Source organism: Amycolatopsis sp. CA-211722 (assembly GCF_056828465.1).
This window is the reverse complement of record NZ_CP184752.1, coordinates 6,392,102-6,446,369: the sequence shown is the minus strand read 5'-3', so window position 1 is coordinate 6,446,369 and position 54,268 is coordinate 6,392,102. Positions and strand designations below refer to the sequence as shown.

Here is a 54,268-nt window from a genome sequence, read left to right as displayed (position 1 = left end):
TCCGCGACCACTGCGTGGTCATCCAGGTCGACGCGCTGTCGTCCGCTTCCGTGCTCGACGGCCTCGTCGGCCGGACCAACCTGGACTCCATCGGCGGTCTCCCCGCCGCCTGGATCCCCGAGTCCACCTACTGGGTGACCGAGCTGAACACCGCCAAACCCGCGCTGGTCGGCTCGCCCGCCCAGTCGGTCGCGACGGCGCGTTCGGCCGACTACCCGCTCGTCGGGCTCGCCGGGAAGGGCATCGACGAGGTCCAGATGCGTGCCGCTCAGACCTTCCGTCAGTACCTGCAGCAGCCTGCCCAGCAGGCCGACTTCGCCGCCGCGGGGATCAAGGCCACCTGACGCCCTGAACCACGGGAAAGGCCCCTTCGCCGCTCGGGAAGGGGCCTTTCCCGTACCTCCGCCTCGTGAGTGTTGGACGGCCAGTCTTGGTCTTCTGCTGAACTCGACCTTCACACCCTCCCAAGTACATGAAGGCCCCCTTCACTGCGCTAGACGCAGTGAAGGGGGCCTTCACGTACTTGGGACGTCAGTACCAGCGGGCCAAGTCCTCGACTCGCGTGATGTCCCTCCAGACACGCGTGTCGTCCACCTGATCACGCGAGACTCCCGATTCGGTCCCGGCCTCGTGAGTGTTGGGACCGTTAGAACCCAACACTCACGAGGAGAAGGTGTCCGGGTCAGGGCCGGTGCGCGTCCCGTCGTCGAACTCCGCGAGCGCCGCGAGATCGTCTTCGGCCAGTTCGAAGTCGAAGACGTCGAAGTTCTCCCGGATCCGGGACGGGGTCACGGATTTCGGGATGGCGACCGTGCCGAGCTGCAGATGCCAGCGCAGCACCAGCTGTGCCGGGCTCTTGCCGTATTTGGCGGCAAGGGCGCTCAGTGTCGGGTCCGAGAGCAGCGAACCCTGCGCGAGCGGGCTCCACGCCTCGGTGACGATGCCGTGCTCGGCGTGGAACTCCCGCAACGCCGTCTGCTGGAGCCGTGGGTGCAGCTCGACCTGATTGACCGCGGGCACGATCCCGGTCTCGTCGAGGAGCCGTCGCAGATGCGGGACGTGGAAGTTCGACACCCCGATGGCCCGCGCCCGCCCGTCCGCGTAGAGCTTTTCCAGCGCCCGCCAGGTTTCGACGTACTTCCCGCGGGCGGGCATCGGCCAATGGATCAGGTACAGGTCGACGTGGTCCAGCCCGAGCTCCGCGAGGCTCGTGTCGAACGCCCGCAGCGCCTCGTCGTAACCGTGGCCCGGATTCGGCAGTTTCGTGGTGATGAACAGTTCGTCGCGGGGCACGTCCGACGAGCGGATCGCCTCGCCGACACCGGCTTCGTTCCCGTACGACGCGGCGGTGTCGATGCTGCGGTACCCGGCCTCGATGGCGGTCCGGACGACCTTGGCCGTGTCGCCCGCGGGGACCTGCCAGACACCGAAACCGAGCTGGGGGATGGCTACCTCGTTGTTCAGGACGACGGAAGGCACGGCCATGGAAGAGGAATCCTCACTGGAGTCTGTGGCAGGGCTTCTTGCCCGGCATCATTCCACCCCGCGCGCCGCGTACGCGCGCAGATATTCCGCCGTGTCCGCGTCTGCCGGGAAGAAGGACTCGATCACCAGCTCGGCGACCGTGACGTCCAACGGCGTCCCGAAGGTGGAGACCGTGCTGAAGAACGTGAGTTCGGCGCCCTCGTGCCGCAGCTTCAGCGGAACGAAGATGTCACCCGGCCCGGGGACCTCCACCTCGGGGACGGGATCCGCGCACGGATAGGTGAGCAGTTCCTCCAGCAGCTCGGTCAGCATCGGGTCGGCGGTCTGGGCCACCTGACGCCGCAGCCTGCCGAGCAGATGGGCACGCCACTCCCCCAGGTTCAGCACATGCGGCGCCATCCCATCCGGATGCAGCGTCACCCGCAGGACGTTGACCGGCGGCGTCAGCAGGGCCGGCGAGACCAGGCCGGTCATGAGCGAGATGCTCGCGTTGGCGTCGACCAGGTTCCACCAGCGGTCGACGACGGCGGCCGGGTACGGCTCGTGACCGGTCATCAGCTGGCGCACCGCCTCCCGGACGGCCGCCAGCTCCGGGGCGGCGAGACCGGTTTCGGCGTACGCGGGCGCGTACCCCGCGGCCAGCAGCAGCTGATTGCGTTCCCGCAAGGGCACCTCCAGGTGTTCGCCGAGCCGCAGCACCATGTCGCGGCTGGGCTTGGACCGGCCGGTCTCCACGAAGCTCAGGTGCCGGGTGGAGATGTCCGCCGAGATGGCGAGATCCAGCTGGCTGATCCGGCGGCGGTCACGCCATTCGCGGAGGAGCTCGCCGACGGGGCGGCCCGCGCTCACTGTGGTCGTCACGATCACGAACCTACGGCCCCGGCTGCCGCGCCGCCATTACCTCCCGCGTAATCGACGGGACCCGCCCTCGGCCGACAGAGTTGCGGCATCGGTTACCCCACAACGAAACGAGGAGACACCATGTCGGACATCCAGCGCGTCGCCGAGCAGTACATCGCCGTGTGGAACGAGACCGACGCGGACAAGCGCCGCGCCCTGATCGCCGAAGTCTTCACCGAGGACGCCGCCTACACCGACCCGCTCGGCGCCGTGACCGGCCACGACGGTGTCGACGGCTTCATCGCCGGCGCGCAGGCCCAGTTCGCGGGCTTGAAGTTCAGCCTCCCCGCGGCGCCCGACGCGCACCACGACATCGCGCGGTTCCAGTGGTACCTCGGCCCGGAGGGCGCCAAGGAGCCGCTGGCGATCGGTTTCGACGTCATCACCGTCGAGGACGGCCGGATCAAGCAGGTGCTGGGCTTTCTCGACAAGATGCCCGGCTGAACCTCAGGCGAAGGCCTCCGGTGGCGGACAGGAGCAGACGAGGTTGCGGTCCCCCGCGGCCCCGTCGATCCGCCGCACCGGAGGCCAGATCTTCGACGCGGTGAACCCGGCCGGGAAGACCGCGATCTCCCTGCTGTACGGGCGATCCCACTCGCCCGCGAGACAGCGCGCGGTATGCGGCGCGTTGCGCAGCGGGCTTCCCTCCACCGGCCACTCCCCCGCGGCGACCTTCTCGATCTCGCCGCGGATCGCGATCATCGCGTCGCAGAACCGGTCGAGTTCGCCGAGATCCTCGCTCTCGGTGGGCTCGACCATGAGCGTTCCCGCGACCGGGAAGGACATCGTCGGCGCGTGGAGCCCGTAGTCGGCCAGCCGCTTGGCGACGTCGTCGACGGTGACGCCGGTCCGTTTGGTGAGCGCGCGGAGATCGAGGATGCATTCGTGGGCGACCAGGCCGTCGTGCCCGGAGTACAGCACCGGGTAGTACTCGGCGAGCCGCTTGGCGACGTAGTTGGCGTTCGCGACCGCGGTCAGCGTCGCCCGCTTCAGGCCTTCCGCGCCCATCATCCGGACGTAGGCCCAGGAGATCGGGAGGATCGACGCGCTCCCCCATGGCGCGGCGCTGATCGGCCCCACCCCGGTGGCCGGGCCCGCGTCCGGCTGCAGCGGGTGGTTCGGCAGGTACGGCGCCAGATGCGCGCGGACGCCGATCGGCCCGATCCCCGGCCCGCCGCCACCGTGCGGGATGCAGAACGTCTTGTGCAGATTGAGATGCGAGACGTCCGCGCCGAACCTGCCGTACTGCGCCACCCCGATCAGCGCGTTCAGGTTCGCGCCGTCGACGTACACCTGGCCGCCCGCGTCGTGCACCAGCGCGCAGACCTCGCGGACGGTGTCCTCGTACACGCCGTGCGTGGAGGGATAGGTGATCATGATCGCGGCGAGGTCGTCCGCGTGCTCGTCCACAGTGGACTTGAGATGGCCGAGGTCGATGTTGCCCTCGTCGTCGCATTTCACGACGACCACCCGCATTCCGGCCATCACGGCGCTGGCGGCATTCGTCCCGTGCGCGCTGGACGGGATCAGACAGACGTCACGGGCGGCGTTCCCGCGTTCGAGGTGGTACGCGCGGATCGCCAGCAGGCCGGCGAACTCGCCCTGGCTTCCGGCGTTCGGCTGCAGGGAGACCGCGTCGTAGCCGGTGATCCCGGCGAGCCACCGCTCCAGATCCTTCACGACGCTGAGCAGTCCGGCCGCGTCTTCGGCGGGTGCGAACGGATGCAGCCCGGCGAACTCGGGCCAGGTGATCGGCTCCATCTCGGCCGTGGCGTTGAGCTTCATCGTGCAGGAGCCCAGCGGGATCATGCTCCGGTCGAGCGCGACGTCCTTGTCGGACAACGCCCTCAGGTACCGGAGCAGCGCCGTTTCCGAGCGGTGCGCGTGGAAGACCGGATGGGTCAGGTAGTCGCTCGTGCGGCGCAGATCCGGCGGGAAGCCGTCCGCGGTGTCCGCGTCGAGCGAGTCCACATCGGACACCGCGACCCCGAACGCCTTCCACACCAAGGAAAGATGCTCACGGGTGGTCGTCTCGTCGCAGGCGACGGCGACGTGATCGGAGTCCACGAGCCTCAGGTTGACCCCGAGTTCCCGCGCCGTGCCGACGATCGCCGCCGCGCGGCCCGGGACGGAAACCGTGACCGTGTCGAAGAATTCGCAGTGCACGACGTCGACACCGCTTTCGGCGAGGCCCGCCGCGAGCACCGTGGCCATCCGGTGCGCGCGGTTCGCGATGGCCCGCAGCCCTTCGGGACCGTGGTACACCGCGTACATGGACGCGATGACCGCCAGGAGCACCTGGGCGGTGCAGATGTTGCTCGTCGCCTTTTCGCGGCGGATGTGCTGTTCCCGGGTCTGCAGCGCGAGCCGGTACGCGGGGGCGCCGTCGGCGTCCTTCGACACCCCGACCAGCCGTCCGGGCAGCTGCCGTTCGAGCCCCTGCCGGACGGCGAGGTACGCCGCGTGCGGTCCGCCGAAGCCCATCGGGACCCCGAACCGCTGCGTCGACCCGATCGCGACGTCGGCACCGAGTTCACCGGGCGACCGCAGCAGGGTCAGCGCGAGCGGATCCGCGGCCATCACCACGGCGGCGCCGAGCGCCTTGACCTCGGCGATGGTGTGGTCCCATTCGCGGACGACCCCCGACGCGCCCGGATACGACAGCAGCACGCCGAAGAAGTCGCCGCCGAGCCCGAGCCCGGTGATGCCCTGGGACAGGTCGGCGGTCACCAGCTCGATGCCGAGCGGTTCCGCACGGGTGCGCAGCACCTCGATCGTCTGCGGAAGGGTGTCCTCGTCGACCACGAACCGGCTCGATTTCGCCTTGCCCGCCCGGCGGACCAGCGTCATCGCCTCGGCCGCTGCTGTCGCCTCGTCCAGCATCGACGCGTTGGCGATCGGCAGCCCGGTCAGGTCGGCGACCATGGTCTGGAAGTTGAGCAGCGCTTCGAGGCGGCCTTGCGAGATCTCCGGCTGATACGGCGTGTACGCGGTGTACCAGGCCGGGCTCTCCAGCACGTTGCGGCGGATCACCGGCGGGGTCACGGTGTCGTGGTAGCCGAGGCCGATCATCTGGACCATCGGCCGGTTGCGCGCGGCCAGCGCACGGAGTTCGGCGAGCGCGCCGGTCTCGGTGGCGGGCGGCGGCAGGTCCGGCGGGGTCGCGGACTCCCGCAGCGACGCGGGGACGGCCCGCTCGGCGAGCTCTTCGAGGGAGGCGACGCCGACGACGTCGAGGATGCGCGCGAGCTCTTCGGTGCCGGGACCGATGTGCCGGTCGGCGAAGGGGGTTCCGGATTCGAGAGCGGCCAGTGAAACGGGCTCCATCGGGGACCTCCCAAGACGCGGGGGTGGGCCGGGACGATTGTCCTGGCCCTCCCCACTCTGTCCGTACCCCCGTGGGGGCGCCTGAGAGTTTCGCCCGAGTGTTGAGCCGGGCTTGCACCGTCGGCGGGGCCGCCAGGCTGTGACCTGGCGAACCACTTTCCAGAGGCGTCTCTTCCGCGCGGTCCAGGGTGCCTGAGAGGTTCCGGGGAGGACTTGCTCCTTCGGCGCCGAGCTCAACGGTTATCGGCTCGGTCTCTCCCGCGCGGATTCGTCGACCGCGGAAGTGAGCCTACCCTGCCGCTCCCGCGGCCTCATGATCAGCCGGTGCGACGCGCGTTACGGCGCTGCGTGAGCTCGTCCGGCGTGACCGTTTCGATCACGCCGCCGTCGGCCCGCTCGGCCGGGAACTCGTGGATGGTGCCGCTGATCTCCTGCATCGCGCCACTGACCGCGATGCCGAAGACACCCTGCCCGCCCTGGAGTAAATCGACGATCTCTTCGGGCGAGGTGCACTCGTAGACGGTGGTGCCGTCGGAGAACAGGGTGACCTTGGCGAGGTCACGGACGCCGCGCAGGCGCAGGTGGTCGACGGCGACGCGGATGTTCTGCAGGGAAACGCCGGTGTCCAGCAGCCGCTTGACCACCTTCAGGACGAGGATGTCCTTGAACGAGTAGAGCCGCTGCGAACCCGAGCCGTGCGCCGTGCGGATGCTCGGCGCGACCAGCTTCGTGCGGGCCCAGTAGTCGAGCTGCCGGTAGGTGATCCCGGCGATCTGGCAGGCGGCCGGGCCGCGGTAACCGACGAGTTCGTCCGGGAGGGAAGAGTCGGGGAACAGCTCGCCCTGCTCGCCGTCAGCGACCGGAACGAGCGGCTCTTGAGGGCTACCAGCCTCGACCACGCCATGCCTCCCCTCGCCCGACCTGGCGGCCGGCGAACAAAGCCGCGCGGACCCACGTGAGCCCGCACCGGAGTTCCTCGTCAAGACGAATGCCCCAGACATCCGAATCACACCTTGGCGATTCACCTCCATTGACGGTAAGCGCGTCCGGCAAACCGGTCAACGCGACGCGCGGTCGGCCTCAAGCTCTTCTTGAGGCTTGTCGAGGACAGTCCCCCGTTCGGCCGCAGGGTTGCCGGATTTACTCAGACGTGTTAATTTTTACTCATGCAAGTAAATCCCTCCACCCAGAGTGCCCTGCAAGAGGTTCAGGCGGAGCTGGGGCTGTCGGTCACCGAGGCGGCCCGGCGGGCCCAGATCGTCGGGGCCGCGATCGCGACGATCGCCGACTTCGGCTACCACAAGACGTCGTTCGCGAAGATCAAGGAGCGGGCCGGGCTGTCCAGCACCCGGATCATCTCCTACCACTTCACCAACAAGGCCGGCCTGATGCAGGCCGTGGTCACCACCGCGACCGGGATGAAGGACAAGTTCCTGGAGGAGCGGATCCAGGGCACGACCGACCGGGCCGGGCTGCTGCGCGGCTACATCGAATCCGAGATCGCGTTCCTGGGCTCGCACCCGGAGCTGGTGCGGGTCATGGTCGAGATGGGTTCGAGCGGCTCGGACGCCGAGGGCTGGTTCATGTCGGCGCCGCTGGTCGAGGAGTTCCGGACCGGGCGGCTCGAACGCCAGCTGCGCCAGGGCCAGCAGGAAGGCGCTTTCGGCGGCTTCGCGGCGGACGTGATGGCGCTGTCGATCGCGCAGGCCATCGACGGCGTCGCGGCGAAGTTCGCGGCGGATCCGAAGCTGGACCTGGAGCGGTACGGGCGAGAACTGGCCGACCTGTTCGTCAAGGCGACCGCCGCCTGATCCGCGTCCAGAGGACCGAACGCGTACGAAGAAGGGGCGGCACCATCGGGTGCCGCCCCTTCGATCAAGTTTTCGGAATCAGGTGTCCGCGCCGCGGAAGTCCTCCGGCGAGACCGAGTCGAGGAACTCGCGGAACTTCTCGACCTCGTCCTCCTGCTCGTCGGGGATGATGAGGCCCGCCTCCTCCAGCACCGCGTCGACGGCGTGGATGGGCACCCCCACCCGCAGCGCCAGCGCCACCGAATCGCTCGGCCGCGCCGAAACCCGGATGTCCCCGTCGAAGACCAGCTCCGCGAAGAACGTGCCTTCCTTCAGGTCGGTGATGACGACCTGCTCCAGCTCGCGGCCCAGTGCGCCGATGACCTCCTTGAGCAGGTCATGGGTCAGCGGACGGGCCGGGCGGACTCCCTGCTGCTCCAAGGCGATGGCGGTGGCCTCCACCGAGCCGATCCAGATCGGCAGGTAACGCTCGCCTTCGGTTTCCCGCAGCAACAAGATCGGCTGATTCGCGGGTAGCTCCACCCGCACGCCGACGACGCGCATCTCGCTCATCGGGCTTCGCCTCCCTCTCGTGCGCACGGGCCGCAACGCTTGTCTCGACGACCAAGCGACGGTAGTCCCGACGCTACCCGTCTTCCGAGCGCTGTGCTCGCTGTCTCCGACATTCTCGGTTCGCCCGTGGCAAACCCGACTCTCACGGTACGGCATAGGGTGCCGAACATTCAGGCATTGACAAGTGGCCTCACAGCGGCTCCCCGGTCCGCTGGAACCGGTCAACCGCCCGTGACAGCCCGTATTCCGGCCTTCACCAAGAGCGTGTGCAACGCCACGGTCAAGGCGGCCAGCTCCCGGACGACCTCGTCGCCCCTCGCCTGGGCGTCCTCGTCACGATGCCGATACACCGGGGTCACGATCTGCTCCAGCAGACCGACCTCGCGGTCGGCCGCGGCCCGGAAGGCACGCAGATGTCTCGGCTCTATACCGAATTCGGTCATCGCCTTCACGGTCTTGGCCACGAGGACCGCGTCCGGGTCGAAGAACCCCGCCGCTCCCGGCCGGACGAGACCGTATTGCCGCAGCTCAGCCAGGGTGGCGGCGTCGATTCCGGCCTGGCGGAGCAGATCCTCTTCGGTCAGCCTGATCTCGCGGTCGGTCTCGAAGTCCCCCGGGGACGGCAGTCCGCCGTTCTCCCCGGGGGCGTCGAGTGAAACGAGTTTCCGCGGCAGCCGAGGCATCGCCGCTTCCGGCGCGGCGCCCCGATCCGCCGCGTCCAGCTGTTCCTTGATGACCTTCAGCGGCAGGTAGTGATCCCGCTGGGCGGACAGGACGAACCGCAACCGCTCCACGTCCGCCGGAGCGAACTGCCGGTACCCCGACGGGGTCCGGCCCGGCTGGACCAGACCCTCCGCCTCGAGGAACCGGATCTTGGAGATGGTGACATCGGGGAAGTCGCCGCGCAGCTGTGCCAGCACGGCCCCGATGCTCAACCCATCGCGCTGCGACGCATCCCGATCAGGCCGCCCGGCCGCCGTCACCGTGCCCCCTGGCCCCCGGATCCCGGGCCGGTCAGGAAGACCAGGCGGAACTTGCCGATCTGCACCTCGTCGCCACCGGCGAGGACGGCCTGGTCGACCGGCTCGCGGTTGACGTAGGTGCCGTTGAGGCTGCCGACGTCGATGACGACGAACTCGCCGCCCTCACGGCGGAACTCGGCGTGCCGCCGGGAGACCGTGACGTCGTCGAGGAAGATGTCGCTGTCCGGGTGCCGTCCCGCGCTGGTGGTGTCGCGGTCCAGCAGGAAGCGCGAACCCGCGTTCGGGCCCCGCTTGACGACCAGCAGCGCGGAACCCGCGGGCAGCGCGTCCACACCCTGGACGGGGGCCTCGGCAGCCGGAGGAGCCTCAGTGCCTTCGACGTCGGCCAGGAAGTCGGCCCGGAAGACAGAAGTCCGCTCCGGAGACTGCTCCGGGGGAACGCCGGGCCCGTCGTTCGTGCTCACCTGAGCTCTCCTAACGCATGTGTGTTGCCACTACTCAAGAACGTGTGGAGGTCAAACGTACCGTGCCTGATCGAATCTCCGGCCCGCGGCTCCCCCTACTCTTCCCGAAGGGCCGCGGCCTGCGGCTATTCCTTGATCAGCGCCTGGTAGGCCTCGGCCTCCAGCAGGGATTCCACAGAGCTCGCGTCGTCGAGACGGAGCTCGATCAGCCAGCCTTCGCCGTAGGGGTCGCTGTTGATCAGCTCGGGCGACTCGGTCACCGCGTCGTTGACCGCGACCACCTCGCCGTCGAGCGGGGCGAACAGCTCCGAGACGCTCTTGGTCGATTCGACCTCGCCGAACGCGTCGCCCGAACCGACCTGCTTGCCGACCTCGGGCAGTTCGACGAACACCACGTCACCGAGCTGGTCCTGGGCGTACTCCGTGATGCCCACGCGCACGAGCCCACCGTCGCGCACGGAGACCCACTCGTGTTCCTCGGTGTACCGCAGTTCTTCTGGAGTGGACAACGCCGCTCCCCTTTCTGATGCCCTCACTCGAAACCGACGCGCGCAGTTTCGCATCCCGCCGGGTCACGCGCCCGGCGCCTCCCGCAAGGCGCGCACGGTCTGGACGATGTACAGCACGCCCGAATAGACGTACAGGACCGCACCCCATGCCGTGAAGGCGTAGCCGATCGGCCGGGCGATCGCGGCGATGTCGGAACCGCCCTGGGTGAGCAGCAGGAACGGGAAGGCGTACATCAGCACGAAGGTGGCGCCCTTGCCGATGTAGGTGACCTCCGGCGGGGCGAACCCCCGGCGCCGCAGCAGCAGGACGCAGACGCCGAGGACGGCCTCCCGGACGACCAGCGGGACCACCAGCCACCACGGGATGATGTCGCGGATCAGGAAGGCGATGAGGGTCGCGAGGATGTAGAGCCGGTCGGCGGCGGGGTCGAGCAGCTGCCCGAGCCGCGACATCTGGTTGAGCCAGCGGGCGAGTTTGCCGTCGAGCCAGTCGGTGAGCGCGCTGAACACGAGCAGCGCGAGCGCCCAGCCGTCCTCCTTCGGGCCGAGGAGCAGCCACAGGAAGACCGGCACCCCGGCGAGCCGGAGGATGGAAAGCATGTTGGGGACGTTCAGGGCCTGCCGCAGCAGGGAAGGCTCTTCGCTGGTCACGCTCGGTTCGGGGGGCGTACTCACCCGCTCAGCCTAGCCAGTGGCGCCCACGCCCTCCCGCGTCAGCTGGCCCGGGTGTGCGTCCAGCCGCGGCGTTGCAGGTCCGCGCTGGTCAGCGCCACGGGCCTGCCCCGGTGGTCGGTGCCCATCCAGCGATGGTGGCCGGCGGAGGTCTCGAGGACGTACGGTCGGCCGCCACACCAGACGACGGTGCACGGTGCCGTCGGTGGCAGTTCCGTGCTCGCCGGTGCGGTGGCCTGGGGTGACGCGGGGTCGGTCTGTTCGTCGGTCTTCATCGCTCTCACGGTTTCGGTGACGGGGACTGGGACACGCCGGAGCGCTACCTTTGTTTTCGGCAGAACGGGGCCGCGCGTTAACGGCTCGGCACCGGATTCGTCCGATCGGTTCGCGACGACAGCAGGGTGTTGCCGCGCCGTGAACGGCATGTTAATCGTCCACAATGGACAGTCATGCAGCGGTCCTCGCGTAGCGCGGCGACAGGGGCGCGATAGCCTCCCGCGAATCGAACGTGGCTCAATGCCACGGGATCGGGCCCGGCCGGGTCAGAATGGGCCGGCCACGACCGGCCGACGAAAGGACCGCCTTGCCCGTCTCGACCACCAGGGGACCGTGGCGGCGCCTGTTCGCGGCCTGCGCCGTCTGTGCCGCCGCCGGAACGCTCGCCGCCTGTTCGGGCGAAGCTCCGCCACCGCCAGTCACTTCGATGTCGGTCTCACCGCCCTCACTGTCGTCGAGCGCCTCCCCCGTGTCGGTGCCGCCGATCCCGTCGCAGACCGCGCCGAGCCAGTCCGCCGCGCCGGCACCCACCTCCCAGCCGAAACCCGCTGAACCGGTACAGGGTTCCTGCGGCACGGTGACCGCGGCGAGCGGACTGACCCTCCAGGTGCTCAACGGCCCCGGGGTCTCGTGCGCGGACGCGACCGGGATCGTCGGCTCGTTCCACAAGAGGATCGCCGGACGCCAGTCCGCGGGCTCGGACGAACCGGTCAGCGAGACCGTGGACGGCTGGCTGTGCGTCTCCGGCGCACCCGCCGCCCAGGGCGGCACCAGTTGCAGCAAGGGCGATCAGAACGTGTTCGCCGCCGTCGTCCCCGTGGAATGAACCCCATGAACCGTCAAGAAGGGCCCATGAAGAGCCTCGCCGTCCTGCCCGCCGCGTTCGCCGTCGTCCTGCTGAGCGGATGCGGCGCCGACCCCGCTCCCGCCGCCGCGCCGGCACCCTCCCCCGTACCCACGGCCGACCAGGTCCTCGCCGGCAAGCCCTGCGGCGAGGTCGCCGGGTTCCAGGGCGCGAAGAACACGGTCGTCGTCCGGGGAAAGGCGGACTGCGCCGAGGCGAAACAGGTGCTCACGGACTACTTCGCGAAGCTGACCCCGGCCGAAGCGGCGTCACCGCAGGGGCCGGGCCCCGTGGTGGTCGGCGCCTGGACGTGCGGGAGCGGACCGAACGATCCGGTGACGAGCTGCTCGACCGAAGACGAACGGCAGATCGACGCCACCCGGAGCTGAGCACGACCGGCGGCGTCACTTCCCGCGACGCCGCCGGGTCTGGTCCTTCCGGTACAGGACACCGAGTCCGATCAGCATGCCCAGCAGCACCAGGCCGCACAGCGCGACCATCCACAGGCTCAAGACCCGATTGGTCCTCGACGGGTAGGCGAACCCGTCACCGGCGAAGATCCTGTCGCCCTCCGCGATCCTTTCGCCGTCGACCTTCCCCTGTCCGGTGCGCCCGTCGTCGAACCGCCACCCGGCCTCGCAATAGGGAAACCGGCCGCTCATCGGCGGCCCATCCTCGACGCATCCCGATACAGCGGTGACCGTGACGTCCTCGCCGGTGTTCAGTTCACGCACGCGGTCACCGAGGGCTCCCCCGGTCACCCACAACAGGAAAACGAGAGGGATCCCGCCTAGCAGCATCCGCAAGAGAATCCTGGAAGTCCCCGGTTCAGCTGACAAGAAAGCCCCTTCTTCTCGGCCGCTTCAGGCTATTCGCCGATGCGACGGAGCAGCACGGGATTTGTACCCACCCCCTTGCCATCCGAAGTAAGAGTCGTCTAGACTCAAACTATGCTCACCAGGGAAGACGCCATGAAGGCGGTCGAGGACGCGGCCGACCCGGCCGCATTGTTCGCCCGCCATCACTACCGCGAACTGGCGGCCGTGCTCCACCCCGACCGCAACCCCGGCGACGCGCGGGTCCACCGGGCGGCGGCCATCCTCAACCGCCTCCACGACGAGTGGAAGCGGGCCCGACGGCAGACGGTCACCACGGCGACCGCGGCCTACACCCTCGTCGCACCGCACGCGGTGGGCAGTGTCGCCACGACCTACCGGACCACCGGCCCGCATCTGGTCAAAATCGTCCGGGATCCGGCGCTCAACCCGCTGATCCACGCCGAATGGGAGGCGTTGCGCGTCCTGGACGGCTTCACCGAGCGGCACCGGTGGCTGCGCCCCTACTACCCGCGATTGCTCGACACGTCGGGCGCCGTGGCCAGGGGCGATCGAGCGTTCAGCGTCCTCGATCCGCTCATCGACGGCTTCCTCACCCTCGCCGAGGTCAAGAAGGCCTACCCCGGTGGGCTCGACGGCCGCGACTACGCCTGGATGCACCGTCGCCTCCTGCGTGCCGTGGCAGGCGCGCATCGGGCGGGAGTGGTCCATGGCCATCTCACCGCGGACAACGTGCTCGTCCATCCGGACCAGCACGGCATCGTCGTCGTCGGGTGGTCCTTCGCCGTCGAGGACGGCGTGCTCCCGCTGGCGGCGGACAAATCCGTCCACTATCCACCGGAAGTCCACAAAGGACTGCCGATGACCGCGGCCACCGACGTCCACATGCTCCACCGCTTGATGCTGGAACTCCTGGCAACGGGCGAAACCCGTCAGCGCGAGTTCGCGGCGTGGTGCACCCAGGACGTCCCGGCACAACGACCCGACGCCACCGATCTGCTCGACGAGTACGACCAGCTGCTCGCCGAGCTCTACGGCCCCCGCACCTTCCGACCGTTCACCATCCCCGAGACAGGAGCCTGACCATGGGACACGGACACTGGGACGACAACGCCTACGCCGCCGCGAAGACCTTCCGGAAGGCCAAGGGCGAGGACGATTTCGGCTACACCGCCGATCTGCGTTCCAAGCCCGCGAAAGACTGGAAGGTCGCGCCGGCGCTCGACCCGCTGAACGCCGTGCGGGAATGCCGGGATTCGGCCGACCACACCGATTCGACGCCGATCGCGGTGCTGTTCGACGTCACCGGTTCGATGCGCCGGGTGCCGCGGATCATGCAGGGCAAGCTCGGCAAGCTGCACGGCCTGCTGAAGCGCCGCGGCTATCTGGCCGACCCGCAGGTCCTGTTCGGCGCGATCGGCGACGCCGACAGCGACCGGGTCCCGTTGCAGGTCGGCCAGTTCGAATCGGACAACCGGATGGACGAGCAGCTGCGCACGATCTTCCTCGAAGGCGGAGGCGGCGGGCAGAAGAGCGAGTCCTACGAACTGGCCGCGTACTTCATGGCGCGCCACGTCGTGACCGACGCGTGGCAGAACCGCGGCCGCAAGGGCTATCTGTTCATCATCGGTGACGAGCTGAACAAGCCCGCGCTGGAGGCCCGGCACATCCGCCGGGTGATCGGGGACGACGTGCGGGAGGACATCGACCCGGCCTCGGTGTACCGCGAGCTCGCCCGCAAGTGGCACGTCTACTTCGTGCTGCCGAACCAGTCCTCGTACTACAACGACCCGCAGATCGGCGAGCACTGGAGCGATCTGCTCGGCCAGAACTTCCTGAAGCTGGACGACCCGGGCGCGGTGTGCGAACTGATCGCGGCCACCATCGGGCTGGAAGAGCGGGTGGTCGACGTCGACCGGGCGCTCGCCGACCTCGCGGACGTCGGCTCGGTCGCCGAAAGCAAGGCGGTCGGCAAGGCGCTGGCGAAGCTGGGCACCAAATCGGTCGTCACCTCGGCCGTGCCGGAGCCGGACGGGCCGAGCGACGTGGTGCTGCGATGAGTCTCCTGGACGGTCACGTGGTGGTGGTCGGGCTCGGCTTCGGCGACGAAGGCAAGGGCGCGGTGGTCGACGCGCTCTGCGCCGCCCGGCCCACCACCGCCGTGGTCCGCTTCAACGGTGGCGCGCAGGCCGCGCACAACGTCGTCGTGGACGGGCGGCACCACACCTTCAGCCAGTTCGGGGCGGGCACGTTCGCCGGCGTGCCCACCCATCTGTCACGGTTCGTCCTGGTCGAGCCGTTCGCGCTGGCCGGGGAAGCACGGCGGCTCGAAGCGGCAGGCGTCCGGAACCCGCTCTCGCTGCTGAGCGTGGACGGCCGGGCGTTGCTCACGACGCCGTTCCACATCCACGCCAACCGGGCCAGGGAGGAGGCCCGTGGCGTGAACCGGCACGGCTCGTGCGGGAAGGGCATCGGCGAGACCGTCTGGTACTCGCTGCTGGCGGGGGCCGCGGCGGGTGAAGTGGTGGAAAACCAGGAGGTGATCGGGACGCCGGGGGACGCACCCACGGTCGCCGACTGCGCCACCCCGTCGGTGTTGCGGCGCAAGCTGGACGCGCTCGCGCGGTTCTACGCGCCGCTCGCCACGCCACCGCACGGTGTGGACGAACTGGTGGCGCTGTACCGCGACTTCGCGGACGCGGTGCGGATCACGGGCGGGGACGAAACGGGACGGCTGGCGGATTCCGGGCGGCTGGTGTTCGAGGGAGCGCAGGGGGCTCTTCTCGACCAGTACCACGGGTTCCATCCGCACACGACCTGGTCGACGACCACGCCGCACAACGCCCGCGCCTTGCTGGGCGGACGTCCGCACACCGTCATGGGAGTCACGCGGACGTACCTCACCCGGCACGGCGCGGGGCCGTTGCCGACCGAATCCGCCGCCGTACTCGCCCGCTTTCCCGAGCGGCACAACGAAACCGGCGAATTCCAGGGCGCGTGGCGGGCGGGCCATCTCGACGCGGCCCTGCTCGACTACGCGATCGCGGCCTGCGACGGCGTGGACGCGCTCGCGGTGACCCATCTGGACGCGACCGGGCTGAAGGTCGTGCCCCGTGACGGCTCCACGGCCGTCGACCTGCCGGATCCGCTGGCGTGGTTCGGCGAGCGGCTGCCGGTGGCCGTCGCCGGGTACGGTCCGGACAGGGCCGGTTACCGGGTCGCGGAGGCACGGTCGACAATCAACGCGTGATCGATTCGACGCCGGTGTCCGTTGACGTGCTCGTGGTGCGGTTCGCCCCCGGCACCCGGAACGTCCTGTTGGGGATCGCGCCGCGGGCGGCCGAGCCTTTCGAGGGGGAGCTCGCCTTGCCCGGGGTGCTCTTGGGCCTCGGGGAACGGTTGAGGGAGGCGGCGAGCCGGGCGGTGGTCGGCAAACTCGGTCTCCCGCCCGACGCGGTCTCGGCGACGGGACAGCTCGCCACCTTCGACGAGCCGAACCGTGACCCGCGTGGTCCCACGCTCTCCATCGCCTTGTGGGCCACCGTGAATCCCGCGCTCGACGTCCCGGGGAACGTCGTGTGGGCGCCGCTGGACGAGGTCCCGCCGCTGGCGTTCGACCACGACCGGATCGTCGCGGACTGCCGTCCGATGCTGGCCGAACGGCTGTGGCGGGACGTCACCTTCACCGCCGGGCTGCTGGGCCCGATCTTCACCACGGCACAGGCGCTGGACGTCACCGAAGCGTTGACCGGGGACCGCCCCTATCCGGCCAATCTCGGCCGGACGATGGAGCGGGTCCCCGGTTTGCGGCGTACCACCGAACACGCGGCCGCCCTCCCCAAGGGAGGACGGCCGCCGTCGCTCTGGCGCTGGGAGTGACTCAGATCCCGCAGGAGGACGCCGACCAGAACCGCGTCGACCGGTGCGCCACGTGCGTGTGATCGTTGTGGCCGGGGTAGCCCGGCCCGAGGATCTCCGCGAACCCGTGGTTACGGGCCTGCTTCGCCAGCCCGCAGAAGCCCTGCGAGCCGGCACCGAGATCGACGGCGTCACCGTAGAGGTGACGGCTGTTGGTCGCGCCGCCGACCGCGTTGTTGCAGGCGACGCTGCGGAAACCGCCGTTGACGTCGATCGGCCGGTCGCCCATGGCGTGCCGCATCGCCTGCAGCTTCCACATCGAGATCAGCGCGTTGGCCTTCGCCGTCGCGGCCGAGACGTTGCCGCCCGACCAGTCGGAGTTGCACCGGTTCAGTTCGGCGTAGGTGAAGTTGACCGGCGTGCAGTCGTCGTCCTGCAACGCGTAGAGCTTCGAGAACGTGGCCGATCCGGCGATACCGTCCGCGGCCAGCCCGTACGCCTGCTGGAAGCGGGTGACCGCGGCCTTGGTGCCCGCGCCGAACTGACCGTCGATGGCGAGCACGCCCCCGTAGCCGGGGTACCCGGCCACGCGGATCTGCAGCTGCCGGACGTCCTCACCGGACGCGCCCTGGGACAACGTGCGTCCCCAGGAGTAACAGGCGTCGGCGACGGACACCTCGCCCGCCGTCACCGGACCAGGATCCGCGGCGGCCGGCGCGGCCACCGCGGTACCGAGCCCGGCCACCAGGGCGAGCATCGGCAGGAGGAAACGAATGCGCATGACAGGAACACCTTTCAAGGCAGGGAAGGTGAGACCCGTGACCCCCACGGGTTGTCAACGATTCACTGCACGGGATGCTAACGCGGTTCCGGTTACCGCACTGTGGGTCGTTCGACCCACACGCCCTGTCGCGCCCGGTGACTCACGCGTGCTTGAACACGGAACTCGCGTGTCTGGAGTCGTAACTCGCGTGCTTGGAGACGTAACACACCGGCTGGGTGAGTTACGCCTCCAAGCACGCGAGTTACGCCCTCAAGCACGCGAGTTACGCCCTCAAGCACGCGAGTTACGGCTCCAATCACGCGAGTTCCGTGTTCGGGGCCGGGGCGTCAGCCCTTCAGCTGCGGGAAGTCCTCTTCGCGGAACTCCCCTGCCGGACGGCCGTCGGCTTCGTTCTCCCGGCCGCGCAGTTCGACCCGCCGGATCTTGCCGGAGATCGTCTTCGGCAGGTCGGTGAACTCGAGCCGCCGGATTCGCTTGTACGGAGCCAAATGTTCCCGGCAGAAGGCCAGGATGGACAGCGCGGTGTCCGCTGTGGGCTCGTGCCCGTTCGCCAGGACGACGTAGGCCTTCGGCACCGCGAGCCGGATCGGGTCCGGCGCCGGGACGACGGCGGCTTCGGCGACCGCCTCGTGTTCCAGCAGGACACTTTCCAGTTCGAACGGCGAGATCCGGTAGTCCGACGCCTTGAAGACGTCGTCCGTCCGCCCCACGTAGGTGATGTAGCCGCGTTCGTCGATCGATCCGACGTCACCGGTGTGGTAGAAGCCGTTCGCGAAGGCCGCGGCGGAGCGTTCCTCGTCGTCGGCGTACCCGGCCATCAGGCCCACCGGCCGCTTGTCGAGGTCGAGGCAGATCTCGCCCTCCTGTGCCCGTTCGCCGGTGACGGGGTCCACGAGCGCCACGGTGAAGCCGGGCAGCGGGCGGCCCATCGAACCCGGCACGACGTCCTGGCCGGGGGTGTTGGCGATCTGGACGCTGCTCTCCGTCTGCCCGAAACCGTCGCGAATCGTGACACCCCAAGCCTTTTCGACCTGGTCGATCACCTCGGGGTTGAGCGGTTCGCCCGCGCCGACCACCTTGCGCGGCGGCGTCTTCAACACGGTCAGATCGGCCTGGATGAGCATCCGCCACACCGTCGGCGGAGCGCAGAAGCTCGTGATGCCACACCGCTCCATCTGCGCCATCAGCGAGACCGCGTCGAACCGCGCGTAGTTGTAGAGGAACACCGTCGCCTCGGCGTTCCACGGCGCGAAAACGTTGCTCCACGCGTGTTTCGCCCAGCCGGGTGAGGAGATGTTGAGGTGGACGTCGCCCGGTTCGAGACCGATCCAGTACATGGTGGACAGATGGCCGACCGGGTACGAGACCTGCGTGTGCTGAACCAGCTTCGGCTTCGCGGTGGTCCCCGAGGTGAAGTACAGCAGGAGCGGGTCTTCCGCCGCCGTCGGGCCGTCGGGGGTGAAGGTGTCCGCTTCCTCGTAGGCGTCCACGAAGGACCGCCAGCCCTCGACCGGTTCACCGACGGCGATACGCGTGTAGCCGCCCTCGACGTTCTCGAACTTGTGCGCGTCGACGGACCGGATCACGACGTGTTTCGCCGCGCCCCGCTCGACCCGGTCGGTGAGGTCCGCCGGGCCGAGCAGGGTCGAGGCCGGGATGATGACGGCGCCCAGCTTGATCGCGGCGAGGATCGTCTGCCACAGCTCCCCCTGGTTGCCCAGCATCAGGATCAGCCGGTCGCCCCTGGCCACGCCGAGCGAGCGCAGCCAGTTCGCGACCTGGTTGGACCGCCGCGCCATCTCCGGATAGGTCCAGCGGTTCTCGATGCCGTCCTCTTCGACGATCCACAGCGCGTACCGGTCCTGATTGGCCGGGTCGGCCGCGACGACGTCGAACCAGTCGAGCGCCCAGTTGAACTCGTCGGGCCGGGGCCAGGTGAAGTCCCGAGAAGCGGTTTCGTAGTCCTCGCGATGGGCCTGCAGATAGTCCCGTGCCTCGCGGAACGTGCGGTATGCCTCCGAAGCGCTCACGATCGTCCTCCTGGTCCGCTGGTTGGGCCGCCGGTTCTTTCTACTCCCCCTTGAACTCGGGCGCGCGCCGCTCGAGGAAGGCCTGCACGGCCTCGCCGAGGTCCTTGCTGGGCAGGAACGCCGCGTTCCAGGCCGAGACGTAACGCAGGCCGTCCGCGACCTGGCGTTCGGTGTTGGCCGAAAGCACGTTCTTGGTCCCCTGAACGACCAGCGGCGGGTTCGTCGCGATCTCCGCCGCCAGCTTGCGGGCCTCGGCCAGCAAGCTGTCCTGATCCGGGTGGACGTCGTTGACCAGGCCGATCTTCTCCGCGCGGGCGGCGTCGATGTCCTTGCCGGTCAGAGCCAGTTCGCGCAGGTGCCCCTCGCCGACGATCGGCGCGAGCCGCTGGAGGCTGCCGAGGTCGGCCACGATCGCGACCTTGACCTCGCGCACGCTGAACTTCGCGTCGGCGCTCGCCAGCCGGATGTCCGCGGCCGCGACCACGTCGACGCCACCACCGATGCACCAGCCGGAAATGGCCGCGATGACCGGTTTGCGGCATTCCGCGATCGAGGAGACGCTCGCCTGGAGGGTCTTGACCTCGTCGAGGAACTTGGTCCGCGGGCCCGCGAGGGCGTCGCCGCCGAGCATTTCGCCCCAGCTGGGCATCATCGCGGGCAGGTCGAGCCCGTAGGAGAAGTGTTTGCCGCTCCCGGTGAGCACGACCGCCCTGACCTGCGGGTCCGCGTCGAGCGCCCGGAAGACGATCGGCAGCTCACGCCAGAAATCGGGGCCCATCGCGTTGCCCTTGGACGGACCGAGCAGCGTCACTTCGGCGACGTGCCCGTCGATCTCCACCTTGAGCGAAACGAGATCGGGAAGACTGTCAGCTGTAGCGGTCATGGGGTCATCTTGACTCATGTGATTGACAGGCTGCCAACGGCCACTGTGCCACGGTAGCCGCGAGATGCTTTCCTGATACCGACGAGTACTACCGGTGAGTACCGACGATCGACGAAGGGACGGTGGGACATGAGCCCGGCCAGCAGCGCCACCGCGGTCGCCGACCTGCCCGCTCCGAGCACCACGCGCGGGCGCGAACGATCTTCCCGGCCGATCGAACTGTCGGGGTCCTTCACCCATGAGGGTCACCGGCTCGCTTACACCGAGTTCGGCTCCGGTGACCGGGTGGTCGTCCTCACCCACGGCATCATGCTGACGAGGCGGATGCACGCCCCGCTCGCCCGCAGGCTGGCGCGCGCCGGTTTCCGCGTGGTGACCCTCGATCTGCTCGGGCACGGCGATTCGGATCGGCCCACGGAATCCTGGCTGTACTCGATGCCCGCGTTCGCCGAGCAGACCGTCGCGCTGCTCGACCACCTGGAGATCGACGCGGCCGTCGTCGGCGGGACGTCGCTGGGCGCCAACGTCGCGCTCGAGGTGGGCGTCGCCACGCCCGAACGCGCGCTGGGCCTGGTCGTCGAGATGCCCGTGCTGGACAACGCGATCGTCGCCGGGCTGATCACGTTCGCGCCGCTGCTCATGGCCGCCCGGTTCCTGCCGGTGACCGTGCAGGGCGTGGCGCTGGCGGCGAAACTCGTCCCGCACGGCAACCAGTGGGTCGACGTCGTCACCGACACGCTGTCCCAGCAGCCCGCGCCGATGGCCGCGCTCCTGCACGGCGTGCTCTTCGGCCGGATCGCGCCGCCCAAGTCGATCCGGCGGAAGATCGAGACACCGGCCCTGGTCATCGGGCACGAGCGCGATCCGATCCACCCCTTCGGCGACGCGGACACGCTGGCCGCGGACATGCCGGCGGCCGAGTTCGTCCAGGCCCGCAGCCCGGTCGAGCTGCGCTTCGACCCGACCCGCCTGACCGAAGCCATCGCGGACTTCTCCGCGCGCTGTCATGACCGCTGACCCGGCGCCGGTCCGCGACGCGGAGGAACTGCGGACCGGGCGGCTGCTCCTACGCCGCCCGGGCCCCGAAGATCTCGACGCGATCTTCGTGCTTCACACCGACGCCGAGGCCTGCGCACACAACCCTTCGGACCTGCTGGAGACGCGCAAGGAAGCGGAACTGCTCCTGCTTCGCTGGACGCATCAGTGGAATCGGTACGGCTTCGGGTACTGGACGGTCCGCCGCCACGACTCCGCGGAGACACTGGGTTTCTGCGGGGTGAAGGTCGTCGGCTTCCGGGGACACCCGGTGCTCAACCTCTTCTACCGCCTTTTTCCCGCGACCTGGGGTGCCGGATACGCCGGCGAGGCCGCCACCGCGGCGGTGGGCTGGGCCCGCGTCCACCGGCCGGACGACCTCGTGATCGCCCGTGTCCGGCCGGAGAACGTCGCGTCGCAACGGGTGGCGCTGCGGGCCGGGCTGGTCCGCGCGGAGCACCTCGACACCCCTGGCGACGACGGGACCGACTGGTTCTACGTCTCGGACCCCGGCTACGAGGGCTGAGCCAGCCCCGCCACCGGCCCGAAGACGATCACCGCGGGCGGCCGCACCCCGGCCGCCGCGGCGTCCTCGACCACCTTGTCCAAAGTGGAGCGGAGCACCCGTTGCGTGCGCATGGTGCCGTCCTCGACGATCGCCACCGGCGTGTCACCCGGCCGCCCCGCCCGCAGCGCCTTGGCGAACAGCGGCAACCGCTCGACCCCCATCATCAGCACGATCGTGCCGCGCATCTTCGCCAGCAGATCCCAGTCCACCAGCGACTTCTCGTCGTCCGGCGCGACGTGCCCGGACACCACGACGACCTCGTGCGCGACACCGCGGTGGGTCACCGGGACGTCCGCCGCTGCGGGAACGGAGAACGCGCTCGTGATGCCGGGGACCATCGTCACCGGGATACCCGCTTCGGCACAGGCGAGGACCTCTTCGAAACCGCGGCCGAACAGGTACGGGTCGCCGCCCTTGAGCCGCACGACGAACTTGCCGGCCTTGGCCCGCTCGATCAGGGTGGAGTTGATCACGTCCTGGCTGGCGGCGCGGCCGTACGGGATCTTCGCGGCGTCGACGATCTCGACGTGGGGCGCGAGTTCGTCGAGCAGTTCGCGCGGGGCCAGCCGGTCGGCGACGACGACGTCGGCCCTGGCGAGGAGACGGCGGCCGCGGACGGTGATCAGGTCCGGGTCACCGGGGCCACCACCCACGAGGGCGACACCCGGGAGTTCGTCATGGGCGTCCGGTACCCGGCCGTCGGCGACGGTGCCGGCCCGCAGGCCGTCGAGGATGCTGTCCCGGACGGTGGCCGACCGCAGCGGCTCGCCGCCGGAAAGGACACCGACCAGAAGACCGCCATGCCTGCCGGACGCCGGGGTGACCGCGCTGCCGAGGTCCCCGTCGTCGGCGCGGACACAGAACACCCGCGCGCGTTCGGCCTCGGCGCACACGGCGGCGTTGACCTCGGGGTCGTTCGTGCACGCCAGCGCGTACCAGGCGTCGGTGAGGTCGCCCTCGGTGTAGCGGCGTTCGTGCCAGACGATCTCGCCGGCGTCGGCCATGGCGCTCACCGACGGCGTGGTGTGCGGCGAGACCAGTTCGACCCGCGCGCCGGCGCCGATCAGCCGGGGCAGGCGGCGCTGGGCGACCGTCCCGCCACCGATCATCACGACACGACGGCCGGCCAGGTCGAGGCCGGAGAGGTAATGCGGGTCATCCATGCGGGGCAGTGTAAGGATTCAGCGTCCCGGACCGCGATCCGAGTGAGAACCGCCTCAGCTCTCCAGCAGCGCCAGCAGTTCGGTGTTGCCGAACATCCTGGCCGCGTCGATCGCCGACGGCTCCCCCGCCGTCGCGTCCGCGCCGCCCTTCAGGAGCGCCTTCACGACCTCGGGCTCGTTCTTGAACACCGCGCCGGCGAGCGGGCTCTGGCCGCGGTCGTTCTCGCGGTTCGGGTCGGCGCCGCGCTCGATCAGCGCCGCGACGGTGTCCGCGTGCCCGTGGTAGGCGGCGAGCATGACCAGCGTGTCGCCCCGGTCGTTGGTGAGGTTCGCCGAGACCCCCGCGTCGACGTACGCGGCGATCTCGGCCGTCGCGCCCGAGCGGGCGAAGCCGAACACCTTGGCCCACAACTCCAGCAGTTCGGGGTCGAATTCCTCGGCCTGTCCGGGGTTCTCCGTCATGGGGCCGATTCTTCCACACCGAACGCGGTCCGGGCGGCGCGTCGCACCGCCCGGACCGGCGGGGTCAGCGCCCCGCGTTGGGGTAGGGCAGCAACGCCATCTCGCGGGCGTTCTTGATCGCCGTGGCGACCTGTTTCTGCTGCTGGGGCGTCAGCCCGGTGACGCGGCGGGCGCGGATCTTGCCGCGGTCGGAGATGAACTTCCGCAGCAGGTCGGCGTCCTTCCAGTCGACCTCGGTGATCTTGTTGGCGTGCAGGAGGTTCGTCTTGCGCTTGTACGGACGGTCGCGGTTCGGCTTGCCCATCGCGCTCACCAGCTCGACTTCGTGACGCCGGGCAGTTCGCCGTTGTGCGCCATCTGCCGCATGCGGACCCGCGAGAGCCCGAACTTCCGCAGGTAGCCGCGAGGGCGCCCGTCGGCGGCGTCGCGATTGCGGATCCTGGTCGCGCTGGCGTCGCGCGGCATCGCCTGCAGGGCCGACACGGCGGCCGCCTTCTCTTCGGGCGACGCGGAGGGCGAGGCGATGGTGGCCTTCAGCTCACGGCGCCGTTCGACGTAGCGGGCGGCGACGACCTTGCGCTGTTCGTTCTTGGCGATCTTCGACTTCTTGGCCATCAGCGCTCCTCCTTGAACTCGACGTGCTTGCGGGCGACCGGGTCGTATTTGCGCAGCACCATGCGGTCCGGGTCGTTCCGGCGGTTCTTCTTGGTGACGTAGGTGTAGCCGGTGCCGGCGGTCGAGCGGAGCTTGATGATCGGCCGGATGTCGGTGCTCTTGGCCATCAGAGCTTCACCCCTTTCGCGCGGAGCTCGGCCACGACGGCTTCGATCCCCCGCTTGTCGATGGTCTTCATGCCCTTCACCGAGACCCGCAGCCGGACCCAGCGCCCTTCGCTCGGCACGAAGTACCGCTTGGCCTGCAGGTTCGGCTCCCAGCGCCGGGACGTGCGCCGATGCGAATGCGACACCTGCTTCCCGTAACCCGGTTTGCGGCCGGTGACCTGGCACACGGCGGACATACACCCTCCCAAGTTGATATCGGTTGTCGTTTTCATTTACTCTACACAGCCGAACCCGAACGCCCTCGACGCCCCGGAGCTTCAGTGACCGACAACCCCCGCGTGCCCCTCGTCCTGATCAGTGGCCTCGCACCGGGACCGAACGCCGACCTCGCCGAGCGGCTGCGCCTCGCCGAACCCGGCACCGCCGTCGTGCATCACGACCTGAGGCAGATCCACTCCGGAGTGGTGCGGCGGCGGATCCGGCTCGGCGACCGCGACCAGCTGACCGTTCTCGAACTGGCGCACGGCTGCGTCTCCTGCACCTTGCGCGAAGATCTGTTGCCGCTGCTGCGCAAGCTCTCGCAGATGCCGCAGGTGCGGCGGATCGTGGTGCGGCTCGACGAGGCGATGGAGCCCGAGCCGGTCAGCTGGGCGCTGCACAACGTCCTCGTCGGTGAGCGTCCGGTGATCGAGGACGTCGACCTGCGGGCCGTGCTGACGGTCGTCGACTGCGCGGGCTGGCTGGGCGACACCACCGGCGACGACACGCTGGCCGAGCGAAACCTGCTGGCCAGCCCCGAGGACGAGCGCACCGTCGCGCAGGTCGCGTTGTCCCAGGTCGAGTTCGCCGACCTGCTCGTCCTCGCCGGCGCGGCGACCGACGCGTGGTCCGCGGCGAAGGCCTCGGCGGTGCTCGACCGCGTCGCGCCGTCGATCCCCCGCGTCGAACTGTCCTCGGTGGACGGAAGGACCGTGCTCGACGCCGTCCCCGCCGATGCCCGGCGCGGCGAGGTCACCGACATGCACGGGCCGCTGCTGCGCGGCCAGCCGCCGTTGCACACCGACTGCGGGATCGGGCTGCTCACCTTCACCTCGCAGCGCCCGTTCCACCCGGAGCGCCTCCACGACGCGATCGACGTCCTGCTCGACGGAGTCGTCCGCACCCGGGGACGGCTCTGGGTGGCGAGCCAGCCGGACATGGCGCTGTGGATCGAGTCGGCCGGCGGCGGTCTCGGCGTCGGGCACGCCGGGCCGTGGCTCGCCGCCCCGGACGGTCCGGCCTGGGCCGCCGTCTCCCCCGAACGCCGCACCCTCGCGTCCCTGCGCTGGGACCCGCTCTTCGGCGACCGCGCGCAGGAACTGGTCGTCGTCACCGATCAGGCCACCCCCGACGAGATCGAAGCCGCCCTGAACGGGGCGCTGCTGACCGAGGAGGAACTCGCCGCCGGTGAGCAGGAATGGCTCCGCTATCCGGATCCGTTCGGCGAGTGGCACGAAGAACCGTGTGAGGACACGGAAACCGACCCCGAGAAGCACGACGTGAACGCGTCGAACCGAAAGGACGAAACGCAGTGAAACCGGGTATCCACCCCGACTACCACCCTGTGGTGTTCAAGGACCTCTCCACCGGGGACGCCTTCCTGACCCGCTCCACCGCCACCTCCGAGCAGACCATCGAGTGGAGCGACGGCAACACCTACCCGCTGGTGAACGTCGAGATCAGCTCGTGGTCGCACCCGTTCTGGACCGGCAACCAGCGGATCATGGACAGCGCCGGCCAGGTCGAGAAGTTCCACCGCCGCTACGGCCGTCGCGGAGGGTCGAAGTAATGGCCGTCCCGAAGCGGAAGATGTCGCGCAGCAACACCCGGTCACGTCGCTCGCAGTGGAAGGCGGCCGTACCGGATCTGGTGCCGATCAAGGTGAACGGCGAGACGAAACTCGTGCCGCGCAAGCTGATGAAGCATTTTCACGAAGGTGGGAAGTGACGACGCCGGTCACGGTGCTGTCCGGCTTCCTCGGTGCGGGCAAGACGACCGTGCTCAACCACGTCCTCGCCAACCGCGACGGGCTGCGGGTGGCGGTGATCGTGAACGACATGAGCGAGGTCAACATCGACGCCGCGCTGGTGCGGGACGGGAACAGCCTGTCCCGCACCGAGGAACGGCTCGTCGAGATGACCAACGGCTGCATCTGCTGCACCTTGCGCGACGACCTCCTGGAGGAGGTTTCGCGGCTGTGCGAGGACGGGCGGTTCGACTACCTGCTCATCGAATCGAGCGGGATCTCCGAGCCGATGCCCGTGGCGGCGACGTTCTCGTTCCTGGATTCCGCGCGGCTCGACACGATGGTGACCGTGGTCGACGCGGTGAACTTCGAGCGGGAACTGGCCACCGGGGACGCGCTGACCGAACGCGGGCTGGACCAGTACGACGGGGACGAACGGACGGTCAGCGACCTGCTGATGGACCAGATCGAGTTCGCGGACGTCCTCTTGCTGAACAAGGCGGACCTGGTCCCGGCTCTCTCCCTCGACCGGCTGACGGCGGTGTTGCGGCGGCTCAATCCGGCCGCCGAGGTCGTCGTCGCGACCCACGGCCGCGTCCCGCTCGACCGGGTGCTCGGCACCGGTCGCTACGACATCGAGCGGGCGCAGGAAGCACCCGGGTGGGTGGCGGAACTCAACGGTGATCACGTTCCGGAGACGGAGGAGTACGGGATCTCCAGCGTCGTTTTCCGCGCCTCGGCGGCTTTCGATCCGGAACGGCTGTGGGACTTCGTCGGGCGGCTCGACACCGGGGAGTTCGGGACTGTCCTGCGGTCGAAGGGGTTCTTCTCGCTGGCGTCGCGGCCCGGGGTGACCGGGCTGTGGTCGCAGGCGGGTTCGGTCGCCCGGTTCGAGCCGCAGGGCGTCGAGGAGACGCCGCGGCAGGAACTGGTGTTCATCGGTGTGGGGCTGGAGAAGGACGCGCTGCTGGACTCGCTCCAGGCCTGTCTGGCGGGCGGCCCGGCGAGCGCGGATCCGTTCCCGGAGTGGGAAGCGGTGCACGTCCACTGAAGTACGTGAAGGCCCCCTTCATTGCGTCTAGCGCAGTGAAGGGGGCCTTCACGTACTTGGGCACGATCGGCGAACGTCAGTGGTCGTCGTAGTGGTCCCCGTGCGCGGCGTGGCGGTGGCCGTCGTGCAGGTAGTCGACGTGGTCGCCGTGCGGCACCGCGACGTGGCCGCAGCCCTCCCCGTGGGCGTGGTCGTGCCCCTGGTGCGGGATGTGGTCGCCGGTCTCGCACTCGTCGAAGTGTCCGTCGTGGGCGCGGTGCAGGTGCCCGTCGTGCACGTAGTCGACGTGGTCGCCGTGGGGTACGGCGACATGGCCGCATCCTTCACCGTGAGCGTGCGTATGGCCGGCGTGTTCGGTGTGCGCGGCGGTCATCACCGGGTCCTTCCTGAGCGGAAATGCCTGATCAGGCGGACCGTAGCACCGGTATACGGGCCCAGCAGCGCTCTCACCCGACCGGGTGCCCCCGGCTCAGGCGATCTGGCGGCGGTGCCCGGCCCAGAACGGTTCCCGGAGCGCCCGCTTGTCGACCTTCCCGATCGCCGTCAGCGGCAACGCCTCGGCGAAGTCCACATCGGACGGTACGAAATGCTCCCGCCCGAAGAACTCCCTGGCGTGCGCCCGGACTTCCTCCGCCGACAGCGCTCCCGAGGCGACCACCACCGCGTGGACCCGTTCGCCCTCGCCACCGACGCCCGGCACCCCGAACACGGCCGCGGAACGGACCAGAGGATGCCGCGCCAGCGCGTTCTCGACCACGGTCGAGTACACCTTGGTGCCGTGCTCGCCGGTGATGATGACGTCGTTCGCCCGGTCCAGCAGGTAGAGGTATCCCTCGTCGTCGAACCGCCCGAGATCACCGGTCCGCAGCCAGCCGTTCCCGATCGGCGCCGACCCGTGGTACCCGACCATCATGGACAGCCCGCGCACCAGGACCTCCCCGTCTTCGATCCTGGCCTCCATGCCGGGCACGATCCGGCCCACGGACTCGAGCCGCTCAGGCCGCCCGCTGAGTTCCGCCGCGGAGATGCTCGCGATCATCGGCGCCTCGGTGAGCCCGTATCCCTGCCCGACCACGGGCCCGAACACGTCGAGCGCCTGAGCCAGCCGTCTCGGCGGAAGCGGGGCGGCACCCAGGGAAAGCTGCCGCACACTGCCGACGTCGGTCGACGTCATGGCCGGATGGTCGAGCATCGCGGCCAGCCGCGCTGGGGTGAGGGACAACGTGGTGATCCGGTGTTCCGCGATCGCCTCCAGCACGGCGCCCGCGTCGAAACCCCGCAGCAGCACCACGCTTTCCCGCCGCAGGATCGCGCCGAGCACGGTGGCGTTGCCGGTCATGTGCGTCATCGGCGCGATCAGCAGCGTGCGGCCCGGCCCCGCCGGATCCGGCGCGAAGATCTGCGCCATCCCGTCGTAGATCCCGCTGTGCCGGATGAGTTTCGGCGTCCCGGTGGTGCCACCGGTGGGAAAGACGACGGTGACCGACGCCGGCAGCCCCGCCGGGTCGGTACCGTCGCGGTCCGTCAGCTCGTCGAGCGTGCTCACCCGCGCGGCGACGGCGGGCCAGTCCGACGGCCGCTCGGTCACCAGGGTCGTGACCCCGGCCGCCTCGACCGCGGCGAGCCGATCCGGCGAACTCGCCGACGCGGCGACGAGCAGCACCGTCGCGCCCCGCACCTGCGCGGCGATCTGCAGGAGGACGGTTTCCGGCCGGTTGCCGGCGTCGATGGCGACCACCCCGCCCTCCGGCAGTCCCGCGTACATCCGGCGTACCAGCTCGAGCGCCTGCCCGTAGCCGGTCTCCACGCCGTCCTGGACGAACAGCGCCTCGTCGCCTCCCGAGCGCAGCGCGTCCAGCACCCGGGTCAAGAACAGACTCTCCACCGGCGGACCCTAACCCACCGAGCAGCACCCGCCGCCGGAGGAAGCGGCACTCCCGTAGGCGTCGTGCCAGTCCCACCACTCGTACGGCGGCGTCTGCGGGTAGCCCTCCGGGGAGTCCTCCCACTCCTCCTGCCGCCCCAGCGCCGTGATGTCGAGGTAGCTCCAGGTGCTCCCCATCGCTTCGTCGCCGCGGTTGTCGACGAAATAGGTCCGGAACACCTGGTCGCCCTCGCGGATGAAGGCATTGGTGCCGTGCCACTCGTCCACACCGAAGTCGACGTCGAAATCACCGGTGATCGTGTACCACGGCATCGTCCAGCCCATCCGCGTCTTCAACCGCGCGATGTCCGGCTGCGTGCCGCGCGAGGCGAAGGCCAGCGTGGTGTCTCGGGCGTTCAGGTGCGCGACGTGCGCGACCTGGTCCGCCACCAGCGAGCAGCCTTTGCAGGCGTGGTCGGGGAAGCCCTCCACGCCGGGATCGAAGAAGGCCCGGTAGACGATCAGCTGACGGCGTCCCTCGAACAGGTCGAGCAGGTTCACCCTGCCGGACGGCCCTTCGAACTCGTACGGCTTTTCCACCGCGAGCCAAGGCATCCGGCGCCGCTCGGCGGCGAGCGCGTCACGGGCGCGGGTCAGCTTCTTTTCCTTCACCAGCAACCGAAGGCGCGCCTCTTCCCATTCGGTCGCGGTCACCGTGTTCATCGCGCCAGCTCCGCGGGCAGGACGCTTTGCCGGTTCGGCTGACCTTCGCCGGTGGCGATCAGGTCCCGCAGGCTGGTGCCGACGTAGAACGTCCACGCCTTGTGGCAGACGTCGAAGCATTCGTACTCCGGGACCAGCCCGTGATGGGTGAAGCGCGCTTCGGTCTTGCCGTCCTTCTCGGCGATTTCGAAGGTGATCGTGGTGCCGACCCATTCGGTCTCGTCTCGGGTGAAGTCGAAGTGGTTTTCCAGCACCAGCCAGGAGACCTTGCGGCCGGGCACCGATTCGGTGATCCGGACCCGGCAGCGATGCACCTCTTCGTAGTGGTACTCGAACTCTTCTCCGGCGAACTCGATCTCTTCCGACCACCACCGGCGGACGTCGGTGAAGGCGTCGAAGACCTGTCGCGGCGCCTGATCCACGGTGAAACTCGTCGTGAAGCTCATGATGAACCCTCCAGATGGTCCTTCAGAGCCGCGAGCGGCCCATCCCAATCCCGGGCGAGCGCGGCGAGGAACTGCTGGGCGACCTGCATCGGGGCCGAGTGCAGCCGGTAGCGGACGCGGCGCCGCTCCCCCTGCTCCGGGATCACCAGCCCCGCCTCGGTGAGCAGTGCGAGATGCTTGGCGATCGCCTGCCGCGTGATCGGCAGCCGGTCGGCCAGGTCGGTCGCCGTGGCCGGGCCGCCCGAGGCGAGGACGGCGAGAATGCTCCGCCTGCTCGGGTCGGCCAAGGCGACGAAGACCTGTTCGGCGATCGTTTCGTTGTCAGGCGGCATCGAGGTATTCGATCAGTTCGCCCAGCTCGGCCGCCCACCCCTTCGTGTTCCCTTCGAACGCGACCTGATGGACGTCGTCCGGCAGCTGGGAAAACCCGGTCTCGACGACGGTGAGCCTCGTACCTCCGCCGTCCGGGACGAGGGTGAACTCGACGTAGGTACGGCGAGGGTCGTCGTCGGGCAGGCCGTAGATGTTCCAGGTGAAGCCGAAGATCTCGGGCTCTTCCACGCGCTCGACGCGCATGGTCGCTTTGTGCCCCTCGTCCCATTTCATCTCGGCGTCGCCCCCGGGCCGCAGGTCGATGCTGGCCTGGTTGCCGAACCAGGTGCCCAGCCCTTCGGCCGTGGTCAGCGCGGCCCAGACCTTGGCGGGCGGATGGGCGATCTCGACGGTGCGTTCGATCCGGTCGGGGAATCCCACGACAGCCTCCTCAAGTAGCAATCAGTCGGTTGCTATAACTTTGTATAGCAACCGACTGATTGCGTCAAGGGAAGGTCAGGAAGCCGTGTACAGCGCGCCGAGGAATTCGAGCAGCAGCCGCTCCCGCAACGGACCGGGTGCGGTGGCCAGCAACGCGTTGATCTCCGCCATCCGGGTGGGCAACCCGGCCGCACCGCCGAGCCCCGCGGCGGCCAGCAGCCCGGCGAACTGCTCCGGCGTCAGCGTCGCCGGATCCAGCGCGGCGACGAACTCGGCCACCTGCGGGTCGACGACGACCGGCCCTGCCGCCCGGGCGGCCGCGACCGAAGCAGCGAGATCGGCCAGGAAGTCCTTCTCACTCCCCCGATTGGCGGCCGTCACGGTCAGGTGCAGGTTCGCGGGCGAAGACTCGTGCGCGAACTGCGGCTGGACGTACCAGCCACGCTCGCGCATCTCGTCCGCGACGGTGAACAGGTCGAATCCGGCGCCATCCGCCACGGTGAACGCGAGCAAGGTGGACACCGGATCGCCGAGGACGCGCAAGCCGTCCAGCGCCTCGATCCCGGCACGGATCTCCACGGCCGCCTCACGCGCCGCCGAGGCCAGCTTCCGGTAACCCTCTTCGCCGACGTGCCGCACGACGGCCCACGCCGCCGCGAGCGGGCCACCGGATCGCGTGCTCTGCAGCGTGGTGTTCAGCATCGTGTAACCAGGCCAGTCCGCGCTGGCGAAGTACTGCGGACGGCGCAGGCCCGCGTCGGCGTGCAGGAGAACCGACACGCCTTTCGGGCAGTACGCGTACTTGTGCAGATCGACCGAGACGCTGGTGACGCCGGGGACGTCGAAGCCGAACGGGCCGAGCCCCAGATACGGCAGCACCCAGCCACCGATGCAGGCATCGACGTGGAACCGGACGCCGTCCAGCAGCGCGGCGATCTCCGGGATCGGGTCGAGGACGCCGTGGGCGTACGACGGCGCGCTCGCGACGACGAGCACCGTGCCGTCGTCGACCGCGCCGGCCATCGCCTCGGGGACGGCGCGGTAGGTCACCGGATCGACGGGCACCGGAACCACGCGGACGCCGAAGAAGTGCGCCGCCTTGTGGAACGCCGCGTGCACTGTCGCGGGCAGCACGATGTTCGGCGAAGTCACCTCGGGACGCGCGTCGCGAGCGGCCAGGACGGCGAGCATGCACGACTCCGTGCCGCCCGAGGTCACCGAGCCGACCGTGTACGCCGTACCGCCCAGCAGCCGTGCGGCGGTACCGACGAGGTCGTTCTCCATGCGCAGCAGGCTCGGGAACGCCGTCGGGTCGAGGCCGTTGGCCGACGACGCCAGCGCGTGCGCGGCCGCGCCGAGTTCGTCCACTTCGGACAGACCGCTGTCGTAGACGTACGCGAGCGTCCGGCCGCCGTGGGTCGGCAGGTCGCCCGCGCGAAGTTCCCGAAGCTCCTTCAGGATGTCCTCGGCGGTCACGCCCGGCGCTCCAGGACCGACCTGCGCAGCAGCGGGATGCCGAACAGGATCAGCACGGCCGGGAGGATCGACGCGCCGAGCAGGATCGCCGTCAGCGCGCTGTCCGGCTGCGCGGCCCCCGGGGCGAGACTCGACTGGTAGCCGCCGAACTGCAGTACCAGTCCCCAGATCCCCGGGCCGAGCGCGAGCCCCAGCGTTTCGGACGCGGTCCAGACCCCGGCCGCCACCCCGGCCCTGGTCTCCCCGGTCCGCTCCTCTTCGTCGCTGATCAGATCCGGCAGGATCGCCAGCGGAAAGACCGAAATGCCCGCGTAGCCGACGCCGCAGAAGGCGACGAACACCATCGTGACGGGGAACGGGAACACCTTCGCCCCGAGGAGCCCGAACAGACCGACGCCGAACGCGGCGGTGGCGAGCCGGAACCCGGCCAGTTTCCCGACACTCGCCCCGAGCTTCGGCCACAGCGGCATCGTCAGCAGCGCCGGACCGACGAAACCGACGAACAGGACCGTGGAGTAGCCGGAGCTGCCGAGGATCCGTTCGGCGAAGAACGGGATCGCGGCCAGCACCGTGCCGATACCGAGCGCCTGGACGAAGTAGACCCCGAGCAGCCAGCGGAACGGCCGCCACTGCGCGAGCGTCCGGAGGAGTTCACGCGGGCTCACCGTGTTCGGCCGCAGCGCGCCGACCGGCGCGTCCTTCAGCCCGAAGTACACGCCGAGGGTCGCCAGCAGGATGATCACGGCGATGAACACACCCATGACGCGGTAACCGCCGACGCCGCCGACGAGTTCGGTGATCGCCGGGGCCCCGCCGCCGCAGATCAGGATGGCGACCGCGAGGAAGCCGATCCGGACGCTGGTCAGCTTCGTGCGTTCCTCGGCGTTGTCGGTCAGTTCGGCGGGCAACGCGTTGAACGGCACCTGGAAGAACGCGTACGCGGTGGCGCACAACAGGAACACGACGACGACGTAGATCGCGTCGGGCACCGGGCCGCCGAAGCCGGGGTGGGCGAACAGGGCCGCGAAGAGGATAGACACGCCGATACCGCCGAAGAGCAGGAACCGGCGGCGGCTGCCGGTGCGGACCATGTCCGCGTCCGACAGCCTTCCCGCGATCGGGTTGAAGAGCACGTCCCACGCCTTGGGAATGAACACGATCGCGCCGGCGACGCCCGCGGCGACGCCCATCGTGTCGGTGAGGTACTTCAGGAGGAGCAGGCCGGGAACCGTGCCGAAGGGGCCGGTGACGAACGAGCCGAGCGAGTAGCGATACCTCGTCCGTGCTGGCAGGGCTGCCATGATCCTCCTCGAGGCGGTTCTCCCGATGAAGGCCTCAGTATTGGATCTTGGCCACCACCGGGTAGTGGTCGGAGGGAATCGTGCCACCGTCGTAATGCACGAGCTGTACCGGGCCGACAGCGGCGAGTGGACGGCCGCCCGCGCGCACGGCGCCGACGTAGTCCAGCGAGTCGCGGTACGTCGCCGGAACGGACTTCGCGGCGTTCGGGTTCGTGGCCGCGTCGAAGGTGTACGCGCCTTCGCCCGTCGTGCGCAGAACGCCGCCGAGGACGGCCTCGCCCTGCTGAACCTGGGTCCGGCCTAGGGAATCCTTGCGCGCTTGCCCGGCCCAGAACTCGATGTTCAAGTCGCCCGCGATGACCACCGGCTCGCTCGCGGGAGCGTATTTCGTGACCAGGTCCCGGATCTCGCCGAGCTGCGCCATCCGGATCTCGTGCGCCTTCGGCAGCGTCTCCGGTCCCTCGTCCGCCTGCATGTGCGTCCCCGCGATCCACAGCGGTTTCCCGCCGACGACCAGACGGGTGAGCGCGGCCCCCTTGTTGGACAGGTAGTCCGCGGTGCCCGAGTAGGAATTGCGGAAGACCAGCTGGTGCTGTTCGGTCACCGGCGCCTTGCTGAGCACGGTGACCCCGCCGTTGACCACGATCGGGGAATTCGAGCAGTTCCCGTTCACCGTGGTCCAGCCGGGCGAGGTGCCGCAGTGCTGCCCGACGAGCGGGGTCTGGTGTGGCCAGCCGTCCTTCAGCCGGTTCCGCAGGTCCTCCGCCTGGGCGCTGAACGCCTCGTCCAGGACGACGACGTCGGCGTCGTTCGCACGGATGACGTCCTCGGCCGCGCGAGCCCTGGCCTGTTTGTCCGACGTGTTCGGGCTGGCGATCCAGGGCAGCTGCCAGATGTTGAACGCCATGACCTTCACCGAGACCGCCGCCTGGGCGGGCACGGCGGTTCCGGCGAACATCGCGGCGGCGATGGCGAGTACGGCGAGCTTCCGCACGAAAGATCCTTCCGGGTCAGGAGACGACGAACGTCCGCGAAGTCCCGCTGAACGCGGAGATCGCCCCGTTCCAGCCGTTCTTCCAGTTGCCGAAGTGGATCACGCGATATTTGCCGATCGGGGCGTTCGCGGGGATCTTCCAGTGGACGACGGCTTTCGATTCGGCGACGAACGTCCGCGCCCAGTGGTACTTCGTGTCCCAGTCGCCGTCGTCGGCGTGACGGACCCACTTGCCGTCGACCAGCCGCTGGATCTCGAGGAACGTACCGCCGCGTCGCAGGTCGTTCTTCGGATGCCCGGTGACGAACTCGACCGCGACCTGCTCGCCCCGCGCGTAAGTGCTCTTCGCGTCGGCCAGGACGTCACCGAAGTTCTTGAACGCGGGCGGGCTGTCGAAGACGACGCCGGGCTGGAAGTTGATCAGCTTGCCGCGCAGATCCCGCGGCGTCGGGCCGTGCGGGACCGACGTCCCCGCCTTCATCGCCGCCGCGAGTTTGGCGAATTCCTGCTGGTACGCGGGAAGCGTGTAGCGGCCGTAGAGGGTCGACGCGCCTTCGTACTGCTGCGAGTCGTACTCCTCGGGCGTGGTGACGTACTGGCTGTAGGCGTTGGAGTAGCCCTGGATGAGCACGTTCTCCAGCGGGACACCGAGCTCGGCGGCGACGGTGCGGCGCAGCCGCAGCCCGGCGACGATGGTCAGCTCGGCGGGCACCGCCACGAGGTGCAGCTGCCCGATCCGGACGAGCTGCAGTGGCAGCACCTCCGGCGTCCACGGATACGGCTTCATCGCGCCGAACGGCACCGCGATCACCTTCGGCGCGTGGGCGTCGGCGAGTGCCTGCGGGATCGGCGCGTCGATGCCGCCGAGCCAGTCGATGAACGGGTTCTTGACCCCTTCCGGCAGCGGCAGGCCGGGGCCGTCCTCGCGGCTACCCGCCAGCATCGAGACGCCGATCGCGGCCGTGCAGGTGCGCTGCGGCCGCCCGTTCGGCGTGTACTTCGCGTCGACGGCCACGTTGGACATGTCCACGAAGCACATCCGGTGGTCGACACCGCCCGTCACGGCCTCGGCGGCGGCGTCGAAGGCGCTCTTCGCGGCGCGGAACTGGAGATCGCCGATGGTGCGCGTGTTCTCGAACTCGGTTTCCGGCGTGCCGGGTTCGAGGTTCAGGTTCGGGCTCATGTCGCCGGTGTTGGTCTGCGGGAAGGCGGCGACGAACCTCGGGTTCCCGTCGAGGTACCGCACGCCGGCGTGGTCGTGCTCCCACTCGTAGGCGGCGTATCCCTTGTTGTCGCCGCTGATCAGGTGATTGCCGTTGCTCATCGACGTCCCGTGCGTGGCGAACCAGCTGATCGCGCCGACGTCGATGCCGTTCTGACTGAACCGCAGGACCGTCACGGCCGGGTCGATGGCCTGCGGGAAGTGGTCCTTGTCCGCCTGCGGGTTCAGGTCGAAGGCCTTGCGCGAGCGGTTGACGCTGGCCTTGGTGAGCTCGGCACGGCCGAGCCGGATCGCGCCTGGCGCGAGGTTCGCGTGCGCGCGGCCGATGGCCTCGAAGATCCCGTCGACGTGCGCGTCGTACACCTGCTGCTGGAAGCCCAGGATCGCCAGATCGTAGGCGGCGTAATGGGAGTCCCCGCCGCACGCGGAGTGTGTGTGCGTGGCGTTGAGCAGGACGTTCTGCTCGGTGTAGAGCTCGCCGTACGCGGCCTGGAGCTTGCGCAGCACGCCCTGGTGGACGGACTGGAAGAGCGCGCCGAGGTCGGCGGTGACGAAGGCGATCCGCTTGGCGCCGTCGTCGACCACGAACGCGCGCGCCCGGGTGCGGAGGTGGATGCCGGCGGTCTGCTGCTGCGGCATCGAGTAGCCCATCATGCCGTTCTCGGCGGCCGGGCCGGTGACGTCGGAAATGCCGACGCCGACACGGAAACCCTTCGCCGGCGCCGCTTGCGCCTGCTGGGCGCCGAGCACGCTCGCCGCGACGGGCAACGCCGCCGCGCCCGCGAGAACCCGCCTCCGGCTCACCGTCATGAGTCGCACCTCCCGGCCACGAACATGAACCGACTTCATGTTCGTGGCCGGGACGCTACGTGATGGGCCTCACTGCCGCAACCCCACCAAAGACGCGACCCGCTACGCCACCGCCGCCCTCGCATTGAAGTACATGAAGGCCCCCTTCCTTGCGCTAGACGCAAGGAAGGGGGCCTTCATGTACTTGGCCGCGCGTGAAGGACCCCTTTCCTCGGCTGAGCCGAGGGAAGGAGGCCTTCACGCGCGGCCGATGCCATACGCATTTAGAGGACTAAATGCATGCCGGGAGCGGCTACGCGAGGGTCTCGGCGACCTTCGTGAGCGTCGCGGCATCCCCGCGCAGCAGCAATGTGGTCACCACGGTCTCCTCCCACGCCGCGAGTTCGTCGCGGATCTTCTCCGCCGGCCCGATCAGCGACGTGTCCTCCACCAGCGGAGTCGGGATCGCGGCCGTCGCCTCGTCCTTGCGCCCGGCCAGATACAGCTCCTGCACCTTGTCGGCGACGTCCTCGTACCCCATCCGGGCGAAGACGTCGTGGTGGAAGTTGACCGATTTCGCGCCCATACCACCGATGTAGAGCGCGAGCGACGGTTTGATCCAGCTCGCGGCCTCTTCGACGTCGTCGTGGACGAGCACTGGAACGGAAGCGGCGACCTCGAAGTCGTCGAAACCGTGCCGGGCACCGGGCCGCGAGAAGCCCTCCTCCAGAGCCGTCCGATAGAAGGCATCGCTCTTGGGCGAGAAGAACAACGGGAGCCAGCCATCGCAGATCTCGGCCGACAGCGCCACGTTCTTCGGCCCTTCCGCGGCGAGGAAGATCGGGATCTCCTCGCGGAACGGGTGCACTGTGGACTTCAGTGGTTTGCCGAGCCCGGTCCCGCCCTGCAGCGGCAGCTGGAAATGCTGCCCGTCATGGGTCACCGGCGCCTCGCGCGCGACGACCTTCCGCACGATGTCGACGTACTCGCGGGTGCGGGCGAGCGGCTTCGGATAGGGCTGCCCGTACCAGCCTTCGACCACCTGCGGCCCGGACGCGCCGAGCCCGAGCACGAACCGTCCACCGGACAGGTGATCCAGCGTCAGCGCGTGCATGGCCGTCGCGGTCGGGGTGCGCGCCGACATCTGGACGATGTTGGTGCCGAGTTTGATCCGGCTGGTCGACGCGCCCCACCAGGCGAGCGGGGTGAACGCGTCCGAGCCGTAGCCCTCGGCGGTCCACACGGAGTCGAAGCCGAGTTCTTCGGCCCGCAGAACCGCGTCCAGCGCGCCTTCCGGCGGGCCGGACGACCAGTAACCGAGGTGGTAACCCAGCTTCATCGAGGCTCCTAGTCAGACGTTCGGTGAGTAGTGCTCGGGTTTGCCCCGCTCCGAAAGCGGCGGAAGGTTCCTCGCGGGAGTCTCGACCAACGGCGCGTCCGGGGCCAGTTCGCCACGCTCGCGGCGCCAGCCCGCCCTGGCGCGCGGGTGGTAGCGGCGATCGCGCGGGACCAGCTTGAACGCCGCGTTGATCAGCTTGCCCACCCGGCGGTGCCGCCGCTCGTCGCGTCCGGTCCAGGTGTAGCCGAGCCGTTCGCGGATCGGCGGGTCGTACAGGCCGACCGTGAGCCAGACGAAGTTCCGCGCCACCTGCCCGCGCACGAGCTTCCACGCGAAATCCGGCAGCCAGGGCAGGAAAATCGGCTTCGGGAGGTCCTTGATGTCGAGGACGTCGCGCGTGGCCTTGTTGTCCTCCAGCACGTCCTCGCACATGCGCTTCCAGTACAGCTGGAAGTCCTCCCACGACTCCGGCACCGGGCGCATGCTCATGCCGTACATCTCGTACCACTGGACGTGCTCGTCGAAGAGCTTGCGTTTCTCGGCCTCGCCGATGCCGCCGCAGAAGTTGTCGGCGATGAGGATCGCGCTCACGAAGAACGTCGAATGCGCCCAGTAGAACGTGTCCGGGTTGAGCGCGTGATAGCGCCGCCCGTGCTTGTCGACGCCCTTGATCCGATCGTGGTAACCCCGCACCTCCAACGCGGTCTGGCGCGCCCGCGGGCCGTCGTAGATCACTCCCCCGATCGGGTACAGCGAGCGGAACAGCCGTTGCCAGCGCTCCTCGAAGAACCGCGAGTGCTCTTCGACGCCCGCGCCCAGCTCGGGGTGCATGTTCTGCATGGATCCGGCCCAGAGCGCGATGAGCAGTCCGCGCCAGTCGCCGAAGTACTTCCAGGTCAGCGAATCCGGTCCCAGCGGCCGCGGCTGCGTCATCCCCGGTCTCCTCAATGAGCTGGTTAAATTGACCACAACTGTTGTCAGGTTAAAGTTGACAACGGCCGTAGTCAACAAGAGGAGCCGATCATGGCCGGCCGGAGCTGGGCAGGCACGACCCTGGACGACCGCAAGGCCGCGCGGCGGGGACAACTCGTCGACGCGGGCCTCGATCTGCTCGGGACCCAGGGCAGCGCGGGGGTGAGCGTCCGCGCGGTGTGCCGTCACGCCAAGCTCACGGAACGGTACTTCTACGAGAGCTTCGCCGACCGCGAGGAACTGGTCGTCGCGGTCTACGAGCACATCGGAGAGCAGGCCCGGCAAGCGCTGGTCGACGCGGTCAGCGACACGGCCGAACCCGCCGAGCGGGCCAAGGCCGCCGTCCGCGCCTTCGTCGAATTGATGCTCGACGACCCGCGCAAGGGCCGCGTGCTCCTCCTCGCGCCGATCACCGATCCCGCGCTGACCACGCGCGGGATCGCGCTCCTCCCCTCCTTCGCCGAGCTGGTCAGCGGGCAGCTGTCCCACGGCGACGCGGCCGAACGGCAGATGACCTCGATCGGGCTGGTCGGCGCGCTGAGCAACGTGTTCATCGCCTATCTCGACGGCTCGCTCAAGGTGAGCCGGGAGCGCCTGATCGACCACTGTGTCCGCCTCGTGCTCGGCGCCGACCGTCAGCCCTGACCGCGTTCGGCGACCAGTTGCAGGGCGATGTCGATGATCATGTCCTCCTGCCCGCCCACGTATTTCGCGGCGCCGACGCGATACAGGATTTCGTGCGCCGGGACGTCGTACCGCTCGGCGGCGCGTTCGGCGTGCAGGAGGAAACTCGAGTACACCCCGGCGAAACCCTGCACGATCGACGACCGGTCCATCACCGGCAGCCGGGTGATGTAGGGCTTCACGACGTTCTCGGCCGCGTCCATCAACACGTCCTTGTCGACGCCCGTGCGGATCCCGAGCTTCTCGAAGGTCGCCGCGAGGACCTCGGTCGGCGAGTTGCCCGCGCCCGCGCCGAGGGCCACGAGGGAACCGTCGATCTGCCGCGCGCCGGCCCGGTAGGCGAGCACCGAGTTCGCGACACCGAAGCTGAGGTTCTGGTGCCCGTGGTACCCGACCTGCGCCTCGTCCCCGAATTCCGCGACCAGCGCGGCGACGCGTTCGCCCGCGTCCTCCAGGATCAACGCCCCGGCGGAGTCGACGACGTACACGCACTGGCAGCCGGCGTCGACCATGATCCGGCCCTGCTTCGCCAGCGCTTCCGGCGTGGACATATGGGACAGCATCAGGAAACCGACCGTCTCCAAGCCGAGTTCCCTCGCCGCGCCGAAATGCTGGACGGAGACGTCGGCCTCGGTGCAATGGGTCGCGATCCGGACCGCGCCGGCACCGAGGTCCGCGGCCACCCGCAGGTCGCCGACCGTGCCGAGTCCCGGCAGCAGCAGCACCGCGATCTTCGCGTGCCGCGCCTCGTCGACCGCCGCCTCGATCAGCTTCCGTTCGTCCACAAGGGAAAACCCGTAGTTGAACGTCGAGCCGCCGAGCCCGTCGCCGTGGCTGACCTCGATCAGCGAGACCCCGGCGTCGTCCAGCGCCCGGACGGTGTCACGCACGTTCTTCTCGGTGAACTGATGCGCCATCGCGTGGCTGCCGTCGCGCAGGCTCGTGTCGACGATCCGGACCTCACGGCTCACGTCGTCCCAGCTCATGCCGCCACCTCCTGAGTGGCCAGAAGGTCGCCGACACGAGCGGCCGCGGCCGTCATGATGTCGAGGTTCCCGGCGTATTTCGGCAGGAAGTCCCCGTTCCCGGCGACCTCCAGGAACACCGCGACCCGCGCCTGTCCGCTCCACCCTGGCCGCGGTGGGTCGTATTGCGGGTCCGCCTTGAGCGTGTAACCCGGGACGTAACCCTGGACCGTCTCGACCATCCGGTGGATGGATTCGCTCACCGCGTCGAAGTCCGCGTCCGGGTCGATCGCGCAGAACACCGTGTCCCGCATGATCATCGGCGGTTCGACCGGATTGATGATGATGATCGCCTTGCCGCGGCTCGCTCCCCCGACGAGTTCGATCCCGCGCGCCGTCGTCGCGGTGAACTCGTCGATGTTCGCCCGGGTCCCCGGGCCCGCCGAGCGCGACGAGACGGACGCGACGATCTCCGCGTAAGGCACCGGCGTCACGCGCGACACCGCGTGCACGATCGGGATCGTGGCCTGGCCACCGCAGGTGATCAGGTTGACGTTGGGCACGTCGAGTCGTTCGGGCAGGCCCACGGCGGGGCAGGTGAACGGGCCGACCGCGGCCGGGGTCAGGTCGATCGCGCGGATCCCGGCGGTCGCGTACCGCGGCGCGTTCGCCAGATGCGCCTTCGCCGAGGTCGCTTCGAAGACCAGGTCCGGCAGCTCGTCGCGCGAAAGCAGCCAGTCGACCCCGCCGGCGGAGGTCTCCAGTCCCAGTTCCGCGGCCTTCGCCAGCCCGTCCGAATCCGGGTCCACGCCGACCATGTACCGCACCTCGACGTGCTCGCTGCGCCTCAGCTTCGCGAGCAGGTCGGTGCCGATGTTCCCGGGACCGACGATCGCGGCCACCGCTTTCCGTTGCGCCATGCCAGGTGACGCTCCCCGAGCGGATAGGGCACACTCAACCCATGCGTGCCGCTGGGCGGAACGACGACCCGGAACGAACCGGAGCGGACGGCCTCGTCGCCGCCCGGATCTCCGCGCTGCTCTCGGCCTTCCGCCCCGGTGACGACGCGCTCGGCGTCTCCGAACTCGCGCGGCGCACCGGCCTGGCGAAATCGACCGTCCACCGGCTCACCGGGCACCTGGTCGCGACCGGTCTGCTCGAACGCGAGGGCGCGGCGTTGCGGCTCGGGCTCAAGCTGTTCGAGATCGGCCAACTGGCCGTCCGGCGCCGCGGACTCGTCGAGGCGGCGCGGCCGTATCTCGCCGATCTCCGTGAAGCGACCCGCAACACCGTGCACCTCGCGGTCCTGGAAGGCACCGAGGTCGTCTACCTCGACATCCTGCGAGGGCCCGACGCGCCATCCTTGCCGTCCCGGATCGGCGGCCGGTTCCCCGCGCACGCCACCGGCGTCGGCAAGGCGATCCTCGCGTTCTCGCCGGAATCCGTGGTGTCCCAAGTGGTCGACGCCGGTTTGCCCCGCGTGAGCGTGCGGACGATCACCGCCGCGGGGCTGCTGCGCCGTCAACTGGCCAAGATCCACGGCGAGGGAATCGCGTTCGAACGCGAGGAATCCGGCGTCGGTGTCGTCTGCGCGGCGAGCCCGCTGCTCGACGCGCAAGGGGTCGCGGTGGCGGCGTTGTCGATTTCCGGCTGGGCGAATCGCATGCACACCAACCGGGTCGCGCCCGCGGTGCGGACCGCCGCTTTGGCATTGTCGCGCACACTCTGAGCGCTATGCGACGAGCCCTCGCCGGACCAGCTCCGGGCGCACGCCCTCGCCGAACCAGTACGCCTCTTCCAGATGCGGGTATCCGGAGAGGACGAACTCCTCGATGCCGTGCGCGTGGTATTCCTCGATGAGGTCGGCGACTTCCCCGTGGCTGCCGACGAGGGCCGTGCCCGCGCCACCGCGCACGAGGCCGATCCCGGCCCAGAGATTCGGGTACACCTCCAGCCCGCGGACGCCACCGTCGGTCTTTCCGCCGTGCAGCGCGGCCATCCGCTGCTGGCCCACGGATTCGCTGGCGGACAACTGTTTCTGGGTGTGGGCGATCCGCTCCGGATCGATCGCGTCCAGCAGTTTCCCCGCTTCCGCCCAGGCTTCCGCCGACGTGTCGCGAGAAAGCGTGTGCAGCCGGATGCCGAAGCGGAGCTTCCGTCCCTGCTCCTCGGCGAGCTCGCGGACCTTGGCGATCTTCTCGGCGACCTGCGCGGGCGGCTCGCCCCACGTGAGGTAGACGTCGGCGTGCCTCGCCGCGACCGGGAGCGCCGCCGGGGACGACCCACCGAAATAGATCGGCGGAACCGGATCCGGCGCCGCGCGCGTGGTCGCTCCCTCGACTTTGAGGTGTTCGCCGTCGAAGTCGAACGGCTTGCCGCTCCACACCCCACGCACGATCTCCAGGAACTCGCCGGTGCGGGCGTAACGCTGGTCGTGATCGTGCCAGTCACCGAACCGGCGCTGCTCCACCGTGTCGCCGCCGGTGACGACGTTGAGCAGCACCCGCCCCTGCGAGATCCGCTGGAACGTCCCGGCCATCTGCGCGGCCAGCGTCGGGGAGACCGTGCCCGGCCGGAACGCGACCAGGAACTTGAGGCTTCTCGTCTCGCGGATCAGGGCGGCCGTCGTCAGCCAGGCGTCCTCGCACCAGGTCCCGGTCGGCGTCAGCACGCCTTCGAAACCGTTGGCCTCGGCGGCGCGGGCGACCTGCGCGAGGTAGTCGAGGCTCGGCTCGCGGGCGGCGGACGCCCCGGCGGCGCGGCTGGCGTGGAAGTGCTCCACGATCGTGCGGCCGTCACCGGTGGTGGGCAGGAACCAATGCAGCTTGAGCGTCACGGTCCCGAGCTTCGGCTCCCCGCACCGGACTGGTCAATCCGCGAGCCTCGCGTCCCGCGATCTGGACGCGTTTAGTCCTCTGAACGCGGATACGGGGCGCGGTGGGAAGGACGTGTCGCGAAAGCCAGGCGGATTCATGCGGTGGTCGCAACGTGCTCTGTTTAGGACAGTAGCGTGGTGAGTTTTTCGAGTGGGGTGTGCCAGTCCAGTGTTTTGCGGGGGCGGCTGTTGAGTCGTGCGGCGACTGCGGTGAGGTGTTCTGCGGTGTGCTGGTGCAGGTTGGTCCCTTTGGGGAAGTACTGGCGAAGCAGGCCGTTGGTGTTCTCGTTCGTCCCGCGTTGCCATGGGGAGTGCGGGTCGCAGAAGTAGATGGCCAGGTCGGTGGCGAGGGTGATGTCGGCGTGACGGGCCATCTCGTTGCCCCGGTCCCAGGTCAGTGACCGCCGCAACTGGTGCGGGAGGGTCTGGATCGCGTCGATCATCGCGTCCCGGACCTGGATCGCATCGTGGCCGTGGGGCAGGTGCAGCAGTATGACGAACCGAGTGGAGCGTTCCACGAGGGTGCCGATCGCGGACTTGTTACCGGCACCGGTGATCAGGTCGCCTTCCCAATGCCCCGGGACTGCCCGGTCCTCGGCTTCGGCCGGCCGTTCGCTGATCTCGACGAGGTCAGGGATCCGTGACCGTCGTGCCTGTGCTTGCTTGCGCGGGCGGCGCAGCGCCCGTCCTGTCCGCAAACACGCGGTGAGCTCGCGGCGCAGCGCTCCCCGGCTCTGCACATACAAGGACTGGTAGATCGTCTCGTGTGACACTCGCATCTCCGGCCGGTCGGGGAACTCCATCGCCAGCCTGGCTGTGATCTGCCCCGGAGACCACTCCTGCAGCAACCGCGCCTGCACATGATCCCGCAACTCGCGATTACCGGCCTCGGCCAGCTTCGCGGTCTTCGGCCGCCGGGCCCGATCCCGCGCCGCCGACTCCGCCCGATGCGCTCGATACCCGCCCCGGCCACCGTTGTTCGTCACCTCCCGGCTGATCGTCGACGGGGCCCTGCCCAGCTGCCGAGCGATCTCCCGATACGAGAGACCCCCGGACAGACCACGAGAGATCTCCTCCCGCTCAGCCAAACTCAGATAGCGCTCACCCAACGAGCCAGGTGCGTTCCCGATCACCCCACCAGCCTGCGCGAACCACCGCCGCCCGGTCTCGTGCGACACATCCACCAAACGGGCGGCACGCTTAGGCAGACACCCCGCCCGCACCGCATCCCAGAACCGCACCCGCACCACACGCGGCAACACCAACCCACCAGCCACCACAACTCCCAGCTCACGAAGGATGTTGCAACGACCCCATGAATCCGCCCCACTTTCGGGACATCTGATGTCCTCAAAGTGGCTTTCGCGACACGCCGATCGGGGCTCAGGCAGGCGGAGGACGCTGAGCCCTTCCGCGTCTATTGAGGGGAAGTCAAGTATGGCGTGGCGGGCTCTCTGGTCACGGTCGCGGCTGGCCGTGAAGGCCTCCTTGCGAGACTCTGGGTCCCTCAAGGAGGCCTTCACGGACATCAGGACGACACGACGCGTTTAGTCCTCTGAACGCGGGTCAGCCGCCGAACATCAGCCGCCATTCGTCCAGCGACTTCGGCCGGAAGACGAAGTTCGTGTCCTTCACCCTCGACAGGTTCGCCGACGGCTCCGCCGAGTACTGGTGCCCCGGATAGACGACCGGATCACCGTCCAGCCCGGCGAGCCACTGCAGGCTCCGATAGATCGCCTCGGCGTCACCGCCGGGGAAATCGGTCCGGCCGCAGCCTTCGAGGAACAGCGTGTCGCCGGAGACGAGCTTGCCGTCGACCAGGAAACACTGGCTGCCCGGTGTGTGCCCGGGCGTGTGCAGCAACCGGATCGGCACCGCGCCGACCTCGACGACGTCGTCGTGGTCGTGCGACCGCAGGTCGGCCTCGGAGACACCGGTGATCCGACGGACCCACTCGGCCTCCGCGCCGTTGACGTGGATCGGCACCTGGACGCGCTCCAGCAGCTCCGCGATCCCCGGCAGCGAGAAGCCCATCATCTCGCCGCCGACGTGGTCGGGATGATGATGCGTGGCGAGGACGCCGGTCAGCCGCATGCCGTCGGCTTCCAGCAGGTCCAGCAGATCGCCGACGGCGTACGCCGGGTCGACGATGACGGCCTCGTTGGTCTCCCGGTCGCCGATCAGATAGGCGAAGTTGACCATCTGCGTCGCGACGGGATCCCCCACCGCGAAGTCACGGCCAGCGAGCAATTGCCGGAAGTACAGCCTGTCAGCCATGCGGACACCTTACGGCGCTACTCCCCCGTGGTTCCGTCGGCCAGCTCCCGCAGGATGTCCAAGTGCCCGACGTGTCGCGCCGTCTCCTGGACCACGTGCGCGAGCACCCAGCGGACGGTGAACCTCCCCGACCTCCGCGCGCGATCGTCCGGCGAGACCCCGGCCAGCGACGACTCCGCCAAGGCCCACTCGGCGCGGTACGCCTCGACGACGGAACGCGGGTCGTCGTCTTCGGTCAGGTCCCAGCTCGGATCCGGTGACCCTTCCCAGAGCGAAGGCAGGCCGGCACCGCCCGCCTCGATCGAGAGCCACCAGCGCTCGACGGCGGTCAGATGCTTGAGCAGCCCCAGCGCGCTCATCCGCGGGGACGACGGCAGCGGCGTCGCGGCCGCCTGCTCCCTGGTCAGCCCGGCGACCTTGTTCACCGCCGTTGCGCGGAGGAACCGCAGGAAGTCCCACTGGAGCCCGGCTTCGTCCTCGGCGACCCCGTCCGGCCAGGCGCGATCCACCGACTCGGCGCCACTCGAACTCGTGTTCGACATGGGCTCACCCTACACATACGGCGCACTCGCGTGATTGAGCGCGTAACTCGCGTGATCGAAGGCGTAACTCGCGTGATCGAAGGCGTAACTCGATGATGCGCGCCCAAACACGTGAGTTACGCGCCTGATCACGTGAGTTACGTGTCGGCACCGCAGGGCTAGGCTCGATTCATGTGGTGGGGTTTGGTTTGCGCGTTCTTCGCGGCCTGCGCGTACGGCGTCGCGTCGGTGATGCAGGCGATCGCCGCGAAAGCGACGTCGGGCGCGGAAGACCGCGTCGATCCCCGCCTGCTCGTGCGGGTGCTGCGGCAGTGGAAGTTCGTCGCGGGTCTGGCGCTCGACGTCATCGGGTTCGTCGCCCAGGTCGCCGCCCTGCGCGTGCTGCCGCTGTTCGTGGTCCAGGCGGCGCTGGCGGGCAGCCTCGCCGTGACGGCGGTGGCCGCGCGGACACTCGGGGTCCGGCTCGGCCGTCGCGAGTGGACGGCGGTCGCGGTCGTCTGCGCCGGGCTCGCGTTGCTCGGGATGTCGGCGGAGAGCGAGGGGTCGGCCTCGACGGGGATGGGTTTCCGGCTCGTGCTGGTCGGCGCGGTCGTGGTACTCGGCACGGCCGGGATGTTCGCCGGACGAGCGTCGCGCCGGATCCGGACCCCGGCGCTGGGCCTGATCGCCGGACTGTGCTTCGGCGTGGTCGCCCTCTCCGGGCGGGCGCTCACCAGCCTCGCCCCGCTGGACCTGCTCACCGACCCGGCGACGTACACGCTCTGTGTGGCGGGTGCGCTGGCGATGTTGTTCTACGCCACCGCGTTGCAGCGCGGCAGTGTCACGACGTCGACCGCGATGATGGTGATCGGCGAGACCGTGTTCCCCTCCCTGGCCGGGGTGCTCGTGCTGGGCGACACCACTCGACCCGGGTTCGCGGCCGTGGCGGCGGTCGGGTTCGTGCTCGCGGTTTCGGCGGCGCTGGCGCTGGCCCGCTTCGGCGAGCCCGCGCCGATCGAGCCGGTCAGCGCGCAGTTCGGCTGACCCCGCGCCGGGACACCAGCAACCAGGCCAGGTAGACCCCGCCGATCGCCCCGGTCACGAGACCGACGGGCAACCCCGCCAAGAACTGCTGGGTGATCAGATCGCTGGCCACCAGCAGGAGCATGCCCATCAGCGCCGCGGCGGCGAGCCCCGGGCCCGAAGACCGTGTGAGCCGCTTCGCCAGCTGAGGCGCGGCGAGCGCCAGGAACGCGATCGGGCCGGCGGCCGCCGTCGCGATCGAACACAGCCCGACACTGACCCCGAGGAGCACCACCCGGCTCCGCTGCACCGGCACGCCGAGTCCCTTGGCCGAGTCGTCCCCCATCTCCAGCAGGGAAAGCCTTCTGCCGTAGACGACGGCCGGCGGCACCAGGACGGCGATGGCGATCGCGACCGGGACGACGTGCTCCCAGCCGCGGCCGTTGAGCCCGCCGACCAGCCACGCCTGCGCCGCCAGGCCGTCCTGCCAGGAAGCCCTGGTGATCAGGTAGGAGTTGAACGCGAGGAGCATCGCGTTCACCCCGATTCCGACGAGGATCAGCCGGAAGGTGTGGACGCCGCCCTTCAGCGCCAGCAACGCGATCAAGCCCGCGGTCACGACGCCACCGACCAGCGCGCCCAGCGAAACCTGAAGCATGCCACCGTGCACCACGATGATCGTCAGCAGCGCCCCGGCGGCCGCGCCCTCGGTGAACCCGATGAAGTCGGGGCTGCCCAAGGGATTCCCCGACAGGCTCTGCAGGATCGCGCCGCTGACCGCGAGCGCGCCGCCGACCAGCAGCGCGGTCAGCAACCGGGGCAGCCGCAGGGTGGTCACGATGAACTCGGTGCTCCGGTCACCGAAGCCGAACAGCGTCTGGATGACCTCGCCGACGGACAACGGGTAGTCGCCGGTGGTCATGCTGACCGCGCCGAGGAAGAACACGGCGATGGCCAGCAGCGCGACGACGATCGCGGCGCGCGGGGTGACGCGAAGGGAAAGCCCGCCGCCCGGGGTGCGCAGGACGCGGGTGCTCATCCGTGGGTGCTCCTTGATCGCGGTCACAGCCTGGCCAGCTTCCTGCGGCGGCAGAGCGCGATGAACACCGGCGCGCCGAGGAACGCGACGACGATGCCCGCCTGCAGTTCCTCCGGCGGGTTCAGCACGCGGCCGACGACGTCGGCACCGATCAGCGCGATCGGCGCGAGCAGCATCGAATACGGCAGGACCCAGCGCTGATCCGGGCCGACCAGCAGGCGTGCGGCGTGCGGCACGGCGAGCCCGAGGAACACGACCGGCCCGATCGCCGCGGTACCCGCGCCGCAGAGCAGGGTCACCACGATCGCGCCCAGCACCCGGGTGCGGCCGACGTGGGCGCCGAGCGCCTTGCCGGTCTGGTCGCCGAGCGCGAGGACGTTGAGCGGACGGGCCAGCAGCAGCGCGATGATCGCGCCGACCGCCACGAACGGCGAGATCTGCCAGAACACGTCCCATTTGCGGCCGCTGAGCGAACCGACGTTCCAGAAGCGGAACTGATTGAACGTCTCGGGCATCAGCAGCAGGATCCCGACGATGTAGGCCTGGAGCACGGCCATGACGGCCGAACCGGCGAGCACGAGCCGGTCCGGCGTGGCGCTGCGTCCCGCGGAGCCGAGCAGGTACACCACGACCGAGGCGATCGCCGCTCCGGCGAAGGCGAACCAGATGTAGCCGAGCACGCTGGTGACCCCGACGAACGCGATCCCCGAGACGACCGCGGCCGAAGCACCGGTGTTGACGCCGAGCAGGCCCGGGTCGGCGAGCGGGTTCCGGGTGAGCGCCTGCATCACCGCGCCGGCCAGGCCGAGCGCGACGCCGACGACCAGGCCCAGCAGGGTCCGCGGGATACGGAGGTCGTGGATGATCACGGCCTCGGTCGAGCCGTCGTTGTGCCACAGCACCGACCAGGTGGAGGTGAACGGGATGCTCTTCGACCCCACCCAGATGCTGAGCAGGAACACCAGCGCCAGCAGGGCGAGCCCCACCAGCAGTCCGCCGGCGCGGAACGTCCGTGCCGCCGCGCTGGGCGGGGACGCCGCAACGGGCGGGCGTTCGGTGACGACCACGGAACCTCCTTCGAGTGAGGCGAGGCTAACCGAACGCCGGAGTTCACCTCAACGAGCTACCTACTTAGACTAGCCTTACCTTCCCCACCACGAACGGAGGCGCCGGTGACCGCTACGGCCACCACCAGCCGGAGTGTCCTGCGGCAGGCGATTTCCGGGCAGCGACGGCGGGTCACGCTCGCGTCCGTGCTGGCCGCCGGGCATCAGGGCGGTGAAGCCCTCGTCCCGGTGATCATCGGCGTGGTGATCGACCAGGCGGTCGACGGCGGATCGGCGGGCACGCTCGTGTTCTGGATCGCCGTGCTCGGCGTGATCTTCGCGGGACTGTCCTACAGCTACCGGTTCGCCGCGCGCGCGGCCGAGGGCGCGTCTCTGCGGGCGGCGCACGACCTGCGCATCGCGATCAGCCGCCGGGTCCTGCATCCCGGTGGCGGCGCCGACAAGGGCAAGCTCGCCGGCGAACTGGTCAACATCGGCACCAGCGACGCGCAACGCGTCGGGGTGGTGAACGCGGCACTGCCGTTCGGGATCGCCGCGCTCGCCGGGGTACTGGTCAGCGCCATCGCGCTGCTGCGGATCTCGCTCCCGCTGGGGCTCCTCGTGCTCCTGGGCACGCCGCCGCTGCTGTATCTCGCGCATCTCATCGGCAAGCCGCTCGAACGCCGCAGCGAGGCGGAACAGGAACGGTCCGCGCACGCCTCGGGAGTCGCCACGGACCTGGTGTCCGGCCTCCGGGTGCTCAAGGGCATCGGCGCCGAACCCGCCGCGGTCGCCCGCTACCGCGAGACGAGCCAGAGCTCGCTCGAGGCGACCTTGCGCGCCGCGCGGGCCAAGGCCTGGCACGACGGCGCGGTGCTCGCGCTGACCGGCGGCTTCATCGCGGTCGTCGCCCTCGTCGGCGGGCATCTCGCTTCGTCGGGATCGATCAGCGTCGGCGATCTCGTCGCCGCGGTAGGGCTGGCCCAGTTCCTGCTCACCCCCTTCCTGATCTTCTCGTGGGTCAACGGCGAGCTGGCGCAGGGCCGCGCGTCGGCCTCCCGGGTCGCCGACCTGCTGACCACGCCGGTCGCGGTGGACTCGGGCGAGGGCGAACTCCCCTCGCCTGCCACCGGCGACGTCCGGTTCACCGAGGTCTCGTACGGCAGCCTCCGCGGCGTCGACCTCGACATCCCGGCCGGGCAGCTGATCGGCGTCGTCGCCGCGGATCCGGCCGCCGCGACCGATCTGCTCGACTGCCTCGGCCGCGCGGCGGATCCGGCCGAGGGCAAGGTCCACGTCGACGGCGTCGATCTGTCCACTGTGGACCCCGAACGGGTGCGGGCGGCCGTCCTGGTCGCCGCGCACGACGCGGACCTGTTCGAAGGAACGCTGGCGGAGAACGTCCACGCGGACGGCCGTTCCACCGACGAGGCTCTGGCCGCGTCGGCCGCGGACGAGGTCGCGGCGGCCTTGCCGGACGGCACCGCGACCGCGGTCACCGAACGCGGGCGCTCCCTCTCCGGCGGCCAGCGGCAACGGGTCGCGCTCGCCCGCGCGCTCGCCGCGGACGCGCCGGTCCTCGTCGTCCACGATCCGACGACGGCGGTCGACACGGTGACCGAGGCGAAGATCGCCGCCGGGCTCGCCCGGCTGAGAAGAGGACGGACCACGATCCTGGTGACCACGAGTCCCGCCCTGCTCGCCGTGGCCGACCGCGTCGTCGTCCTCGACGGCGGCCGGATCACCGGTGAGGGCGGCCACGCCGAACTCGCCCGCGATCGCGCCGACTACCGCGCGGCGGTGCTGTCGTGACCCGCGAACTCCTCCCCACCGCGGACGGCAAGCGGATCCGGGCGGTCCTCGGCGAACTGCTCCGCACTTCGAAGGCACGCGCCGCCGGCGCGCTGGCGATGCTCGTCGGCGCCACCGCGATCGGGCTGCTGACCGCCCGGCTGCTCGGCCACATCGTCGACCTGGTCATCGAGAAGCGGCCCGCGACCGAGCTGACCACCCCCGTGGTGGCCTTGGTCCTGGTCGCCGTCGCCCAGGCGATCGCGACGGCACTGGGTGTCTCGCTCACCGCCAAGCTCGGCGAAACACTGCTCGCGGAACTCCGCGAACGGTTCGTCGACCGGGCGCTGGGGCTCCCGCTGGACCAGGTCGAACGCGCGGGCTCGGGCGACCTGACCGCCCGCGTCACCAACGACGTCACGGTCGTCGCGAGGGCGGTCCGCGAAGCGTTGCCCGAGCTGGGCCGCTCGGTGCTGACGATCGTGCTGACCCTCGGCGCGCTCGCCGTCCTCGACTGGCGGTTCCTTCTGGCGGCACTGCTCGCGACGCCGATCCAGCTGCACACCGTGCGCTGGTACGTCCGCAACGCCGTGCCGTTGTACGCGAAGCAGCGGATCGCGACGGGTTCGCAGCAGCAGCAACTGCTCGACACGATCGGCGGCGCGAAGACCGTCCGCGCGTTCCGGCTCGCCGACGCCCACGTGGAGCGCGTCCGGCAGCGGTCCGAGGGCGCGATGGACCTGATGCTGCGCGGTGTCCGGCTGATGACGAAGTTCTTCGCCCGGCTCAACCTGGCCGAGTTCGTCGGTCTCTCGGCCGTGCTCGCGGCCGGGTTCCTGCTGGTGGGCGCCGACGCCGTGACGGTCGGCGCGGCGACCGCGGCGGCCTTGTACTTCCACAGCCTCTTCGGTCCGATCAACACCGCGCTGGCGCTCGTCGACGACGCGCAGGCGGCCGCCGCGAGCCTCGCCCGGCTGATCGGCGTCGCCGACCTGCCCGCGCCGCGCGAACCCGAACGGCCGGCGAAACCCGTCGACGCCTCGGTGAAGGCGGCGGGCATCTCCCACTCCTATGTGGACGGTCATCCGGTGCTGCGGGAGATCGATCTCGGCCTCTCCCCCGGCGAGCGGGTCGCGCTGGTCGGTGCGAGCGGCGCGGGCAAGACCACGCTGGCCAAACTGATCGCCGGGATCCACACCCCGGGCGCGGGGACGATCTCCCTCGGCGGAGTCCCGCTCGACGAGCTCGGGCCCTCCGCCACGCGGCAGGCGGTCGCGTCGATCAGCCAGGAGGTGCACGTCTTCGCCGGTTCGCTGGCGGACGACCTCCGGCTCGCCCGTCCCGGCGCGTCCGACACGGAACTGCTGGCAGCACTGGAAAAGGTCGGCGCGCGCGGGTGGGCGGAGGCGCTGAGCGAAGGTCTCGCGACCGTGGTCGGCGAGGGCGGGCATCAGCTGACCGTCACCCAGTCGCAACAGCTGGCGCTCGCGCGGCTGGTGCTCGCCGATCCGCCGATCGCGATCCTCGACGAGGCGACCGCCGAAGCCGGGAGCGCGGGTGCGAAGACCCTCGAAGCCGCCGCGGCCGCGGCGCTGGAGGGCCGGACCGGTCTGGTCGTCGCGCACCGGCTGACCCAGGCGGCCGCGTCGGATCGCGTCGTCGTGCTCGACGCGGGCGTGATCGTCGAAAGCGGGACACACGACGAACTCGTGGCCTCCGGCGGTCAATACGCAACGCTTTGGGCGGCCTGGTCGGACAACCGTTCACAGACGTGACCCGGGACGCAGCGTCACCGGTTGCAATCGACCCGTCGGCGTCTTAGGTTAGCCAAACCTGATCCTCGATTAATCCGGCATTCCGCCGGACAGCCGATCACGAAGGACGGACGATGGCCCGAATCCCCACCCTCTCCGCCGTGCGCGGACGCCTGAAGACCGCCGGTCTGCTGGCGTCCACCCTGGTGCTGGCCGCCTCGCTCACCGCGTGCGGAGGAGGCGGCGAGTCGGCCACCCCGGCCGCGCAGAACTCCGCCGGCTCGGCGGTCGACGCGAACGCGTTCCCGACCACGATCGAGCACAAGTACGGCAGCACCACCATCACACAGGAGCCCAAACGCGTCGTCACGGTCGGCCTGACCGAGCAGGACGCGCTGCTGGCGCTCGGCGTGGTCCCGGTCGGTGTCACCGAATGGCTCGGCAAGTTCCCCGGCACCATCGGCCCGTGGGCGACCGACAAGCTCGGCGGCGCCGCGCTGCCCGAGGTCCTCAAGGACGTGGACGGGCCGCAGTACGAGAAGATCGCCGCGCTCAAGCCGGATCTGATCATCGCGCTGTACTCCGGGCTCACCAAGGAGCAGTACGACAAGCTGAGCCAGATCGGCGTCCCGGTCGTCGCACAGCCCAAGGAGTACAACGACTACGGCATCCCGTGGAACGAGGCGACCAAGAAGGTCGGCCAGGCCGTCGGCCGCTCCACCAAGGCCAACGAACTGGTCAAGGGTGTCGAAGACAAGTTCGCCCAGGCCCGCAAGGAGCACCCGGAGTTCGCGGGCAAGTCGGCGCTGATGGCATCGACCTACGAGGGCTACTTCGTCTACGGCAGCCAGGACGGGCGTTCGCACATCCTCGAATCGCTCGGCTTCAAGCTTCCCGCGGATCTCGACGCCGCCATCGGTGACAAGTTCGGCAAGAGCCTCAGCGCCGAGCGGACCGATCTGCTCGACCGTGACGCGCTCGTGTGGCTCATCGACACCCCGGCCAAGGCGCAGGAGATCCTCGGCAAGGACGCGCTCTACAGCGGCCTGAAGGTGGCGAAGGAGAAGCGCGAGGTCTTCATCGAGAACGAAGGCACCTACGGCAGCGCGGTCTCCTTCGTGACCGTGCTGAGCC

Annotated in this window: 62 protein-coding genes and 1 riboswitch (2 of these 63 cut by a window edge); of the genes, 21 read left to right on the top strand and 41 right to left on the bottom strand. The window is 69.6% G+C overall.

Annotation, left to right across the window (positions count from 1 at the left end; translation table 11 throughout):
* Positions 1-344, top strand: the 3' portion of a protein-coding gene (locus tag ACOCEP_RS30390; protein WP_482332533.1) for a hypothetical protein. Its footprint begins 343 nt before the window's first position; only the last 344 of its 687 coding nucleotides appear in the window; the start codon falls outside the window, past its left edge; its stop codon occupies positions 342-344.
* A 316-nt stretch (positions 345-660) separates the two neighbouring features.
* On the opposite strand, the gene ACOCEP_RS30385 is transcribed toward ACOCEP_RS30390, so the two are convergent.
* Positions 661-1,485 carry an aldo/keto reductase gene (locus ACOCEP_RS30385; RefSeq protein WP_482332532.1) on the bottom strand — a complete coding sequence of 275 codons (825 nt, stop codon included), beginning with the start codon at positions 1,483-1,485 and terminating at the stop codon, positions 661-663.
* A 48-nt stretch (positions 1,486-1,533) separates the two neighbouring features.
* Positions 1,534-2,352, bottom strand: a complete 819-nt coding sequence (locus tag ACOCEP_RS30380; protein WP_482332531.1) for a helix-turn-helix domain-containing protein — start codon at positions 2,350-2,352, stop codon at positions 1,534-1,536.
* A 114-nt stretch (positions 2,353-2,466) separates the two neighbouring features.
* On the opposite strand from ACOCEP_RS30380, the gene ACOCEP_RS30375 reads away from it, so the two are divergent.
* Entirely contained in the window at positions 2,467-2,829 is a 363-nt protein-coding gene (locus tag ACOCEP_RS30375; protein ID WP_482332529.1) for a nuclear transport factor 2 family protein, read from the top strand.
* 3 nt (positions 2,830-2,832) lie between these two features.
* Here ACOCEP_RS30375 and gcvP read toward each other — a convergent pair whose 3' ends face one another.
* On the bottom strand, positions 2,833-5,712 hold the full coding sequence (gene gcvP / locus ACOCEP_RS30370) for an aminomethyl-transferring glycine dehydrogenase (RefSeq protein WP_482332527.1): 2,880 nt from the start codon (positions 5,710-5,712) through the stop codon (positions 2,833-2,835).
* 169 nt (positions 5,713-5,881) lie between these two features.
* Positions 5,882-5,983: riboswitch (glycine riboswitch) on the bottom strand.
* A 46-nt stretch (positions 5,984-6,029) separates the two neighbouring features.
* Positions 6,030-6,611, bottom strand: coding sequence for a MerR family transcriptional regulator (locus ACOCEP_RS30365; RefSeq protein ID WP_005150040.1), 582 nt, complete (start codon positions 6,609-6,611; stop codon positions 6,030-6,032).
* A 267-nt stretch (positions 6,612-6,878) separates the two neighbouring features.
* On the opposite strand from ACOCEP_RS30365, the gene ACOCEP_RS30360 reads away from it, so the two are divergent.
* Complete coding sequence (locus ACOCEP_RS30360; RefSeq protein ID WP_482332526.1) at positions 6,879-7,523, top strand: TetR/AcrR family transcriptional regulator; 645 nt, start codon at positions 6,879-6,881, stop codon at positions 7,521-7,523.
* 78 nt (positions 7,524-7,601) lie between these two features.
* Here ACOCEP_RS30360 and ACOCEP_RS30355 read toward each other — a convergent pair whose 3' ends face one another.
* The 7 genes from ACOCEP_RS30355 to ACOCEP_RS30325 all read right to left on the bottom strand — a co-directional run bounded on the left by ACOCEP_RS30355 (position 7,602) and on the right by ACOCEP_RS30325 (position 11,510).
* Positions 7,602-8,075: a bifunctional nuclease family protein gene (locus ACOCEP_RS30355; RefSeq protein ID WP_005150031.1), complete on the bottom strand. Its 474-nt coding sequence runs from the start codon at positions 8,073-8,075 to the stop codon at positions 7,602-7,604.
* A gap of 221 nt (positions 8,076-8,296) precedes the next feature.
* Entirely contained in the window at positions 8,297-9,058 is a 762-nt protein-coding gene (ftsR, locus tag ACOCEP_RS30350) for a transcriptional regulator FtsR (RefSeq protein WP_038514056.1), read from the bottom strand.
* Positions 9,055-9,522 (bottom strand): glycogen accumulation regulator GarA, encoded by a 468-nt coding sequence (garA, locus tag ACOCEP_RS30345; protein ID WP_016334077.1) that lies wholly within the window; start codon positions 9,520-9,522, stop codon positions 9,055-9,057. Before garA ends, ftsR begins: the two co-directional genes overlap by 4 nt.
* Positions 9,523-9,647: 125 nt before the next feature.
* A complete protein-coding gene (gcvH, locus tag ACOCEP_RS30340) occupies positions 9,648-10,031 on the bottom strand; it encodes a glycine cleavage system protein GcvH (protein WP_005150021.1) in 384 nt (127 codons plus the stop codon).
* A gap of 63 nt (positions 10,032-10,094) precedes the next feature.
* Complete coding sequence (gene clsA, locus ACOCEP_RS30335) at positions 10,095-10,706, bottom strand: cardiolipin synthase ClsA (protein WP_046199794.1); 612 nt, start codon at positions 10,704-10,706, stop codon at positions 10,095-10,097.
* Between the two features lie 38 nt (positions 10,707-10,744).
* The gene (locus tag ACOCEP_RS30330) at positions 10,745-10,978 is read right to left on the bottom strand and encodes a hypothetical protein (RefSeq protein ID WP_482332522.1); all 234 of its coding nucleotides are present in this window, start codon (positions 10,976-10,978) and stop codon (positions 10,745-10,747) included.
* Positions 10,979-11,216: 238 nt separating this feature from the next.
* Positions 11,217-11,510, bottom strand: a complete 294-nt coding sequence (locus ACOCEP_RS30325; protein WP_482332520.1) for a hypothetical protein — start codon at positions 11,508-11,510, stop codon at positions 11,217-11,219.
* Between the two features lie 46 nt (positions 11,511-11,556).
* Between ACOCEP_RS30325 and ACOCEP_RS30320 the strand changes: the two genes are divergently transcribed.
* Together ACOCEP_RS30320 and ACOCEP_RS30315 are read left to right on the top strand one after the other, a co-directional pair.
* Positions 11,557-11,805 (top strand): hypothetical protein, encoded by a 249-nt coding sequence (locus tag ACOCEP_RS30320; protein ID WP_482332519.1) that lies wholly within the window; start codon positions 11,557-11,559, stop codon positions 11,803-11,805.
* 26 nt (positions 11,806-11,831) lie between these two features.
* Entirely contained in the window at positions 11,832-12,212 is a 381-nt protein-coding gene (locus ACOCEP_RS30315; protein WP_482332517.1) for a hypothetical protein, read from the top strand.
* Between the two features lie 15 nt (positions 12,213-12,227).
* Here the strand turns inward: ACOCEP_RS30315 and ACOCEP_RS30310 are convergent, their stop codons facing one another.
* Positions 12,228-12,584 carry a hypothetical protein gene (locus tag ACOCEP_RS30310; protein ID WP_482332516.1) on the bottom strand — a complete coding sequence of 119 codons (357 nt, stop codon included), beginning with the start codon at positions 12,582-12,584 and terminating at the stop codon, positions 12,228-12,230.
* Between the two features lie 189 nt (positions 12,585-12,773).
* On the opposite strand from ACOCEP_RS30310, the gene ACOCEP_RS30305 reads away from it, so the two are divergent.
* From ACOCEP_RS30305 to ACOCEP_RS30290, 4 genes are read left to right on the top strand one after another with little or no spacing between them, the layout of a single operon-like run.
* Positions 12,774-13,742 (top strand): adenylate cyclase, encoded by a 969-nt coding sequence (locus ACOCEP_RS30305; protein WP_482332515.1) that lies wholly within the window; start codon positions 12,774-12,776, stop codon positions 13,740-13,742.
* A 2-nt stretch (positions 13,743-13,744) separates the two neighbouring features.
* The gene (locus tag ACOCEP_RS30300) at positions 13,745-14,719 is read left to right on the top strand and encodes a hypothetical protein (RefSeq protein WP_482332514.1); all 975 of its coding nucleotides are present in this window, start codon (positions 13,745-13,747) and stop codon (positions 14,717-14,719) included.
* Entirely contained in the window at positions 14,716-15,909 is a 1,194-nt protein-coding gene (locus tag ACOCEP_RS30295) for an adenylosuccinate synthetase (RefSeq protein ID WP_482332513.1), read from the top strand. The genes ACOCEP_RS30300 and ACOCEP_RS30295 overlap by 4 nt, the downstream gene beginning before the upstream one ends.
* A complete protein-coding gene (locus tag ACOCEP_RS30290) occupies positions 15,906-16,538 on the top strand; it encodes an NUDIX hydrolase (RefSeq protein WP_482332512.1) in 633 nt (210 codons plus the stop codon). Before ACOCEP_RS30295 ends, ACOCEP_RS30290 begins: the two co-directional genes overlap by 4 nt.
* Before the next feature lies 1 nt (position 16,539).
* Here the strand turns inward: ACOCEP_RS30290 and ACOCEP_RS30285 are convergent, their stop codons facing one another.
* From ACOCEP_RS30285 to ACOCEP_RS30275, 3 genes are all read right to left on the bottom strand, one after another.
* Positions 16,540-17,298, bottom strand: a complete 759-nt coding sequence (locus ACOCEP_RS30285; RefSeq protein ID WP_482332511.1) for a D-Ala-D-Ala carboxypeptidase family metallohydrolase — start codon at positions 17,296-17,298, stop codon at positions 16,540-16,542.
* Between the two features lie 329 nt (positions 17,299-17,627).
* Positions 17,628-19,331 carry an AMP-binding protein gene (locus tag ACOCEP_RS30280; RefSeq protein ID WP_482332509.1) on the bottom strand — a complete coding sequence of 568 codons (1,704 nt, stop codon included), beginning with the start codon at positions 19,329-19,331 and terminating at the stop codon, positions 17,628-17,630.
* A 40-nt stretch (positions 19,332-19,371) separates the two neighbouring features.
* A complete protein-coding gene (locus ACOCEP_RS30275; RefSeq protein WP_482332507.1) occupies positions 19,372-20,214 on the bottom strand; it encodes a crotonase/enoyl-CoA hydratase family protein in 843 nt (280 codons plus the stop codon).
* A gap of 129 nt (positions 20,215-20,343) precedes the next feature.
* On the opposite strand from ACOCEP_RS30275, the gene ACOCEP_RS30270 reads away from it, so the two are divergent.
* Both ACOCEP_RS30270 and ACOCEP_RS30265 read left to right on the top strand, forming a co-directional pair.
* The gene (locus ACOCEP_RS30270) at positions 20,344-21,231 is read left to right on the top strand and encodes an alpha/beta fold hydrolase (RefSeq protein ID WP_482332506.1); all 888 of its coding nucleotides are present in this window, start codon (positions 20,344-20,346) and stop codon (positions 21,229-21,231) included.
* Complete coding sequence (locus tag ACOCEP_RS30265) at positions 21,221-21,775, top strand: GNAT family N-acetyltransferase (protein ID WP_482332504.1); 555 nt, start codon at positions 21,221-21,223, stop codon at positions 21,773-21,775. Before ACOCEP_RS30270 ends, ACOCEP_RS30265 begins: the two co-directional genes overlap by 11 nt.
* Here ACOCEP_RS30265 and cobA read toward each other — a convergent pair.
* From cobA to rpmB, 6 genes are all read right to left on the bottom strand, one after another.
* Positions 21,763-22,980: a uroporphyrinogen-III C-methyltransferase gene (cobA, locus tag ACOCEP_RS30260; RefSeq protein ID WP_482332502.1), complete on the bottom strand. Its 1,218-nt coding sequence runs from the start codon at positions 22,978-22,980 to the stop codon at positions 21,763-21,765. The genes ACOCEP_RS30265 and cobA overlap by 13 nt on opposite strands.
* Before the next feature lie 54 nt (positions 22,981-23,034).
* The gene (locus ACOCEP_RS30255; protein ID WP_482332500.1) at positions 23,035-23,442 is read right to left on the bottom strand and encodes an ankyrin repeat domain-containing protein; all 408 of its coding nucleotides are present in this window, start codon (positions 23,440-23,442) and stop codon (positions 23,035-23,037) included.
* Between the two features lie 64 nt (positions 23,443-23,506).
* Positions 23,507-23,755 carry a 30S ribosomal protein S18 gene (gene rpsR / locus ACOCEP_RS30250; RefSeq protein WP_016334059.1) on the bottom strand — a complete coding sequence of 83 codons (249 nt, stop codon included), beginning with the start codon at positions 23,753-23,755 and terminating at the stop codon, positions 23,507-23,509.
* A complete protein-coding gene (gene rpsN, locus ACOCEP_RS30245; RefSeq protein ID WP_016334058.1) occupies positions 23,752-24,057 on the bottom strand; it encodes a 30S ribosomal protein S14 in 306 nt (101 codons plus the stop codon). The genes rpsR and rpsN overlap by 4 nt, the downstream gene beginning before the upstream one ends.
* Positions 24,057-24,224 (bottom strand): 50S ribosomal protein L33, encoded by a 168-nt coding sequence (rpmG, locus tag ACOCEP_RS30240; protein WP_005149953.1) that lies wholly within the window; start codon positions 24,222-24,224, stop codon positions 24,057-24,059. Before rpmG ends, rpsN begins: the two co-directional genes overlap by 1 nt.
* Positions 24,224-24,460, bottom strand: coding sequence for a 50S ribosomal protein L28 (rpmB, locus tag ACOCEP_RS30235; protein WP_005149951.1), 237 nt, complete (start codon positions 24,458-24,460; stop codon positions 24,224-24,226). Before rpmB ends, rpmG begins: the two co-directional genes overlap by 1 nt.
* An 84-nt stretch (positions 24,461-24,544) precedes the next feature.
* Here rpmB and mrf point away from each other — a divergent pair, with 84 nt between their 5' ends.
* Genes mrf through ACOCEP_RS30215 form a run of 4 tightly spaced genes read left to right on the top strand, consistent with a single transcriptional unit; the run spans position 24,545 to position 27,280 of the window.
* A complete protein-coding gene (gene mrf / locus ACOCEP_RS30230; protein WP_482332497.1) occupies positions 24,545-25,798 on the top strand; it encodes a ribosome hibernation factor-recruiting GTPase MRF in 1,254 nt (417 codons plus the stop codon).
* Positions 25,795-26,052, top strand: a complete 258-nt coding sequence (locus ACOCEP_RS30225; RefSeq protein WP_034306403.1) for a type B 50S ribosomal protein L31 — start codon at positions 25,795-25,797, stop codon at positions 26,050-26,052. Before mrf ends, ACOCEP_RS30225 begins: the two co-directional genes overlap by 4 nt.
* Positions 26,052-26,210 (top strand): 50S ribosomal protein L32, encoded by a 159-nt coding sequence (rpmF, locus tag ACOCEP_RS30220; protein WP_016334054.1) that lies wholly within the window; start codon positions 26,052-26,054, stop codon positions 26,208-26,210. Before ACOCEP_RS30225 ends, rpmF begins: the two co-directional genes overlap by 1 nt.
* Positions 26,207-27,280 carry a GTP-binding protein gene (locus ACOCEP_RS30215; RefSeq protein WP_482332495.1) on the top strand — a complete coding sequence of 358 codons (1,074 nt, stop codon included), beginning with the start codon at positions 26,207-26,209 and terminating at the stop codon, positions 27,278-27,280. The genes rpmF and ACOCEP_RS30215 overlap by 4 nt, the downstream gene beginning before the upstream one ends.
* A 76-nt stretch (positions 27,281-27,356) precedes the next feature.
* On the opposite strand, the gene ACOCEP_RS30210 is transcribed toward ACOCEP_RS30215, so the two are convergent.
* The 12 genes from ACOCEP_RS30210 to ACOCEP_RS30155 form a co-directional block, all read right to left on the bottom strand.
* Positions 27,357-27,653 (bottom strand): hypothetical protein, encoded by a 297-nt coding sequence (locus tag ACOCEP_RS30210; protein ID WP_125794207.1) that lies wholly within the window; start codon positions 27,651-27,653, stop codon positions 27,357-27,359.
* Positions 27,654-27,749: 96 nt separating this feature from the next.
* The gene (locus ACOCEP_RS30205; RefSeq protein ID WP_482332493.1) at positions 27,750-29,165 is read right to left on the bottom strand and encodes a class I adenylate-forming enzyme family protein; all 1,416 of its coding nucleotides are present in this window, start codon (positions 29,163-29,165) and stop codon (positions 27,750-27,752) included.
* 9 nt (positions 29,166-29,174) lie between these two features.
* Positions 29,175-29,867: a DUF899 domain-containing protein gene (locus ACOCEP_RS30200; RefSeq protein ID WP_482332491.1), complete on the bottom strand. Its 693-nt coding sequence runs from the start codon at positions 29,865-29,867 to the stop codon at positions 29,175-29,177.
* A complete protein-coding gene (locus ACOCEP_RS30195; protein WP_482332489.1) occupies positions 29,864-30,313 on the bottom strand; it encodes an SRPBCC family protein in 450 nt (149 codons plus the stop codon). The genes ACOCEP_RS30200 and ACOCEP_RS30195 overlap by 4 nt, the downstream gene beginning before the upstream one ends.
* Positions 30,310-30,645, bottom strand: coding sequence for an ArsR/SmtB family transcription factor (locus ACOCEP_RS30190; protein WP_482332488.1), 336 nt, complete (start codon positions 30,643-30,645; stop codon positions 30,310-30,312). Before ACOCEP_RS30190 ends, ACOCEP_RS30195 begins: the two co-directional genes overlap by 4 nt.
* The gene (locus ACOCEP_RS30185; RefSeq protein ID WP_482332487.1) at positions 30,635-31,066 is read right to left on the bottom strand and encodes an SRPBCC domain-containing protein; all 432 of its coding nucleotides are present in this window, start codon (positions 31,064-31,066) and stop codon (positions 30,635-30,637) included. The genes ACOCEP_RS30190 and ACOCEP_RS30185 overlap by 11 nt, the downstream gene beginning before the upstream one ends.
* 75 nt (positions 31,067-31,141) lie before the next feature.
* Positions 31,142-32,542 carry a pyridoxal phosphate-dependent decarboxylase family protein gene (locus tag ACOCEP_RS30180; protein ID WP_482332485.1) on the bottom strand — a complete coding sequence of 467 codons (1,401 nt, stop codon included), beginning with the start codon at positions 32,540-32,542 and terminating at the stop codon, positions 31,142-31,144.
* Positions 32,539-33,843: an MFS transporter gene (locus ACOCEP_RS30175; RefSeq protein ID WP_482332483.1), complete on the bottom strand. Its 1,305-nt coding sequence runs from the start codon at positions 33,841-33,843 to the stop codon at positions 32,539-32,541. Before ACOCEP_RS30175 ends, ACOCEP_RS30180 begins: the two co-directional genes overlap by 4 nt.
* A gap of 34 nt (positions 33,844-33,877) precedes the next feature.
* Positions 33,878-34,837 carry a sphingomyelin phosphodiesterase gene (locus ACOCEP_RS30170; protein WP_482332482.1) on the bottom strand — a complete coding sequence of 320 codons (960 nt, stop codon included), beginning with the start codon at positions 34,835-34,837 and terminating at the stop codon, positions 33,878-33,880.
* A gap of 16 nt (positions 34,838-34,853) precedes the next feature.
* Positions 34,854-36,869, bottom strand: a complete 2,016-nt coding sequence (locus ACOCEP_RS30165) for a neutral/alkaline ceramidase (RefSeq protein ID WP_482332480.1) — start codon at positions 36,867-36,869, stop codon at positions 34,854-34,856.
* Between the two features lie 292 nt (positions 36,870-37,161).
* A complete protein-coding gene (locus tag ACOCEP_RS30160; protein ID WP_482332479.1) occupies positions 37,162-38,187 on the bottom strand; it encodes an LLM class F420-dependent oxidoreductase in 1,026 nt (341 codons plus the stop codon).
* A gap of 12 nt (positions 38,188-38,199) precedes the next feature.
* Complete coding sequence (locus ACOCEP_RS30155) at positions 38,200-39,120, bottom strand: oxygenase MpaB family protein (RefSeq protein WP_482332477.1); 921 nt, start codon at positions 39,118-39,120, stop codon at positions 38,200-38,202.
* A 90-nt stretch (positions 39,121-39,210) separates the two neighbouring features.
* Here ACOCEP_RS30155 and ACOCEP_RS30150 point away from each other — a divergent pair, with 90 nt between their 5' ends.
* Positions 39,211-39,804 carry a TetR/AcrR family transcriptional regulator gene (locus tag ACOCEP_RS30150; protein ID WP_125678355.1) on the top strand — a complete coding sequence of 198 codons (594 nt, stop codon included), beginning with the start codon at positions 39,211-39,213 and terminating at the stop codon, positions 39,802-39,804.
* On the opposite strand, the gene dmpG is transcribed toward ACOCEP_RS30150, so the two are convergent.
* Both dmpG and ACOCEP_RS30140 read right to left on the bottom strand, forming a co-directional pair.
* On the bottom strand, positions 39,795-40,829 hold the full coding sequence (gene dmpG, locus ACOCEP_RS30145; RefSeq protein WP_482332476.1) for a 4-hydroxy-2-oxovalerate aldolase: 1,035 nt from the start codon (positions 40,827-40,829) through the stop codon (positions 39,795-39,797). The two genes, ACOCEP_RS30150 and dmpG, sit on opposite strands and share 10 nt — an antisense overlap.
* Complete coding sequence (locus ACOCEP_RS30140) at positions 40,826-41,728, bottom strand: acetaldehyde dehydrogenase (acetylating) (protein WP_038514145.1); 903 nt, start codon at positions 41,726-41,728, stop codon at positions 40,826-40,828. Before ACOCEP_RS30140 ends, dmpG begins: the two co-directional genes overlap by 4 nt.
* A 41-nt stretch (positions 41,729-41,769) precedes the next feature.
* Between ACOCEP_RS30140 and ACOCEP_RS30135 the strand changes: the two genes are divergently transcribed.
* The gene (locus tag ACOCEP_RS30135; protein ID WP_482332475.1) at positions 41,770-42,537 is read left to right on the top strand and encodes an IclR family transcriptional regulator; all 768 of its coding nucleotides are present in this window, start codon (positions 41,770-41,772) and stop codon (positions 42,535-42,537) included.
* Between the two features lie 3 nt (positions 42,538-42,540).
* On the opposite strand, the gene ACOCEP_RS30130 is transcribed toward ACOCEP_RS30135, so the two are convergent.
* The 4 genes from ACOCEP_RS30130 to ACOCEP_RS30115 all read right to left on the bottom strand — a co-directional run bounded on the left by ACOCEP_RS30130 (position 42,541) and on the right by ACOCEP_RS30115 (position 46,502).
* A complete protein-coding gene (locus ACOCEP_RS30130) occupies positions 42,541-43,644 on the bottom strand; it encodes an LLM class flavin-dependent oxidoreductase (RefSeq protein WP_482332474.1) in 1,104 nt (367 codons plus the stop codon).
* A 161-nt stretch (positions 43,645-43,805) separates the two neighbouring features.
* The gene (locus tag ACOCEP_RS30125; RefSeq protein ID WP_482332473.1) at positions 43,806-44,963 is read right to left on the bottom strand and encodes an IS30 family transposase; all 1,158 of its coding nucleotides are present in this window, start codon (positions 44,961-44,963) and stop codon (positions 43,806-43,808) included.
* Positions 44,964-45,249: 286 nt separating this feature from the next.
* A complete protein-coding gene (locus ACOCEP_RS30120) occupies positions 45,250-45,960 on the bottom strand; it encodes an MBL fold metallo-hydrolase (RefSeq protein WP_482332472.1) in 711 nt (236 codons plus the stop codon).
* A gap of 17 nt (positions 45,961-45,977) precedes the next feature.
* Positions 45,978-46,502, bottom strand: a complete 525-nt coding sequence (locus tag ACOCEP_RS30115; RefSeq protein ID WP_482332471.1) for a DinB family protein — start codon at positions 46,500-46,502, stop codon at positions 45,978-45,980.
* Positions 46,503-46,673: 171 nt separating this feature from the next.
* On the opposite strand from ACOCEP_RS30115, the gene ACOCEP_RS30110 reads away from it, so the two are divergent.
* Positions 46,674-47,525 (top strand): DMT family protein, encoded by an 852-nt coding sequence (locus ACOCEP_RS30110; protein ID WP_482332470.1) that lies wholly within the window; start codon positions 46,674-46,676, stop codon positions 47,523-47,525.
* Here ACOCEP_RS30110 and ACOCEP_RS30105 read toward each other — a convergent pair.
* Positions 47,506-48,543, bottom strand: coding sequence for a FecCD family ABC transporter permease (locus tag ACOCEP_RS30105; protein WP_482332469.1), 1,038 nt, complete (start codon positions 48,541-48,543; stop codon positions 47,506-47,508). The genes ACOCEP_RS30110 and ACOCEP_RS30105 overlap by 20 nt on opposite strands.
* A 23-nt stretch (positions 48,544-48,566) precedes the next feature.
* Positions 48,567-49,610 carry a FecCD family ABC transporter permease gene (locus ACOCEP_RS30100; protein ID WP_482332467.1) on the bottom strand — a complete coding sequence of 348 codons (1,044 nt, stop codon included), beginning with the start codon at positions 49,608-49,610 and terminating at the stop codon, positions 48,567-48,569.
* A 105-nt stretch (positions 49,611-49,715) separates the two neighbouring features.
* On the opposite strand from ACOCEP_RS30100, the gene ACOCEP_RS30095 reads away from it, so the two are divergent.
* The 3 genes from ACOCEP_RS30095 to ACOCEP_RS30085 form a co-directional block, all read left to right on the top strand.
* Positions 49,716-51,401, top strand: a complete 1,686-nt coding sequence (locus ACOCEP_RS30095; protein WP_482332466.1) for an ABC transporter ATP-binding protein — start codon at positions 49,716-49,718, stop codon at positions 51,399-51,401.
* Positions 51,398-53,155, top strand: a complete 1,758-nt coding sequence (locus tag ACOCEP_RS30090) for an ABC transporter ATP-binding protein (protein ID WP_482332465.1) — start codon at positions 51,398-51,400, stop codon at positions 53,153-53,155. Before ACOCEP_RS30095 ends, ACOCEP_RS30090 begins: the two co-directional genes overlap by 4 nt.
* Positions 53,156-53,268: 113 nt before the next feature.
* Positions 53,269-54,268: the 5' portion of an iron-siderophore ABC transporter substrate-binding protein gene (locus ACOCEP_RS30085; protein WP_482332464.1), read on the top strand. 86 nt of this gene lie beyond the right edge of the window; only the first 1,000 of its 1,086 coding nucleotides appear in the window; its start codon is at positions 53,269-53,271; its stop codon lies beyond the right edge, outside the window.

Coding starts and splice junctions, on each gene's coding strand:
- ACOCEP_RS30385 (WP_482332532.1), bottom strand. CDS start 1,485: ATGGCCGTGCCTTCCGTCGTCCTGAACAACGAGGTAGCCATCCCCCAG.
- ACOCEP_RS30375 (WP_482332529.1), top strand. CDS start 2,467: ATGTCGGACATCCAGCGCGTCGCCGAGCAGTACATCGCCGTGTGGAAC.
- gcvP (WP_482332527.1), bottom strand. CDS start 5,712: ATGGAGCCCGTTTCACTGGCCGCTCTCGAATCCGGAACCCCCTTCGCC.
- ACOCEP_RS30360 (WP_482332526.1), top strand. CDS start 6,879: ATGCAAGTAAATCCCTCCACCCAGAGTGCCCTGCAAGAGGTTCAGGCG.
- ACOCEP_RS30355 (WP_005150031.1), bottom strand. CDS start 8,075: ATGAGCGAGATGCGCGTCGTCGGCGTGCGGGTGGAGCTACCCGCGAAT.
- ACOCEP_RS30330 (WP_482332522.1), bottom strand. CDS start 10,978: ATGAAGACCGACGAACAGACCGACCCCGCGTCACCCCAGGCCACCGCA.
- ACOCEP_RS30315 (WP_482332517.1), top strand. CDS start 11,832: ATGAAGAGCCTCGCCGTCCTGCCCGCCGCGTTCGCCGTCGTCCTGCTG.
- ACOCEP_RS30305 (WP_482332515.1), top strand. CDS start 12,774: ATGCTCACCAGGGAAGACGCCATGAAGGCGGTCGAGGACGCGGCCGAC.
- ACOCEP_RS30300 (WP_482332514.1), top strand. CDS start 13,745: ATGGGACACGGACACTGGGACGACAACGCCTACGCCGCCGCGAAGACC.
- ACOCEP_RS30295 (WP_482332513.1), top strand. CDS start 14,716: ATGAGTCTCCTGGACGGTCACGTGGTGGTGGTCGGGCTCGGCTTCGGC.
- ACOCEP_RS30285 (WP_482332511.1), bottom strand. CDS start 17,298: ATGCGCATTCGTTTCCTCCTGCCGATGCTCGCCCTGGTGGCCGGGCTC.
- ACOCEP_RS30275 (WP_482332507.1), bottom strand. CDS start 20,214: ATGACCGCTACAGCTGACAGTCTTCCCGATCTCGTTTCGCTCAAGGTG.
- ACOCEP_RS30270 (WP_482332506.1), top strand. CDS start 20,344: ATGAGCCCGGCCAGCAGCGCCACCGCGGTCGCCGACCTGCCCGCTCCG.
- ACOCEP_RS30265 (WP_482332504.1), top strand. CDS start 21,221: ATGACCGCTGACCCGGCGCCGGTCCGCGACGCGGAGGAACTGCGGACC.
- cobA (WP_482332502.1), bottom strand. CDS start 22,980: ATGGATGACCCGCATTACCTCTCCGGCCTCGACCTGGCCGGCCGTCGT.
- ACOCEP_RS30255 (WP_482332500.1), bottom strand. CDS start 23,442: ATGACGGAGAACCCCGGACAGGCCGAGGAATTCGACCCCGAACTGCTG.
- rpsN (WP_016334058.1), bottom strand. CDS start 24,057: ATGGCCAAGAAGTCGAAGATCGCCAAGAACGAACAGCGCAAGGTCGTC.
- rpmG (WP_005149953.1), bottom strand. CDS start 24,224: ATGGCCAAGAGCACCGACATCCGGCCGATCATCAAGCTCCGCTCGACC.
- rpmB (WP_005149951.1), bottom strand. CDS start 24,460: ATGTCCGCCGTGTGCCAGGTCACCGGCCGCAAACCGGGTTACGGGAAG.
- rpmF (WP_016334054.1), top strand. CDS start 26,052: ATGGCCGTCCCGAAGCGGAAGATGTCGCGCAGCAACACCCGGTCACGT.
- ACOCEP_RS30210 (WP_125794207.1), bottom strand. CDS start 27,653: ATGACCGCCGCGCACACCGAACACGCCGGCCATACGCACGCTCACGGT.
- ACOCEP_RS30200 (WP_482332491.1), bottom strand. CDS start 29,867: ATGAACACGGTGACCGCGACCGAATGGGAAGAGGCGCGCCTTCGGTTG.
- ACOCEP_RS30195 (WP_482332489.1), bottom strand. CDS start 30,313: ATGAGCTTCACGACGAGTTTCACCGTGGATCAGGCGCCGCGACAGGTC.
- ACOCEP_RS30190 (WP_482332488.1), bottom strand. CDS start 30,645: ATGCCGCCTGACAACGAAACGATCGCCGAACAGGTCTTCGTCGCCTTG.
- ACOCEP_RS30175 (WP_482332483.1), bottom strand. CDS start 33,843: ATGGCAGCCCTGCCAGCACGGACGAGGTATCGCTACTCGCTCGGCTCG.
- ACOCEP_RS30165 (WP_482332480.1), bottom strand. CDS start 36,869: ATGACGGTGAGCCGGAGGCGGGTTCTCGCGGGCGCGGCGGCGTTGCCC.
- ACOCEP_RS30160 (WP_482332479.1), bottom strand. CDS start 38,187: ATGAAGCTGGGTTACCACCTCGGTTACTGGTCGTCCGGCCCGCCGGAA.
- ACOCEP_RS30155 (WP_482332477.1), bottom strand. CDS start 39,120: ATGACGCAGCCGCGGCCGCTGGGACCGGATTCGCTGACCTGGAAGTAC.
- ACOCEP_RS30150 (WP_125678355.1), top strand. CDS start 39,211: ATGGCCGGCCGGAGCTGGGCAGGCACGACCCTGGACGACCGCAAGGCC.
- dmpG (WP_482332476.1), bottom strand. CDS start 40,829: ATGAGCTGGGACGACGTGAGCCGTGAGGTCCGGATCGTCGACACGAGC.
- ACOCEP_RS30140 (WP_038514145.1), bottom strand. CDS start 41,728: ATGGCGCAACGGAAAGCGGTGGCCGCGATCGTCGGTCCCGGGAACATC.
- ACOCEP_RS30135 (WP_482332475.1), top strand. CDS start 41,770: ATGCGTGCCGCTGGGCGGAACGACGACCCGGAACGAACCGGAGCGGAC.
- ACOCEP_RS30120 (WP_482332472.1), bottom strand. CDS start 45,960: ATGGCTGACAGGCTGTACTTCCGGCAATTGCTCGCTGGCCGTGACTTC.
- ACOCEP_RS30115 (WP_482332471.1), bottom strand. CDS start 46,502: ATGTCGAACACGAGTTCGAGTGGCGCCGAGTCGGTGGATCGCGCCTGG.
- ACOCEP_RS30110 (WP_482332470.1), top strand. CDS start 46,674: ATGTGGTGGGGTTTGGTTTGCGCGTTCTTCGCGGCCTGCGCGTACGGC.
- ACOCEP_RS30105 (WP_482332469.1), bottom strand. CDS start 48,543: ATGAGCACCCGCGTCCTGCGCACCCCGGGCGGCGGGCTTTCCCTTCGC.